The 55,865-nt window shown below is 73.4% G+C and carries 56 protein-coding genes, 2 tRNA genes and 1 pseudogene (1 of these 59 running past the window's edge); 23 read left to right on the top strand and 36 right to left on the bottom strand.

The window, feature by feature from the left end; translation table 11 throughout:
* Positions 1-470, top strand: the 3' portion of a protein-coding gene (locus ONA70_RS04940) for a glycosyltransferase family 39 protein (RefSeq protein ID WP_406601141.1). It extends 1,033 nt beyond the left edge of the window; the window shows 470 of its 1,503 coding nt (coding positions 1,034-1,503); the start codon falls outside the window, past its left edge; its stop codon occupies positions 468-470.
* Between the two features lie 10 nt (positions 471-480).
* Here ONA70_RS04940 and ONA70_RS04935 read toward each other — a convergent pair whose 3' ends face one another.
* Together ONA70_RS04935 and ONA70_RS04930 are read right to left on the bottom strand one after the other, a co-directional pair.
* A complete protein-coding gene (locus ONA70_RS04935; RefSeq protein ID WP_265005124.1) occupies positions 481-2,022 on the bottom strand; it encodes a sensor histidine kinase in 1,542 nt (513 codons plus the stop codon).
* Positions 2,023-2,047: 25 nt separating this feature from the next.
* Positions 2,048-3,079: an SIS domain-containing protein gene (locus ONA70_RS04930; RefSeq protein WP_265005133.1), complete on the bottom strand. Its 1,032-nt coding sequence runs from the start codon at positions 3,077-3,079 to the stop codon at positions 2,048-2,050.
* Between the two features lie 184 nt (positions 3,080-3,263).
* Here ONA70_RS04930 and ONA70_RS04925 point away from each other — a divergent pair, with 184 nt between their 5' ends.
* Positions 3,264-5,084 (top strand): tetratricopeptide repeat protein, encoded by a 1,821-nt coding sequence (locus tag ONA70_RS04925; RefSeq protein ID WP_265005123.1) that lies wholly within the window; start codon positions 3,264-3,266, stop codon positions 5,082-5,084.
* Positions 5,085-5,251: 167 nt separating this feature from the next.
* Here the strand turns inward: ONA70_RS04925 and ONA70_RS04920 are convergent, their stop codons facing one another.
* Positions 5,252-6,841: an MDR family MFS transporter gene (locus tag ONA70_RS04920; RefSeq protein ID WP_265005122.1), complete on the bottom strand. Its 1,590-nt coding sequence runs from the start codon at positions 6,839-6,841 to the stop codon at positions 5,252-5,254.
* Between the two features lie 114 nt (positions 6,842-6,955).
* On the opposite strand from ONA70_RS04920, the gene ONA70_RS04915 reads away from it, so the two are divergent.
* Positions 6,956-7,525: a TetR/AcrR family transcriptional regulator gene (locus ONA70_RS04915; protein WP_265005121.1), complete on the top strand. Its 570-nt coding sequence runs from the start codon at positions 6,956-6,958 to the stop codon at positions 7,523-7,525.
* 23 nt (positions 7,526-7,548) lie between these two features.
* Here ONA70_RS04915 and ONA70_RS04910 read toward each other — a convergent pair whose 3' ends face one another.
* Together ONA70_RS04910 and ONA70_RS04905 are read right to left on the bottom strand one after the other, a co-directional pair.
* Complete coding sequence (locus ONA70_RS04910; protein ID WP_265005120.1) at positions 7,549-8,061, bottom strand: GNAT family N-acetyltransferase; 513 nt, start codon at positions 8,059-8,061, stop codon at positions 7,549-7,551.
* Positions 8,058-8,273: a biotin/lipoyl-binding carrier protein gene (locus ONA70_RS04905; RefSeq protein WP_073834949.1), complete on the bottom strand. Its 216-nt coding sequence runs from the start codon at positions 8,271-8,273 to the stop codon at positions 8,058-8,060. The genes ONA70_RS04910 and ONA70_RS04905 overlap by 4 nt, the downstream gene beginning before the upstream one ends.
* Before the next feature lie 210 nt (positions 8,274-8,483).
* On the opposite strand from ONA70_RS04905, the gene ONA70_RS36855 reads away from it, so the two are divergent.
* Positions 8,484-8,558, top strand: a complete 75-nt coding sequence (locus ONA70_RS36855; protein ID WP_369752275.1) for a 50S ribosomal protein bL37 — start codon at positions 8,484-8,486, stop codon at positions 8,556-8,558.
* Between the two features lie 82 nt (positions 8,559-8,640).
* On the opposite strand, the gene rsrA is transcribed toward ONA70_RS36855, so the two are convergent.
* The 5 genes from rsrA to ONA70_RS04880 form a co-directional block, all read right to left on the bottom strand.
* Positions 8,641-8,928 (bottom strand): mycothiol system anti-sigma-R factor, encoded by a 288-nt coding sequence (rsrA, locus tag ONA70_RS04900; protein WP_265005119.1) that lies wholly within the window; start codon positions 8,926-8,928, stop codon positions 8,641-8,643.
* Positions 8,929-8,930: 2 nt separating this feature from the next.
* Entirely contained in the window at positions 8,931-9,737 is an 807-nt protein-coding gene (locus ONA70_RS04895) for a sigma-70 family RNA polymerase sigma factor (RefSeq protein ID WP_319956151.1), read from the bottom strand.
* Between the two features lie 258 nt (positions 9,738-9,995).
* Positions 9,996-10,613 (bottom strand): alpha/beta hydrolase family protein, encoded by a 618-nt coding sequence (locus tag ONA70_RS04890; RefSeq protein ID WP_265005117.1) that lies wholly within the window; start codon positions 10,611-10,613, stop codon positions 9,996-9,998.
* 227 nt (positions 10,614-10,840) lie between these two features.
* Positions 10,841-11,233 carry a WhiB family transcriptional regulator gene (locus ONA70_RS04885; protein WP_265005116.1) on the bottom strand — a complete coding sequence of 131 codons (393 nt, stop codon included), beginning with the start codon at positions 11,231-11,233 and terminating at the stop codon, positions 10,841-10,843.
* Positions 11,234-11,441: 208 nt separating this feature from the next.
* The gene (locus ONA70_RS04880) at positions 11,442-12,152 is read right to left on the bottom strand and encodes an SOS response-associated peptidase (protein WP_265005115.1); all 711 of its coding nucleotides are present in this window, start codon (positions 12,150-12,152) and stop codon (positions 11,442-11,444) included.
* A gap of 101 nt (positions 12,153-12,253) precedes the next feature.
* On the opposite strand from ONA70_RS04880, the gene aroA reads away from it, so the two are divergent.
* The 4 genes and pseudogenes from aroA to ONA70_RS04860 all read left to right on the top strand — a co-directional run bounded on the left by aroA (position 12,254) and on the right by ONA70_RS04860 (position 16,640).
* On the top strand, positions 12,254-13,555 hold the full coding sequence (aroA, locus tag ONA70_RS04875; RefSeq protein ID WP_265005114.1) for a 3-phosphoshikimate 1-carboxyvinyltransferase: 1,302 nt from the start codon (positions 12,254-12,256) through the stop codon (positions 13,553-13,555).
* Positions 13,525-14,649: a ribosome small subunit-dependent GTPase A gene (gene rsgA / locus ONA70_RS04870; protein WP_265005113.1), complete on the top strand. Its 1,125-nt coding sequence runs from the start codon at positions 13,525-13,527 to the stop codon at positions 14,647-14,649. Before aroA ends, rsgA begins: the two co-directional genes overlap by 31 nt.
* A gap of 123 nt (positions 14,650-14,772) precedes the next feature.
* The gene (gene hisN / locus ONA70_RS04865; RefSeq protein WP_265005112.1) at positions 14,773-15,591 is read left to right on the top strand and encodes a histidinol-phosphatase; all 819 of its coding nucleotides are present in this window, start codon (positions 14,773-14,775) and stop codon (positions 15,589-15,591) included.
* Between the two features lie 60 nt (positions 15,592-15,651).
* Positions 15,652-16,640: pseudogene (locus ONA70_RS04860) on the top strand (hypothetical protein).
* Here the strand turns inward: ONA70_RS04860 and ONA70_RS04855 are convergent.
* The gene (locus tag ONA70_RS04855; protein ID WP_265005111.1) at positions 16,538-17,791 is read right to left on the bottom strand and encodes a glycosyltransferase; all 1,254 of its coding nucleotides are present in this window, start codon (positions 17,789-17,791) and stop codon (positions 16,538-16,540) included. The pseudogene ONA70_RS04860 and the gene ONA70_RS04855 sit on opposite strands and share 103 nt — an antisense overlap.
* Before the next feature lie 226 nt (positions 17,792-18,017).
* On the opposite strand from ONA70_RS04855, the gene ONA70_RS04850 reads away from it, so the two are divergent.
* The 3 genes from ONA70_RS04850 to ONA70_RS04840 all read left to right on the top strand — a co-directional run bounded on the left by ONA70_RS04850 (position 18,018) and on the right by ONA70_RS04840 (position 20,490).
* On the top strand, positions 18,018-19,016 hold the full coding sequence (locus ONA70_RS04850) for an SDR family oxidoreductase (protein ID WP_265005110.1): 999 nt from the start codon (positions 18,018-18,020) through the stop codon (positions 19,014-19,016).
* Positions 19,016-19,831 carry an ATP-binding protein gene (locus ONA70_RS04845; protein WP_319956150.1) on the top strand — a complete coding sequence of 272 codons (816 nt, stop codon included), beginning with the start codon at positions 19,016-19,018 and terminating at the stop codon, positions 19,829-19,831. The genes ONA70_RS04850 and ONA70_RS04845 overlap by 1 nt, the downstream gene beginning before the upstream one ends.
* Before the next feature lie 86 nt (positions 19,832-19,917).
* Positions 19,918-20,490, top strand: a complete 573-nt coding sequence (locus tag ONA70_RS04840) for a DUF5709 domain-containing protein (RefSeq protein ID WP_265005108.1) — start codon at positions 19,918-19,920, stop codon at positions 20,488-20,490.
* Positions 20,491-20,502: 12 nt separating this feature from the next.
* On the opposite strand, the gene ONA70_RS04835 is transcribed toward ONA70_RS04840, so the two are convergent.
* Together ONA70_RS04835 and macS are read right to left on the bottom strand one after the other, a co-directional pair.
* Positions 20,503-21,135, bottom strand: coding sequence for a response regulator (locus ONA70_RS04835; protein ID WP_265005131.1), 633 nt, complete (start codon positions 21,133-21,135; stop codon positions 20,503-20,505).
* Between the two features lie 11 nt (positions 21,136-21,146).
* Positions 21,147-22,271, bottom strand: a complete 1,125-nt coding sequence (gene macS, locus ONA70_RS04830) for a MacS family sensor histidine kinase (RefSeq protein WP_265005107.1) — start codon at positions 22,269-22,271, stop codon at positions 21,147-21,149.
* A 114-nt stretch (positions 22,272-22,385) separates the two neighbouring features.
* Here macS and ONA70_RS04825 point away from each other — a divergent pair, with 114 nt between their 5' ends.
* Positions 22,386-22,853: an ATP-binding protein gene (locus ONA70_RS04825; RefSeq protein ID WP_265005106.1), complete on the top strand. Its 468-nt coding sequence runs from the start codon at positions 22,386-22,388 to the stop codon at positions 22,851-22,853.
* 14 nt (positions 22,854-22,867) lie between these two features.
* On the opposite strand, the gene ONA70_RS04820 is transcribed toward ONA70_RS04825, so the two are convergent.
* On the bottom strand, positions 22,868-23,806 hold the full coding sequence (locus tag ONA70_RS04820) for a ribose-phosphate diphosphokinase (protein WP_265005105.1): 939 nt from the start codon (positions 23,804-23,806) through the stop codon (positions 22,868-22,870).
* Positions 23,807-23,871: 65 nt separating this feature from the next.
* Between ONA70_RS04820 and glpK the strand changes: the two genes are divergently transcribed.
* A complete protein-coding gene (gene glpK, locus ONA70_RS04815; protein ID WP_265005104.1) occupies positions 23,872-25,356 on the top strand; it encodes a glycerol kinase GlpK in 1,485 nt (494 codons plus the stop codon).
* A 72-nt stretch (positions 25,357-25,428) separates the two neighbouring features.
* On the opposite strand, the gene ONA70_RS04810 is transcribed toward glpK, so the two are convergent.
* From ONA70_RS04810 to ONA70_RS04800, 3 genes are all read right to left on the bottom strand, one after another.
* The gene (locus ONA70_RS04810) at positions 25,429-25,623 is read right to left on the bottom strand and encodes a DUF397 domain-containing protein (protein ID WP_265005103.1); all 195 of its coding nucleotides are present in this window, start codon (positions 25,621-25,623) and stop codon (positions 25,429-25,431) included.
* A complete protein-coding gene (locus ONA70_RS04805) occupies positions 25,620-26,402 on the bottom strand; it encodes a helix-turn-helix domain-containing protein (protein ID WP_265005102.1) in 783 nt (260 codons plus the stop codon). The genes ONA70_RS04810 and ONA70_RS04805 overlap by 4 nt, the downstream gene beginning before the upstream one ends.
* A gap of 93 nt (positions 26,403-26,495) precedes the next feature.
* Positions 26,496-27,329: a phosphoribosylaminoimidazolesuccinocarboxamide synthase gene (locus tag ONA70_RS04800; protein ID WP_265005101.1), complete on the bottom strand. Its 834-nt coding sequence runs from the start codon at positions 27,327-27,329 to the stop codon at positions 26,496-26,498.
* Positions 27,330-27,481: 152 nt separating this feature from the next.
* Here ONA70_RS04800 and ONA70_RS04795 point away from each other — a divergent pair, with 152 nt between their 5' ends.
* On the top strand, positions 27,482-28,801 hold the full coding sequence (locus ONA70_RS04795; protein WP_265005100.1) for an ABC transporter substrate-binding protein: 1,320 nt from the start codon (positions 27,482-27,484) through the stop codon (positions 28,799-28,801).
* 50 nt (positions 28,802-28,851) lie between these two features.
* Here the strand turns inward: ONA70_RS04795 and ONA70_RS04790 are convergent, their stop codons facing one another.
* The 10 genes from ONA70_RS04790 to ONA70_RS04745 all read right to left on the bottom strand — a co-directional run bounded on the left by ONA70_RS04790 (position 28,852) and on the right by ONA70_RS04745 (position 37,818).
* The gene (locus ONA70_RS04790; protein ID WP_265005099.1) at positions 28,852-29,109 is read right to left on the bottom strand and encodes a hypothetical protein; all 258 of its coding nucleotides are present in this window, start codon (positions 29,107-29,109) and stop codon (positions 28,852-28,854) included.
* A gap of 50 nt (positions 29,110-29,159) precedes the next feature.
* Complete coding sequence (locus ONA70_RS04785) at positions 29,160-29,702, bottom strand: dihydrofolate reductase family protein (protein WP_265005098.1); 543 nt, start codon at positions 29,700-29,702, stop codon at positions 29,160-29,162.
* Between the two features lie 51 nt (positions 29,703-29,753).
* Entirely contained in the window at positions 29,754-31,049 is a 1,296-nt protein-coding gene (locus tag ONA70_RS04780) for an MFS transporter (RefSeq protein ID WP_265005097.1), read from the bottom strand.
* Positions 31,046-31,642: an ArsR/SmtB family transcription factor gene (locus tag ONA70_RS04775; protein WP_265005096.1), complete on the bottom strand. Its 597-nt coding sequence runs from the start codon at positions 31,640-31,642 to the stop codon at positions 31,046-31,048. Before ONA70_RS04775 ends, ONA70_RS04780 begins: the two co-directional genes overlap by 4 nt.
* A gap of 115 nt (positions 31,643-31,757) precedes the next feature.
* Positions 31,758-31,831 (bottom strand) — tRNA-Met (locus ONA70_RS04770).
* 119 nt (positions 31,832-31,950) lie between these two features.
* Positions 31,951-32,024, bottom strand: a tRNA-Met gene (locus ONA70_RS04765).
* A gap of 50 nt (positions 32,025-32,074) precedes the next feature.
* Positions 32,075-32,998: a hypothetical protein gene (locus ONA70_RS04760; protein ID WP_265005095.1), complete on the bottom strand. Its 924-nt coding sequence runs from the start codon at positions 32,996-32,998 to the stop codon at positions 32,075-32,077.
* Positions 32,988-33,497, bottom strand: coding sequence for a SigE family RNA polymerase sigma factor (locus tag ONA70_RS04755; RefSeq protein WP_265005094.1), 510 nt, complete (start codon positions 33,495-33,497; stop codon positions 32,988-32,990). Before ONA70_RS04755 ends, ONA70_RS04760 begins: the two co-directional genes overlap by 11 nt.
* A 147-nt stretch (positions 33,498-33,644) precedes the next feature.
* Positions 33,645-36,677: a UPF0182 family membrane protein gene (locus ONA70_RS04750; RefSeq protein ID WP_265005093.1), complete on the bottom strand. Its 3,033-nt coding sequence runs from the start codon at positions 36,675-36,677 to the stop codon at positions 33,645-33,647.
* A gap of 127 nt (positions 36,678-36,804) precedes the next feature.
* A complete protein-coding gene (locus ONA70_RS04745) occupies positions 36,805-37,818 on the bottom strand; it encodes a YlbL family protein (protein ID WP_265005092.1) in 1,014 nt (337 codons plus the stop codon).
* Between the two features lie 184 nt (positions 37,819-38,002).
* Here ONA70_RS04745 and ONA70_RS04740 point away from each other — a divergent pair, with 184 nt between their 5' ends.
* Positions 38,003-39,205 (top strand): zinc-dependent metalloprotease, encoded by a 1,203-nt coding sequence (locus ONA70_RS04740; protein WP_265005130.1) that lies wholly within the window; start codon positions 38,003-38,005, stop codon positions 39,203-39,205.
* An 83-nt stretch (positions 39,206-39,288) separates the two neighbouring features.
* Here ONA70_RS04740 and ONA70_RS04735 read toward each other — a convergent pair whose 3' ends face one another.
* Positions 39,289-40,113: a hypothetical protein gene (locus ONA70_RS04735; RefSeq protein WP_265005091.1), complete on the bottom strand. Its 825-nt coding sequence runs from the start codon at positions 40,111-40,113 to the stop codon at positions 39,289-39,291.
* Positions 40,114-40,264: 151 nt separating this feature from the next.
* Complete coding sequence (locus ONA70_RS04730; RefSeq protein WP_265005090.1) at positions 40,265-40,795, bottom strand: M48 metallopeptidase family protein; 531 nt, start codon at positions 40,793-40,795, stop codon at positions 40,265-40,267.
* 491 nt (positions 40,796-41,286) lie between these two features.
* Between ONA70_RS04730 and ONA70_RS04725 the strand changes: the two genes are divergently transcribed.
* From ONA70_RS04725 to ONA70_RS04715, 3 genes are all read left to right on the top strand, one after another.
* Positions 41,287-41,454, top strand: a complete 168-nt coding sequence (locus ONA70_RS04725) for a DUF5679 domain-containing protein (protein ID WP_012014940.1) — start codon at positions 41,287-41,289, stop codon at positions 41,452-41,454.
* A gap of 206 nt (positions 41,455-41,660) precedes the next feature.
* Positions 41,661-42,773 carry a TOMM precursor leader peptide-binding protein gene (locus ONA70_RS04720; protein WP_265005089.1) on the top strand — a complete coding sequence of 371 codons (1,113 nt, stop codon included), beginning with the start codon at positions 41,661-41,663 and terminating at the stop codon, positions 42,771-42,773.
* Positions 42,774-42,783: 10 nt separating this feature from the next.
* On the top strand, positions 42,784-44,130 hold the full coding sequence (locus ONA70_RS04715; protein WP_265005088.1) for an ABC1 kinase family protein: 1,347 nt from the start codon (positions 42,784-42,786) through the stop codon (positions 44,128-44,130).
* 356 nt (positions 44,131-44,486) lie between these two features.
* On the opposite strand, the gene ONA70_RS04710 is transcribed toward ONA70_RS04715, so the two are convergent.
* The 3 genes from ONA70_RS04710 to ONA70_RS04700 form a co-directional block, all read right to left on the bottom strand.
* A complete protein-coding gene (locus tag ONA70_RS04710; RefSeq protein WP_091068617.1) occupies positions 44,487-44,852 on the bottom strand; it encodes a WhiB family transcriptional regulator in 366 nt (121 codons plus the stop codon).
* Between the two features lie 134 nt (positions 44,853-44,986).
* Positions 44,987-45,241, bottom strand: a complete 255-nt coding sequence (locus ONA70_RS04705) for a hypothetical protein (RefSeq protein ID WP_265005087.1) — start codon at positions 45,239-45,241, stop codon at positions 44,987-44,989.
* 130 nt (positions 45,242-45,371) lie between these two features.
* Entirely contained in the window at positions 45,372-47,528 is a 2,157-nt protein-coding gene (locus ONA70_RS04700) for an ATP-dependent DNA helicase UvrD2 (RefSeq protein WP_265005086.1), read from the bottom strand.
* A 93-nt stretch (positions 47,529-47,621) separates the two neighbouring features.
* Between ONA70_RS04700 and ONA70_RS04695 the strand changes: the two genes are divergently transcribed.
* Positions 47,622-47,864 carry a mycoredoxin gene (locus ONA70_RS04695; RefSeq protein WP_265005085.1) on the top strand — a complete coding sequence of 81 codons (243 nt, stop codon included), beginning with the start codon at positions 47,622-47,624 and terminating at the stop codon, positions 47,862-47,864.
* Between the two features lie 62 nt (positions 47,865-47,926).
* Here the strand turns inward: ONA70_RS04695 and ONA70_RS04690 are convergent, their stop codons facing one another.
* Positions 47,927-49,201, bottom strand: a complete 1,275-nt coding sequence (locus tag ONA70_RS04690) for an MFS transporter (RefSeq protein WP_265005084.1) — start codon at positions 49,199-49,201, stop codon at positions 47,927-47,929.
* Positions 49,202-49,432: 231 nt separating this feature from the next.
* Here ONA70_RS04690 and ONA70_RS04685 point away from each other — a divergent pair, with 231 nt between their 5' ends.
* From ONA70_RS04685 to ONA70_RS04675, 3 genes are all read left to right on the top strand, one after another.
* Positions 49,433-50,410: a helix-turn-helix domain-containing protein gene (locus tag ONA70_RS04685; protein WP_265005083.1), complete on the top strand. Its 978-nt coding sequence runs from the start codon at positions 49,433-49,435 to the stop codon at positions 50,408-50,410.
* Between the two features lie 73 nt (positions 50,411-50,483).
* The gene (locus tag ONA70_RS04680) at positions 50,484-50,723 is read left to right on the top strand and encodes a DUF397 domain-containing protein (protein ID WP_265005082.1); all 240 of its coding nucleotides are present in this window, start codon (positions 50,484-50,486) and stop codon (positions 50,721-50,723) included.
* A 212-nt stretch (positions 50,724-50,935) separates the two neighbouring features.
* Positions 50,936-51,205, top strand: a complete 270-nt coding sequence (locus ONA70_RS04675) for a hypothetical protein (protein ID WP_265005081.1) — start codon at positions 50,936-50,938, stop codon at positions 51,203-51,205.
* A gap of 249 nt (positions 51,206-51,454) precedes the next feature.
* Here ONA70_RS04675 and nudC read toward each other — a convergent pair whose 3' ends face one another.
* The 3 genes from nudC to ONA70_RS04660 form a co-directional block, all read right to left on the bottom strand.
* On the bottom strand, positions 51,455-52,507 hold the full coding sequence (gene nudC, locus ONA70_RS04670; protein ID WP_265005080.1) for an NAD(+) diphosphatase: 1,053 nt from the start codon (positions 52,505-52,507) through the stop codon (positions 51,455-51,457).
* A 63-nt stretch (positions 52,508-52,570) separates the two neighbouring features.
* Positions 52,571-53,908, bottom strand: a complete 1,338-nt coding sequence (locus ONA70_RS04665; RefSeq protein ID WP_265005079.1) for a M16 family metallopeptidase — start codon at positions 53,906-53,908, stop codon at positions 52,571-52,573.
* A complete protein-coding gene (locus ONA70_RS04660; RefSeq protein ID WP_265005078.1) occupies positions 53,905-55,215 on the bottom strand; it encodes a M16 family metallopeptidase in 1,311 nt (436 codons plus the stop codon). Before ONA70_RS04660 ends, ONA70_RS04665 begins: the two co-directional genes overlap by 4 nt.
* A gap of 229 nt (positions 55,216-55,444) precedes the next feature.
* Between ONA70_RS04660 and ONA70_RS04655 the strand changes: the two genes are divergently transcribed.
* Positions 55,445-55,865: ABC transporter substrate-binding protein (locus ONA70_RS04655; protein WP_265005077.1), on the top strand; the 421-nt coding region annotated here is incomplete at its 3' end.

Genomic DNA, 55,865 nt, shown 5'->3' with positions numbered 1-55,865 from the left:
TGGTGCCGGCGGTCGCCGTGGTGACCCTGGCCGGTCTGCTGGGCCTGCCCGACCAGGCCGCGCTGCGCCGGACCCACGAGTGGCCGCGCACCGCCCCGGTCGACTACGCGGGGGTGGCCCGGGTGATCGCCGAGCACGAGCAGCCGGGCGACGTGATCGTCTACTCACCCCGGCAGAGCTGGCTTTTCCTCGACCTCGGAATGGCGTACCACCTGGGGTCGCACCGGCCCCGCGATGTGCTGCTGGTCCGCGATCAGCGACAGCGCGCGGACTTCTGGGCCAGCGAGTGCGACCGTCCGGCGGAGTGCCTGGCCGGCGTGCAGCGGGTGTGGCTGGTGGTCTCCGGCCGGCACACCGACCCGCTCGCCGCCGTGCCCGGCGCGAAGGGCGCCGCCCTGCGCGACTCCTTCACCGTCCACGCGGTCTGGCCCCGCCCCGGCCTCACCACAACCCTCCTCACCCGCCGCTGACTCCCGGGGGTCAGCGCGGATCTGCGGTGGGGCGGGCCAGGGGGAGGACGAGGACGGCTTCGGTGCCGCCGGTGGCGCCGTTGCGCAGTTCGATGGTGCCGCGCAGCTCACCGGTGACCAGGGCCCGGACGATCTGCAGGCCCAGGTTGCCGCCCCGCTCGGCGTCGAACTGCTCGGGCAGGCCACGGCCGTTGTCGGCGACGGAGACGTGCAACTGCTTGCGGAACCGGTGCGCGGAGACCACCACCTCGGGCTTCGCCGCGTCCGCCGGCCGGGCCGGGCCCTCCTCCCCGGCCGGCGGGAAGCCGTGCTCGGCGGCGTTGAGCAGCAGTTCGTTGAGGACCATCACCAGCGACGTGGCGATCTCGGCGGGCAGTACGCCGAAGCTGCCCTGCCGACGCATGTCGACGGTCACTTCGGTGGCCGCGACCTCGGTGGCGGCGCTGGCCACCCGGTCGACGATGCCGTCGAACTCGACCGCCTCGTCGCTGGACATGGAGAGCGTCTCGTGGACCAGCGCGATCGAGGCGACCCGGCGTACCGACTCCTCCAGGGCGACCCGGGCCTCGGGCATGGCGACCCGGCGGGCCTGGAGGCGGAGCAGCGCGGCGACGGTCTGGAGGTTGTTCTTCACCCGGTGGTGGATCTCCCGGATGGTCGCGTCCTTGGTGATCAGGGCGCGGTCCCGGCGGCGTACCTCGGTGATGTCGCGGACCAGGACCAACGCGCCGATCGGCACGCCGGCCGGCATCAGCGGCAGGGCCCGGGTGAGCATGGTGGCGCCCCGGGCGTCGATCTCCCGCCGGGGCGGGGCCTCGCCGCGCAGCGCGGCGAGCACGGCGTTGCCCGCGTCGGTGCCTTCGAGGGGGTCGGCGGCCAGCCGCCGGTGCAGCTTGGCCAGGTCCTCCCCCACCAGATGGGAGGCGTAGCCCAACCGGCGGTACGCGGACTGCGCGTTCGGGCTGGCGTAGGTGACCTGGCCGTTGGCGTCGAGCCGGACCAGGCCGTCGCCGACCCGGGGCGCGGAGGTGGTCTCACCCGGGTGCCGGGGCGGCGGGAAGGTGCCGTCGGCGATCATCTGGGCCAGGTCGTCCGCGGTGGTCAGGTAGTTCAGTTCGAGCTGGCTGGGCGTCCGCGCGGTGGAGAGGTTGGTGTCCCGGCCGACCACCGCGATGACCTCGCCGGCCTCCCCCTCGGCGGTACGCAGCCGGACCGGGATCGCCTCGTGCCGGGCGGGCACGTCGCCGTACCAGACCGGGTCGCCCTCCCGCCAGATCCGGCCCTGCCGATGGGCGACCTCCAGGTGGGCCACCTCCGGCCCGCCGACGATCCGGCCGACCTGGTCGTCCAGGTACGCGGTCGGCGCGGTCGTCGGGCGGACCTGGGCCACGCAGAGGTAGGTGCCGTCCCCGTCCACCGGTACCCAGAGCAGCAGGTCGGCGAAGGACAGGTCGGACAGCAGCTGCCAGTCGCCGGCGATCCGGTGCAGGTGGTCGATGTCGGCCGGGCGGAGCTGGGTGTGCTCCTCGGCGAGGTCACGGAGGGTGGACACGCTGAACAGCGTGCCACGTCCGGGCTCACATCGTCGCCGTGACCTTCTTCAACCCGCGCGGGGCGTCCGGGTCCTCGCCCCGGGCCAGGGCGAGCGCGAGGGCGAGCCGCTGCAACGGGAGGATGTCCAGCAGCGGGGCGTACCGCTCGTCGACCTCGGGAACGGCCATCCGCTCGGTCGCCTCGACCTCGGCGGAGCCGACCACCACCACGTCGGCGCGGCGCTCGCCGAGCCGGGGCAGCACCTCACGCATCGACTGGCCGCCGGGGCCGGAGCCGACCACGGCCAGCACCGGCACGTCCGGGTCGGTCATGGCGAGCGGCCCGTGCAGCAGGTCGGCCCCGGAGAAGGCGAGCGCCGGCAGGTACGAGGTCTCCATCAGCTTCAGCGCCGCCTCCCGCGCCGTCGGGTACGCGTATCCCCGGCCGGTGGTGACCAGTTGGGCGGCGAACCGGTAACGCGGGGCGAGCCGGGCCGGGGTGTCGTCGGCCAGGGTGCGTTCGGCCAGCTCGGGCAGGCGAGCCAGGGCGGCCTGCTCCTCGGCGGGGAGCACGCCGTCGCCGGCGCGTACCCCCTCGACGAGCATCAGCAGCGCGAGCAGCTCGGCGGTGTAGGTCTTGGTGGCGGCGACCGCCCGCTCGTGCCCGGCGGCGATGTCGACGCTCAGCTCGGCGGTGGCCGCCAGCGGCGAGTCGGGGTTGTTGGTGACCGCGAGGGTGAGCGCGCCGGACTCCCGGGCCACCCGCAGCACCTCGGTCAGGTCGGGCGAACCGCCGCTCTGGCTGACCCCCACCACCAGGGCCTCGGAGAGATCGGGTCGGGCGCCGAAGACGGTGACGGCGCTCGGTGAGGCGAGGCCGGCGGGCAGGCCGAGCCGGATCTCGGTGAGGTAGGCCGCGTAGAGCGCCGCGTGGTCGGAGGTGCCCCGGGCGGTGAACACCACGTGGCGGGGCCGATGCTCGGCGATCACCGCCGCGACCCGGGCGATGGCCCCAGCGTGCTCGGCGGAGAGCAGACGGTCGTAGCCGGCCGGCTGCTCGTCGATGTCGGCGGCCATGCCGGCCCCTGGGCGTGTCACGTAAGACCCCTCTCTGCGCGATTCCCGCGCGTTCCGTGCTCAGTCTTGCATCGTTTGACCGTATCGAGCAATGGAACGAACAGTAGTGCGCACTGGATCACCATGCCGATTCGTGATCCCCTAGGCTTGCCCGGCCGGCCAACCACCACCCGGAGACAACAACGTGCCCGAGGACCCCACGCTCTCCGCCGAGGAGGAGCTCGCGCTCGCGCGGCTCGCGCTGGCCGAGGGGGACCTGGCGCACGCCGCCGGCCACGTCGCCGCCGCCCTGGTCCAGTCCCCGACGCTGCCCGAGGTGCACGAGACGCTGGCCCGGCTGGACGCCGCCAGCGGCGGGGACCTGGAACTCTTCCCGCTCGGCCACCACGCGTACGTCGGGGCGGTGGTGGCCCGCGCCCACCTGCTCGCCGCCGCCGGCCGCCCGGCCGAAGGGCTCGACCTGCTCGCCGCGGCCAGCGGCTACGCGCCCGGCACGGACTGGGCCGCCGTGCCCTGGGTGACCGCGCCCGAGCTACCCGAACGGCTCGACCCGGAACGCACCGCCCGGATCCTCATGCAGATCTGCGCGGCGGTGCCCGACCCGGTCCCCCGCCGGCTGCGCGACCCACTGCGGCCGTACCTCACCCTCGCGCGCAACGCGGTCACCGTGCACCCCGGGCATCCGCTGCTGCTCGGCGCGGCGTCCGCGCTGGCCCGGCGCCTCGGCGCGGCCGCCCTCGCCGTCACCTGGGCCGCCCGGGGAGTACGCGCACAGCCGACCAAGCTCGGCGAGGTCTGGCTCGGGTACGCGTACCGCAGCGCCGGCCGGACCCGGGAGGCCCTCGCCGCGCTCGGCCGGGCCGTCGCGCTCGACCCCGACGACCTGGCCGTCTACGCCGACATCGCCGGCACCCTCGCCGACAACGGGCGGCTCGACGAGGCGCTGGACTGGATCGACCGGGCGCTGGCCAAGGATCCGACCTTCGACTGCGCGGTGCACACCGCGTACCGGCTGCGCTTCCAGCGCGACGGGGACGTCGCCCACCTGGTCGCCCTGGCCGACTTCGTCCGGGAGCACCCGGACGACAGCCACGAGCACGGCGACCTGGCCGAGTGCTGCCGCAGCCGCCCCTGGCTCGGCCAGGTGACCCCGGCCGGCGGTCCGGTGCTGGACGCGCTGCGCCAGGCCCTCGGCGCGGACGGCACCGTCCGGGTCGCCGTACGCCTGGACGCGCTGGAACCACCGAGCGCCATGCGGACCGCGGCGGCGGCCGCGCCGGGGCTGGACGTCGAGGTGGCCGCGGTGTCCGACCCGGACCCACGGGAGCCCCGGCGGGCCACCACCTGCCAGCTCTGGCGGTACGAGGGCACCATTGCGGCGCCCACCCTGCCGACCCCCTCCGCCGAGGCGGGGGAACGGGTCCGGCAGCTCGCTCACCCGGCCTGGCCGCACCCGCCGGCCGCGTACGACGCCGCGGTGGGACTGGCCACCGTGGAGCTGGCCGACCTGCTCGGCCTGCTGGTGCACCCGCCCGAGGCGCCGGCCACCGCGCTGGGCCGGGTGCTCACCGGCCAGGACCCGTCGCTCTGGGTCCGCTGCGTGCAGGTCTGGGCCTGCCTGGGCCTGCTGCACCACCACACCGACGAGCCGTGGGCCGACTCCACCCGCCGCCGGGTGCTGCTGGAACTGGTCTGGGGTGTGGAGGACTGGATCACCGAGGCGGCGCTCTTCGCCCTGGTCACCGCGGCCTGGGTCGACCCCGCCGTACGCCCCGACGTGGCCCGGGTGGTGGCCGAGCGGCTCGCCGACGTGGTGGCCGTGGCACGCGAGCGGCCGGTGCCGATCGCGGTCTCGCTGGCCTACCTGTCGCTGGCCACCCCGGACCTCGATCCCGCCACCCGCGACCTGGCCCGCACCCTGATCACCGCCCCGCCGGGCGGGAACCCGCCCGGCCCCCTCCGCCGCCTCTGGCGCCACCTCCTCGCCCCCTTCCGCCACCCCTGACCCCCTGGATATCCGCGCAACTTCCCGGAAGTTGTCGCCTCCGGGCGCGCCGAGGCCACAACTTCGCTGAAGTTGCGCGTCATTGCTGGGGAGAGGGAAGGAGAGGGGGAGACGGCGCGGCCACGCCCGTACCCGGTTGGGTGGGCGTGGCCGCGACGGAGGGTGGGTCAGGCGACGGGGGCCTTGCCGAGGGCGGTCTCCGCCTCGTCCTCGGGGGTGGTCCCGGCGGCCGGGGGTTCGTTGGCCGAGCGGAGCGGCACCTCCTTGATGAACCAGGCCAGCACCGGCACCGCCACGGTGAAGAGCACCGCCCAGACGAAGACGTGGGAGATGCCGTCGGCCAGCGCGCCGAGGACAACCTCCCGCATCGGCCCGGTCAGTTGCTTGAGCTTCTCCAGGTCCAGGCCGCGGCCCTCGCCCGAGCCGCCGCTGAACGCGCCGCCGCCGGCCGAGGCGGCGAGCCGGTTGGCGAAGATGGCACCGAAGAGCGAGATGCCGAACGAGCCGCCGATGGACCGGAAGAAGGTGGCCGCGCCGCTCGCCGCGCCGAGGTCCTTCTGCTCGACGCTGTTCTGCGCGATCAGCATCGAGGTCTGCATGAGGAAGCCCATGCCGATGCCGAGCACGACCATGTAGAGCGAGGACTCCACCTTGCTGGTGTCGACGTCGAGCCGGGTCAGCAGGCCGATGCCGACGGTCATCACGACGCCGCCGATGATCGGGAAGGCCCGGTAGCGGCCGGTCTTCGTGATCGCCCGGCCGACCGCCAGCGAGACCACCAGCATGCCGAACATCAGCGGGAGAAGCAGCAGGCCGCTGTTGGTGGCCGAGGCGCCCTGCACGGTCTGCTGGAACATCGGCAGGAAGTTCATCGCGCCGAACATGGCGAACCCGAGCAGGAAGCCGATCACCGAGATCAGGGCGAAGTTGCGGTTGGCGAACAGGCCCAGCGGCAGGATCGGCTCGGGGGCCCGCCGCTCGACGAAGCCGAAGATCACCAGGGCCACCAGGGCGAGCGCGGCGAGGCCGAGGATCTGCGGGGAGACCCAGTCGTACTCGTTGCCGCCCCAGGTGGTGATCAGCACGATCGCGGTGATGCCGACCGAGAGCAGGCCGGCGCCCAACCAGTCGATCTTGTGCTCGGTGCGGTACTTCGGCAGGTGCATGGTGGTGGCGAGGACCAGCAGCGCCAGGCCACCGAGCGGCAGGTTGACGTAGAACGCCCACCGCCAGGAGAGGTGGTCGGTGATGAAGCCGCCGACCAGCGGGCCGGCCACCATGGCGATGGCCATGATGCCGGCGATCATGCCCTGGTAGCGGCCCCGCTCGCGGGGCGGCACCAGGTCACCGATGATTGCCATGACGCCGACCATCAGGCCACCGGCGCCGAGACCCTGGACCGCCCGGAACGCGATCAGCTCGATCATGCCGTCCTCGACCCCGCCGAACAGGCTGGAGCCGGACATGCCGCAGAGCGCGGAGCCGATCAGGAAGATGACCACCGAGATGAGAAAGACGGCCTTGCGCCCGTAGAGGTCGCCGAGCTTGCCCCAGATCGGGGTGGAGACGGTGGTGCCCAGGACGTACGCGGTGACGACCCAGGTGAAGTGGTCGACCCCGCCGAAATCGCCGACGATCCGCGGCAGCGCGGTGCTGACGATCATGTTGTCGAGCATCGCGAGCATCATCGCGATCATCAGGCCGAACAGGACGACCCGGACGTTGGGTCGCACTGCCACCTGGGCTGGTTGACTCATGGGTAAGCTCCCCCGAAGATCTGTGACCGACTTACTTGCCGCCCGGCTAGTTACCTTACTAGCCGCACGGTAAGTTGGACAGCAGAAACCCGTCAAGCGAGATAGGTGGTAGCGGTGAGGGAGAGCACAGGCGGCACGCGGCAACGCATCCAGGCCGTCGCGCTGGAGCTCTTCACCGAGCAGGGGTACGAGAGGACCTCGCTGCGGGAGATCGCCGAGCGGCTCGGGGTGACCAAGGCCGCCCTCTATTACCACTTCAAGAGCAAGGACGAGATCGTCAACAGCTTCGTCGAGGACCGGCTGCGCCGGATCGACGACCTGATCGAGTGGGCCCGCACCCAGCCCGCCACCCTGACCACCCGCCACGCCCTGATCAGCCGGTACGCCGAGGCCATGTTCGGCGGCGAGCTGCCCTCGGTGATGCGCTTCTTCGAGCAGAACCAGACCGTGCTGAAGAGCCTCAGCGCCGGCATGCAGATGCGGGAGCGGATGATGCGGCTGGCCAACGAGCTGTGCCGGGGCGACGAGTCGCCGCAGGCCCAGCTCCGGGCCACGCTGTGCCTGTTCGCCGTACACACCAGCTGGTTCGCCATCCGTGCCCCGGGCATCACCGAGGACGAGCGGACGAAGATCGCGCTGGACGTCGCCGACGAGCTGCTGGCGAAGATCGCCGACGCTGACTGACCGGGCCGGTTCGCGGCCGGCGGTCAGCCCCGACCGGGCAGTTCCAGCCGCAGGCCCAGCAGCTCCACGCCGGGCTGCGGGGACCAGTCCTTCTCGGGCACCCGGACGAAGCCGAACCGCGCGTAGAGCCGGTGGGCCGACGCGGCCATGCCGCTGCGTACGCAGATCACCACGGCCCTGCAGCCCAGCTCGGTGGCCCGTGCCACGCAGGCCTGGACCAGGACCGCACCGGCGCCCCGACCCTGCGCGGCCGGGTCGACCGCGAGCATCCGGAACTCCGCCTCGCCCGGCCCGGAGAGTTCGGCGTACGGGGTGCCAGCCAGCACGAACGTCACAGCGCCCAGCACGGCCCCGGTGGCCTCGTCGACCGCGACCAGCACCTCACCGGTCTCCGCCCGGGTGGCCACGTCGGCCAGCACCGCGCCGTAGCCGTTCTCGCCCTTGAGCTGGCCGTCCGCCTCGTACGCGGCGACGGTCAGGCGGGCCACCGCCGGGTGGTCGGCCGGTTCCGCCCGGCGGACGATCGGGCCGGTCAACCGATCACCGCGATCAGGTCGCCGTCCTGCACCACGTCGCCCTCGTTGACCGCGATCTGCTGCACCACACCGTCGGACTCGGCCACCACCGGGATCTCCATCTTCATCGACTCCAGGATCACCAGGGTGTCCCCCTCGGACACGGTGTCCCCGGCCGACGCGACGACCTTCCAGACGTTCGCCACCATCTCGGCGCGGATCTCCTCGGCCATCCCGGCCCTCCCTCTCCACGGTGTGCCTGCGAACGGTATCCAATCATGGCCGGCGTCACATCCGAACCCCTGGCTTCCGCCCCCGGCGGGCCGGGGCAGCCATGGCCGGCACTAGCATCAGCGGGTCGGTCCCCGCACCGCCGGTGGACCGGTACGCGACCTCGCCGCGCTCGCCGCGGCCGGACCGTGACCAGCACAAGGAGGCAGAGCATGGCGAAGAAGGCCCGCAAGAAGAAGGCCCGCAAGAAGAGCAGCGCGAACCACGGCAAGCGCCCCAACTCCTGATCACGCAGGGGCTGGACAACGCCGGTGGCCCGGGTCCGATCGGACCCGGGCCACCGGTGTCTTCAGCTTGTCGCGGTCGCGCTCAGTCGGCGAGTTCGCGGGATTCGGTGGTCTCGAAGACCACCAGCTCGGTCAGGCGCAGGCGCAGCCGCTCGCGGAGCTGCTCGGGCGCGGTCTCGTTGCCGCAGCAGCGCGCGACCAGCGCCTTCACCTCCTGCTCGATGCCGTACTCCTGCAGGCAGGGCCCGCACTCCTCCAAGTGATGCCGGATCAGGGCGCGGCGCTCCTCGGCGCACTCCAGGTCGAGGTAGAGGTAGACCTCGGCGAGCACCTCGCGGCAGTCCGTCTCGTGCGGCTCTCCACAGCTCACGGTCACACCTCCCGGCCTGCGGCGGCGGTCGAACCCTTCGACGGCGCGGAGGTGAAGCCCCGCTCCGCCGCGTACTGCTCGAGCAGCTTCCGCAGATTACGTCGACCGCGGTGCAGCCGGGACATCACGGTGCCGATCGGCGTACCCATGATGTCGGCGACCTCCTTGTAGGAGAAGCCCTCGACATCGGTCAGGTAGACCGCCAAGCGGAACTCCTCCGGCAACTGCTGGAGGGCCTCCTTGACGTCGCTGTCCGGCAGCCGGTCCAGCGCCTCGGTCTCCGCCGAGCGCAGCCCGCTGGAGGTGTGCGACTCGGCCTCGGCGAGCTGCCAGTCGGTGATCTCGTCCGTGGGCGCCTGGACGGGCTGGCGCTGCCGCTTCCGGTAGGAGTTGATGTAGGTGTTGGTCAGGATCCGGTAGAGCCAGGCCTTCAGGTTCGTGCCCTGCTCGAACTGGTGGAAGGCGGCGTACGCCTTCAGGTACGTCTCCTGGACCAGGTCCTCGGCATCCGCCGGGTTGCGCGTCATCCGCAGCCCGGCAGCGTAGAGCTGATCGACGAAGGGCATCGCGTCCCGCTCGAAGCGGGCCCTGCGCTCGTCCGTCTTCTCGGTGGTCAACCGCACATCCCCTCGCGTCGGATGCTTTCCCGCCGAGGATACGCGTACCCGCCTGCCGGCAGATTCACTTCCGGACTGTGTGCTGGTGCTCACGGCCGACGCCCCAGCGGGCCACTCGGGCGCGTCGAGCAGCCGCCTGAGCTGCCGCGCGTCCTGTTCGTCCCGCTCCCGGCTCCGTGTCTCGGTCGGCACCGGTCACCCCCCTCGGCTGAAATGTCATCCGGGAGTAGTAACGCGTACCGCCGCCCGCCACATTCCGCCGCCACCCGCCGTTCCTGGTCCCGGCCTCGGCCGCGACCGACGCTGGGACCAGGAAGGGCCTGGGAGGATGGCCCCGGACCCCGAACCGGGCGGCCGGCACCAACCGATGCAACGACCCGCCGCCACTCCCGGTCACGCCCGTGGTCTCGCAAGATCACTCCGCCCCCTGGGCGCCGGTGGGGGCGAGGGTCAGCCGGGTGTCCAACCCCGGACGTGCAGCCAGTCGCGGACCACCGCGGCACTGCCGGCCGGATCGCCGCGCAGGTCGTGCCGCTCGCCCGGGCGGGTCACCACCTCGACGTCGGGCCCCGACTCGGGCACCCCGAACGGGTCCCGGTCCCCGTTGACCACCAGGGTGGGCAGGCCGGTACGCAGCTCGTCGGCGCGGGAGCGCTCCGGGCGGCCCGGCGGGTGCAACGGGAAGGCGAGCGCGACGATCCCGTCCGCGCCGACCACGCCAGCGGTACGGCAGGCGACCCGGGCGCCGCTGGACCGGCCGCCGACCACCCAGCGGGCGACACCGGCGTGGCGCTCCCGGAGCGCGGCCAGCACCGCCGTCCACGCCTCGTCGAGGTGCCCGGCGGGCGCGGGCGCGCGCCTACCGGCGACCCGGTACGGCTGGGTGACCCGCACCACGCCCACCCCAGCGGCGACCACGGCGTCCCGCACCGCGATCAGGTCCGGGGCGGTCACGTCGCCGCCCGCGCCATGGCCGAGCACCAGCAACGTGGGGTACCGGCCGTCCGGCAGGTCGGTGTCGACCCGGGCCGGTCCGCGGGGCGTGGAGATCTCGTCGGTCTGCCGCACCGACCCATTCTGCGGCCCGGATCGGCCGGCCCGACGGCGGCCGGCGCGACCGGGCCGCTCCGGGCGGACCGCACCCGTGACACCGGCACCGGGATCACCGCGGCCGGACCGGAATCCGCGCTGACCACGGCGCTCGGTGCCTGGCCGGACAGGTAGCCGCGACGGCCACCGGGGCGGAAAAACGGCGTCGCCCGCACCCGGAAAAGGGGTGCGGGCGACGCCGGAAATCAGCTCAACGGCACCAACGTGAGCAGCCGGTCGCGGACCGGCGGGCCGGCCTCGTCGCGGGCGTCCGGATCCGGTTGCACCTCGCTACGCCAGGCGACCAGCATCGCCCGCCGTTCGCGCGGGGTGGTGCCGCCCCAGACGCCGTGGCAGTCCCCCACCTCCAGCGCCCAGGCCAGGCAGGATCCCTGGACGTCACAACTACGGCAGAGCGCGACGGCCGCGTCGGCCGGTTCGTTGGGTGCCGGAAAGAAGGTCTCCGGATCCACGCTCTGACAGGTTCCTCTGGTCCGCCACGCCTCGTCCTGTCGCCGCTCCCGCAACGCCCGCAGCAGTCGCGGGTCTCGTCGTGCGGCGGCCACCTCGTGCGGGCGGGGCATACGTGCCCGTGTCAATACACCCACCTCCCCCGTGGGACCGGCCTGATCCTGGAAGATCGATGGGTGTCATCCGCCCCGTGCGAACAGACGCCCAACGCCGGCGCTGTGTTCTATCGCACTCGCGGACACGGGGACAAGACTCTGCAGCAAACATGGCTGAAAAGCCGGCGACGATTCAGGCGCAACCCCGGCAAATCAGCACACGACAATGTGTCACCAGTACTCAGAACAGCGTCATTTCCGTAACAGCCTCCTCGCGGGCGAGCGGAACGCGTGCGGTGAGCGCGGGACCGTCGTTTCGGACGTCTCCGACCGCCGGGGAGACCGGGCGGATCTCCAACCCGGCGAGCCATTCCGGTGCCGGCGGGACGAGCAACGCGGCCGGCTCGTCGGCCGGCCCGAGCCAGGACGCCCAGCGCTCCCGGGGCAGCAGCAGCGGCATCCGGTCGTGCACCTCGGCCAGCTCGCCGACGGCCGCCGTGGTCAGCACGCTGAAGGTGAGCAGTTCGCTGCCGCCGGACGCCCACACCGACCAGATGCCGGCGAGGGCGAGCACCGAACCGTCGCGCGGGGTCATGTAGTAGGGCTGCCGCCGGCCGCCCGGCTCGCGGACCCACTCGTACCAGCCGTCGGCGGGGACCAGGCAGCGGCGGCGGGCGAAGGACGGGGCGTACGCCCGGCTGGTGGCGATGGTCTCCACCCGCGCGTTGATCATGCGGGCCGCGCCGGCGGCGCTACGCGACCAGTGCGGCACCAGGCCCCAGCGGCCGACCGAGAGCGCCCGGTGCCCCTCCGGAGCCAGCCGGACCAGCGGCACCGGGTCGGTCGGGGCGACGTTGAAGTCCGGGCCGACCGTGCCGCCGGTCTCGTCGTACGACTCGAACAGCGCGCCCAGGTCGCCCGCGCTCCGGCTCGTCGCGTACCTCCCGCACATGGGCACACGCTAACCCCTTGCCCCGCTTCCGGCTGTCCCGCCAACCGGGAGGTGGGACGACGGGCGGTTCCCCCGGCCCCACGAATTGGCACAATGTGACCGTGGGGAATCTGACCGCGACGCGTCCACCGGAGCCGTGGACCGCGCCGACCGCGACCGATCCGGTCGGCATCACGCTGCGCCTGCCCGGCTCCAAGTCGATGACCGCCCGGGCCCTGGTGCTCAGCGCGCTGGCCAGCGGGCCGTCCACGCTCGCCCGGCCGCTGCGCGCCCGGGACACCGAGCTGATGGCCGGCGGGCTGCGCGAGATGGGCGCGCACGTGTCGGTCTCCGACGACGAGCGCTGGCTGGTCCGGCCGCACCGGCTGGTCGGCCCCGCCCACGTCGACGTCGGCCTGGCCGGCACGGTGATGCGCTTCCTGCCGCCGGTGGCCGGGCTCGCCGAGGGCCGGGTCACCTTCGACGGCGACCCGCAGGCCCGAGTCCGCCCGATCGGCCCGCTGGTCGGGGCGTTGCGCTCCCTCGGCGTACGCATCGACACACCGGAGTCCGGCAGCCTGCCGCTGGCGGTGCTCGGCGCCGGCCGGGTCGTCGGCGGCGAGGTGGTGATCGACGCGTCCGCCTCCAGCCAGCTCGTCTCCGGCCTGCTGCTGGCCGCGCCTCGGTTCGACCGGGGCGTGGTGGTCCGGCACGAGGGGCCGCCGGTCCCGTCCGCGCCGCACCTGCGGATGACCGTGCAGATGCTGCGGGCCGCCGGGGCCGCGGTCGACGACACCACCCCCGACGTCTGGACGGTCGAGCCCGGCCCGCTGACGGGGCGGGGCTGGGAGATCGAGCCGGACCTGTCCGGGGCGGTGCCGTTCTTCGCCGCCGCGCTGGTCACCGGCGGCGAGGTGACCCTCCAGGGCTGGCCGCGCAGCAGCATGCAGCCGGTCGAGCAGCTGCGCGCCCTGCTGACCCGGATGGGCGGCGAGGTGACGCTGACCACCTCCGGGCTGACCGTCCGGGGCACCGGCACCGTGCACGGCCTGGTCGCCGACCTCTCCGACGTCAGCGAGCTGACCCCGGCGCTGACCGCGCTGGCGATGCTCGCCGACTCGCCCTCCCGGCTCACCGGGGTCGGGCACATCCGGGGCCACGAGACCGACCGGATCGCCGCGCTGGCCAAGGAGTTCACCGCGCTGGGCGCCGACATCACCGAATCCGCCGACGGGCTGGAGATCCGGCCCCGCCCGCTACGCGGCGGCACCTTCCGGACGTACGCCGACCACCGGATGGCGCACGCCGCGGCGGTGGCCGGGCTGGCCGTGCCCGGCATCGAGGTGGACGACGTGGCGTGCACCTCCAAGACCATGCCGGAGTTCCCGGCACTATGGTCGGGGATGGTGACCGGCAAGAACTGACGCGACGGGGGGACGTCCTGGCGACCAGACGGCGGGAGTACGACGAGGACGACGTCCGGGTCCGACCCGGGAAATCCTCGCGCCCACGTACCCGGACCCGGCCGCGACACGAGAACGCGGTCGACGGGTTCGTGATCGCCGTCGACCGGGGCCGCTACACCTGCGTGCTGCCCGACGCCGGGCCGGACACCCCGACCGTGACCGCGATGCGGGCCCGCGAGCTGGGCCGCAAGTCCGTGGTGGTCGGCGACCGGGTCGGACTGGTCGGGGACACCTCGGGCGCCCCGGGGGCGCTGGCCCGGATCGTCCGGATCGCCGAGCGCCGATCGGTGCTGCGGCGCACCGCCGAGGACGACGCGACCACGGCCGAGGGGCGGCTGGAACGGGTGGTGGTCGCCAACGCCGACCAGTTGGTGATCGTCAGCGCGCTGGCCGACCCGCCGCCGCGGACCGGGTTCATCGACCGCTGCCTGGTGGCCGCGTACGACGCCGACATCGAGCCGCTGCTCTGCCTGACCAAGGCCGACCTGGCCGGGCCGGAGGCGGTGCTCGGCTACTACACCGAGCTGGAACTGCCGTACGTGCTGATCCAGCCCGACGCCGACCTGGACGCGCTGCGCGCGCTGCTCGCCGGCCGGGTCTCGGTCCTCGTGGGGCACTCCGGGGTGGGCAAGTCGACGCTGGTCAACCGGCTGGTCCCGGAGGCGGACCGGGCGGTCGGCACGGTCAGCGCGATCGGCCGGGGCCGACACACCTCGACCAGCGCGGTGGCGCTGCGGCTGCCCAGGTGGGAGGGGGCCGAGGGCGACCCGGGCTGGATCATCGACACCCCCGGGGTACGCAGCTTCGGGCTGGCGCACGTCTCCGCGGAGAGCCTGCTGCACGGCTTCCCCGACCTGGTGGAGGCGACCGTCGACTGCCCGCCGAACTGCCCGCACACCGCCGACGCGCCGGACTGCGCGCTGGACGGCTGGGTGGCCACCGGCAAGGCCGACCCGCGCCGGCTGGCGTCGTACCGTCGGCTGCTGGCCTCCCGCAGCGGCGAGAGCGATCCCCGCGACGGTGAGCGCAACCCCCGCGAGCGCGAGGAGTGAGCTTGCGAGCCCCACAGTCGCGAACGAAGACCGGCTCAGCCGATCCGCCGGCCGGTTCCTGATCGGCGGACGCCGACGCACCCGCGCCACCCGGCCGGCGGCGGCCTCGCTAGCGTCTGGGCCATGACCGGGTACGCCGACGACCTCGCCCTCGCCCACCGGCTCGCCGACGCCGCCGACGCCGTCTCCATGTCCCGCTTCCGGGCCCTCGACCTGCGGGTCGAGTCGAAGCCGGACCTGACCCCGGTCTCCGACGCGGACACCGCCGTGGAGCGGGAGATCCGCGCCCTGCTGGCCATCCACCGCCCGGGCGACGGCCTGCTCGGCGAGGAGTACGGCGAGCAGCCGGCGACCGGCCCGGACGGGCGGCGCTGGGTGGTCGACCCGATCGACGGCACGAAGAACTTCGTCCGGGGGGTCCCGATCTGGGCCACGCTGATCGCCCTGCTGGAGGGGGACCGCCCGGTCCTCGGCCTGGTCTCCGCCCCGGCGCTCGGGCGGCGCTGGTGGGCCGCCCGCGGCGCGGGCGCGTACGCCGGCCCTGACCTGGCCTTCGGCGCGCCGATCCGGGTCTCCGGCGTGACCGACCTGGCCGACGCCAGCTTCTGCTACTCGTCGCTGAGCGGCTGGGAGACGGCGGGCCGGCTGGCGGCGATGCTCCAGATCATGCGGGACGCCTGGCGCAGCCGGGCGTACGGCGACTTCTACGGCTACACGCTGCTGGCCGAAGGGGCACTGGACGTGATGGTGGAGCCGGAGTTGTCGCTCTGGGACATCGCGGCCCTGGTGCCGATCGTCATCGAGGCCGGGGGCACCTTCACCGCCCTGGACGGCCGGCCGGCCCCTGCCGGGACCGGTCCGAACGAGATCAGCGCGATCGCCACCAACGGGCCGCTGCACGACGACATCCTGGCCCGGCTCGGCCGGCCGGCCGAGCACTGACCGGTCGGTAGCCTCTATCCTCGCCAGGTGGTGTCCTCCGGCTGGTGCTTCCTCGCGGCGATGATCGTCGCGTACGGCTTCGCCAACCTGCTCCAGTCGGTCGCGGCGGCCCGGACCACCGTGCACCACACCTTCGACCCGGGGCTGCTGCTCCGGCTGGCCAGCCACCGCACCTACCTGGTCGGGCTGCTGTGCCAGGTCACCGGCTTCGTACTGGCCTTCCTGGCCCGCCGTGACCTGCCGCTGTTCCTGGTCCAGGCCAGCGTGGCGGCCGGGCTCGGGGTGACCGCGATGATCGGGGTGGCGGTGCTCAAGTGGCGCCTGCCGGCCGCCGAGATCGCCCTGCTGGTGCTGCTCTTCGGCGGGATCACCGCACTGGTGCTGGCCGCCCAGCCGGCGCCGTCCCGGCAACTCGGCGCCGCCGGGCTGATCGGCCTGACCGCTGCGGTGGGGGTGATCGCCGTCCTCGGCTTCTTCGCCGTCCGGCTGCGCGGTGCGCCCGGCTCGGTGGCGCTCGGCTCGCTGGCCGGCATGGCGTTCTCCGCCGCCGCGGTGGCGGCCCGCCCGCTCGCCTCGGCCGACACGGCGGAGGCGTTCGTCCGGGACCCGCTGCTCTACCTGCTGGTCGCGCACTCGGTGATCGGGCAACTGCTGCTCGGGCTGGCCATGCAGCGCGGCTCCACCACCGCGGCGGTGGCCGCGATGGACGCCGCCGGGGCGGTGCCCGCGGCGATCATCGGCCTGCTGCTGCTCAACGACCGGATCTGGCCCGGCCGGGAGTGGCTGGCCGGGGTCGGCTTCCTGGCCACGCTGGTGTCCGTGGTCGGCCTGACCCGGTACGCGGAGCCGCAGCACCACCACGCGGTCGCCGGGGAACGGGAGCGCCCGATGATCGCTGCCGGCGTCACCGCCCGGGCCCGCCGTTGAGCCGGCCCGACTCCGGTCCTCAGGCGGCCTCGACCGGCCCGCGCTGCTCGGCGGCCACCTCGACGGGCTGGCGCTCCTCGGCCGGCTCGACCGGCTTGCGGCGGCCGATCACCCGCTCGTAGAGCCGCTCCAGCGCCCCCGCCGTCCGTTCCCACGTGTAGCTGCACCGGACCCGGTCGACCGCGGCGTGCCCGTACGCGAACCGCCCGGCGTTGTCGGCGAGCAGCCGGCGCAGGGCGACCCCGAGGATGCGTACGTCGCCGGGCGGGACCAGCTTGCCGGTCACCTCGTCGACCACGGCGTCGGCGATGCCGCCCATCGCGTAGCCGACCACCGGCACGCCGCAGGCCATCGCCTCGAGCGACACCCGACCGGCGGAGGAGTAGTGCGGGGTGCAGGCGACCACGTCGGCGGAGCGGTACCAGGTGGCCATCTGGTCGTGCGGCACCGCGCCGACCAGCTTCACCTGCTCGGCCACCCCGGTCCGCTCGGCCAACTCACGCAGCCGGCGCGCCTCGGCGTGGCCGGGCAGCTCTGCCACGGGCGGCCCGCCGGCGATCACCAGCTCCGCGTCGCCGACCAGGCGCATCGCCCGGATCAGGTCGTCCTGGCCGTGCCCGGGCGAGAGCCCGCCGACGGAGAGGATCCGGGCCCGCTGGTCCCGGGGCGCGGCCTCGCCGTCGGGGTGGAACTGGGCGGTGTCCACCCCGGTCGGCACCATCGCCACCGCGGTGCGTTGCAGGCCCATCCGGGTCAGCTCGTCGACCTCGTCGTTGCACTGGGCGACCGCGATGTCGACCGCCCGGGTCAGCGCCCGTTCCAGCGGGATCCGCTCCCCCGGCCCGCCGTACCCGCGGCCGAGGTGGCGCAGCTGCTCGATGCCGAGCGAATGGAAGGTCTGCACGACCGGAATGTCCGTCTCGCGTACCGCGTGGGCGGCGGCCAGGCCGCCGGGCCAGTAGTGCCCGTGCACCACCTCCGGCGCCCAGTCGCCCGACCATCGCCGCGCCAGCCAGCCGCCGAACTCGGCCACGTACGGCACCAGCTCGGCGGTGGGCAGCGGGGCGGGCGGGCCGACGGGCACCCGCTCCAGCCGGTAGCCGTCCATCGTCCGGTCGTCGGGCTGTCCCGGTTCGTCGCGCCGCTCGTACACCCGGACGTCGTGACCCCGTGCCGAGAGCTCGGCCGCGACCCGCGCGATGTGCTGGTGGGTGCCGACGGCGGGGCCGTCGACGGACGGGCCGGCGTGCGCGCACACAAGGCCGACGCGCATGGTGCACCTCCATGCGTTTTTCGGAGCGGTGGGTCCTCCGGTCAGAGGGTCCCATTAACCCGGCCCCGGTGCGTCGAAACCTGGCAGATCGGGATCGGACCGACGGGCCGGCAGCCGGCTGCTGCGCCTGACCTTCCGTCGGATTCGCGGCTCCTGCTGGTATTCGTCCGGGATCAACCGCAATCCGGGCGGCATGACCGGCCCGGACCGGGGGTACCGGCCAGGAATGCCTCTCACCCGCGCCCTCGACGGCGCCACCGTCGTGATCACCGGCGCCTCCAGCGGAATCGGCGCGGCCACGGCGTACGCGCTGGCGCGCCGGGGCGCCGACGTGGTGCTGGCGGCCCGTACCGAGGAGGCCCTGCACCGGGTCGCCGGACGCTGCCGGGAGTTGGGCGGGCGAGCGGTGGCGGTGCCCACCGACGTGACCGACCCGGAGGCGGTGCGCCGGCTCGCGGCGCGGGCGGCGGCCGAATTCGGCCGGATCGACGCCTGGATCAACAACGCCGCCGTGACCGCGGTCGGGCTCTTCGACGAGATCCCGGTCGAGGAGTTCCGCCGGGTGGTGGCGGTGAACCTGCTCGGCACCGTGTACGGGACGAAGGCGGCGCTGCCCTGGCTCGACGCGGCCGGCGGCGGCGTCCTGGTCAACAACGCCTCGGTGCTGGCCGAGGTGGCCATGCCCTACCAGTCGGCGTACAACGCGACCAAGCACGGCATCCGTGGACTGGCCGACACGGTCCGGCAGGAGCTGCGGGTGACCGGGCGCGGCAACATCTCCATCTGCACCGTGCTGCCGACCAGCATCGACACCCCGTTCTTCCGGCATGCCGCCAACCACAGCGGGCGGGAGCTGACCCCGCCCCCGCCGGTCTACCCGCCGGAGGTGGTCGCCGAGACGATCGTCCGGCTGCTGCGCCGCCCCCGCCGCGAGGCGTACGCCGGGGGCGCGGCCCGGCTGCTCGGGCTGCAGTGGCGGCTCGCCCCGGCGCTCGTCGAGCGGGTACTCGGCTGGTACACCACGCGCACCCAGTTCGGCCCCGGCGTGGCCCTGGACAGCACCGGGAACGTGTTCCGGCCCGACGCCGAGGCCGCACGGTCCGGCGGCTGGCACGGCCGCCGCCGGCAGCTGATCCGGATGACGGCGGCGTTCGGGCTGGCCGCGGCGGGCACGGCCGTCGGCACGCTGGCCGCGATGACCCGACGAGCGAGAGCGGAGCAATGATGGACGTCGACCGGCCGGATGCGCGCCCCCGGGCCGGCATGCACAATGGGAAGATCATGCCGACGGACGTGCGATGCCTGGTGGAGGCGGACGAATCGTCCGCGATCGTCAGGCTGACCGGGGTCCTCGACCCGACCGGGACGGCCGCCGTCCGCGACGCCCTGCTGGCACGGCTCTGGCAGCGGCCCGGCCCGGTGGTCGTCGACCTGTCCGCGGTCCGGATCGTCGGGCCGGACGCCCGCGGGGTGATCGACGAGGTGCACCGCACGGTGGCCGACTGGCCCGCCGCCGGTCTGCTCGTCCTCGACCCGGCCGCCGGACGCGGCACCGACGCCCGCAGCCCGGCCGGCGACCCCGATGACGCCCCGGTCTACCCGTCGCTGGACGAGGCGCAGGCCGCGCTGATCGGCGCGCCGCTGGCGGCGGTGCTGGCCGCTGACCTGCCGCCGGTGGTGGCGGCGGCCCGGGAGGCGCGGGCGCTGGTCACCGACGGCTGCGGCCGGTGGGGCGTGCCGGACCTGGCCGAGCCGGCCTGCATCGCGGTCACCGAGATGGTCAACAACGTGGTCGCCCACGCCGGTACGCCGATGACCGTCCGGGTCGCGCCCGACAACGGCACGCTGCACCTGGCGGTACGCGACCACTCCGGCCGGCAGCCCGCGTACGCCGGCCTGGCGCCGGTGAACTCCGCCGGAGGTCGCGGGCTGCTGCTCATCGACACGGTGGCCCGGCGCTGGGGCAGCACCCCGCTACCGAACGGCAAGGTGGTCTGGTGCGTCCTGCACGCCGAGGACGAGGCGGCGCTCCGCAGCTGACCGGGCCAGCCCTTTTGGCCCTCTTCCTCCCGATCCACCCCACCGGACGCGGTTAATGCGCCGAGTCCAGCGGGTAGTGACCACTCATGCGCGACGACGACTACCCCACCCCCGTGTCCGACCCGGAGGCGGAGGGCCTGCCCGACACCGCCGACGACGACTCGACCGCCGACGACGACGTCCGGACCGGGCGCGAGGCGGACGGCCCGGAGCCGGCCCAGCTGCCCGGCGACCGCACTCCAGTGGCCGTGGACCGGTACGGGACCACCGCCGAGGAGCAGCTCGACGGCGAGTCGCTGGACTACAAGCTCCAGCGGGAGCAGTACGAGCGGTCCGCCGACGATCCGCTCGCCGGCCCGGTCGACCCGGACATCGCCGCCGAGGCGGACAGCGAGGAGGCCGCCGCGCAGGCCCAGCTCGACGCCGACGTGATCGACCCGGGGCCCACCTCCGACCCGCACTCGCCGGTCTCGATCTACGACCACGGCCAGCTCGGCGCGGTCGCCGACCACGAGGTGGGCCGGCTGGTCGAGCCGGACGAGGGCGCGCACACCGACCAGGAGACCGACAACGTCGCATACGACGCGGGCGCGGCCGGGGGCGGGGCGACCGCGGAGGAGCTGGCCATCCACGAGACCCGACCGCCGGAGGCGACCTGACCGCTCAGCCGCTCAGTCGTCCAGGCCCCGCTCGATGGCGTAGCGGGTCAGCTCGACCCGGTTGTGGAGCTGGAGCTTGCCGAGCGTGTTCTGCACGTGGTTCTGCACCGTCCGGTGGGAGAGCCCGAGCCGCTCGGCGATCTGCTTGTACGACAGGCCCTTGGCGACCAGGCGCAGCACCTCGGTCTCCCGCTCGGTGAGCCGGGGCGCCGCGTCGTCCGGGGCAACCTGCCCGGCCGCCAGCCGCCGGTACTCTCCGAGCACCAGGCCGGCCAGGCCCGGCGTGAAGACCGGCTCGCCGGCCGCCGTGCGACGCACCGCCTCCAGGAACTCGGCCGGCGCGGCCGACTTCACCAGATAGCCGGTGGCACCGGCCTTGACCGCGTCCAGCACGCTCTGCGGTTCACCGCTGGCCGACAGCATCAGCACCCGGACCGCCGGCAGCGCCGCGCGCAGTCCCTGGATCACCGCCACCCCCGAGATGTCGGGCAACTGGAGGTCGAGCACCACCACGTCGGGGCGGGCCGCCGGGGCCACCCGCACCGCCTGCCGGCCCTCCCCACTGGTCGCCACCACCTCGTACCCGGCCTCGGTGAGGTCCCGCGCGACGCCCTCGCGCCACATCGGGTGGTCGTCGACCACCATCACCCGGATGCTCACCGCCCCCTCCTCGGCACCCTCAGCTCGATATCCGTGCCGGTGCCAACGGCGGAGGCGATACGCACCTCGCCGCCCAGGTCCGCCATCCGGCCCCGGATCGACTGGGCCACCCCGAGCCGGCCCTGGGCGGCGGCCTCGGCGAGCCGCCCCTCCGGGATCCCCGGCCCCTCGTCGCGTACCGAGACGGTCACCGTCTCCCCCTCGTCCTCGATCAGCACCCAGGCCCGCCCGCCGGCGTGCCGGGCCACGTTGTCCAGGGCCGCCCCGACCGCGGCGGCCAGCTCGCCGGCCACCCGGCCGGGCAGCGGCACCGGGGTGGCCGGCGCAGCCACCTGGACCGCCGCCGAGGCGTACCGGTCGAGCAGGTCGCGCAGGTCGCGGACGTCGCCGTCCTCGACGGGCGCGGCGCCCGCGCGGCCGATCAGCGCGCGGAGGGCGGCCTCCTGCTCGCCGGCCAGCCGGGCCAGCTCGCCCGCCTCGCCGTCCAGCTGGGCGCCGCGCCGCTGCACCAGGGACAGCACCTGGAGCACCGAGTCGTGGATGTCGCGGGCCAGCCGCTCCCGCTCCCGGGTCGCCGCCTCCAGCTCCACCGCCCGTTGCAGCCGCTCCTCGGCGATGACCGCGAGCCGGGCCACGTGCCCGACCACCACGCCGGCGAGCAGCATCAGGATCACCCCGGTGAGCGAGGACTGGCTGATCCGCTCCCGGGTGGCCAGGTCGGCCGCGCCGAGGATCAGGGCGGCGACCGCGCCACGCCGCCGGCCGCCGGAGACCGCCCAGGCCAACACCGGACCGGCCAGCCAGGCGACGGTCAGGGTGGGCACGCCGGCGGCGAGCGCCGCGCGACCGATCACCCACGGGGTGGCCAGCATGATCGCCAGGACCACGCCGAGGTCGGCCAGGAGCAGCGGCCAGCGCCGCCCGGCCGGGCGCGCGTAGCCGGCCGCGGTCACCCCGGTCCAGGCCAGCATCAGCAGGAGTACGCCGCCGGCGGCGATCGGGTGCGCGTACCGGTGGCCGTCGCGGAGGACCAGCACGCCCACGTACGCCAGCGAGGCGAAGCGGAACACCGCGATGGACCGCCAGAGCGGAACCTCCAGGCCACCCGGGGACGACGGCATGGGCGACACCCTGCCACAACCCGCCCACGGACTGCCTATTGTGCGGCGTAGGAAACCCTGACGTACGGTGGAAATGCCGCGAAAATCGTCGAGATCAACCGCCGGGACGGGGCCATGACGAACGCAGAACCCCCCGCACCGCGTACGGTTGTGCCCATCGAACCTTCCCTCCTCGTCGCCGAGGCCTTCGACCAGGCCCAGGTGACCGAGCTTCGGCACTCGGTCACCTCCTGCGCACACGCCTCGGGGCTGAGCGGCCAGCGGTTGGACGACTTCGTGCTGGCGGTCAACGAGCTGATCACCAACGCGGTACGACACGGCGGCGGCCGGGGCTGGCTGCGCCTCTGGTGTGCGGACGGGGAGCTGGTCTGCGAGGTCGCCGACCACGGCCACGGGATCAGCACCCAGCGGCTCAGCGAGCGCAACCGTCCCGCCCCGGACACCGCCGGCGGCTGGGGCCTCTGGCTGGCCCGGGAGCTGAGCGACACGATGGCGGTGGAGACCGGCGAGGCGGGCACCATCGTCCGGATCACCGCCGCGCTGGCCGTCCGGCAGCACGCCAGGCGCCCCGCCGAGGCCTGACCCGGCCGGCCGGCTCACCCGAAGAGGGCGCTCACCGACTCACCGTTGTGGATCCGCCGCATCGCCTCGGCGAGCGCGGGCGCCACCGAGAGCACCTCGAGCTTCGGCACCCGCTTCTCCTCCGGGATCGGCACGGTGTTCGTGCAGACGATCTCCAGCACCCCGTCCTGCGCGCTGAGCCGCTCCAGCGCCCCGCTGGAGAAGAGGCCGTGGGTGCAGGCCAGCCGGATCGAGCGGACCTTCCGCTCGCGCAGGTGGGCCATCAGCTCGATCACCGTGCTGCCCTTGGCGATCTCGTCGTCCAGCACGATCACGTCCCGGTCGGCCACGTCGCCGATCACCGTGCTGATCGTGACCCGGTCGTCGCTGAACCGCTGCTTGGCGCCGGCGGCCACCGGGGTGCCGAGCATCCGGGCGAACGCGGCGGCCTCCTTGGCGTTGCCCAGGTCCGGCGAGACCACCACCGCGTTGCTGAGGTCGTACCCCTTGAAATGGGCAGCCAGCTCGCGCAGCGCGTGCAGGTGGTCCACCGGGACGCTGAAGAAGCCGTGCACCTGCGGCGAGTGCAGGGTCATGGCGAGGACCCGGTGCGCGCCGGCGGAAGTGAGCAGATCGGCCACCAGCCGGCCGCCGATCGAGATGCGCGGCGCATCCTTCTTGTCCGAGCGGGCGTACGCGTAGTGCGGCAGCACCACGGTGATCCGGCCGGCCGACGCGCCCCGGGCCGCGTCGATCATGAGCAGCAGCTCGACCAGGTGCTCCTGCACCGGGGGCACCAGTGGCTGGATCAGGAAGACGTCGCGCTCCCGGCAGTTCGCCTGCAACTGCACCTCGAGGCAGTCGTTGGCGAACCGGGACACCCGCACCGGGTGCAACGGCACGCCGAGGTGGGCGCAGATCTCGGCGGCGAGGTCAGGGTGGGCGGTCCCGCTGAACACGGCAATGTCACGCACGCCTGGTGATCGTACGGGTCGTCCGGGGGAAGGCGGTGGACGCTCCCGGCGGGTACGGTGCTGCCGTGACCGGAGAGCTCGTCGCCGCCATCGATCAGGGCACCACCTCGTCGCGGTGCATCGTCTTCGACCGGGCCGGGGAGATCGTCTCCGTCGCCCAGCGCGAACACCGGCAGTTCTTCCCGCAGCCCGGCTGGGTCGAGCACGACGCGGAGGAGATCTGGGCGAACGTGCAGCAGGTGGTGCTGGAGGCGCTCGCCGCCGCGGGTGCCGGGCCGGACGGGCTGGCCGCCGTCGGCATCACCAACCAGCGGGAGACCACGGTGGTCTGGGATCGGGCGACCGGAAAACCGGTCGCCCCCGCCATCGTCTGGCAGGACACCCGCACCGGTCCGCTGCTGCGTGAGCTGGCCGAGGCGTACGACGAGAAGCGGCTGCGCGCCCGCACCGGCCTCACCCTGGCCACCTACTTCGCCGGACCGAAGCTGCGCTGGCTGCTCGACCACGTCGACGGCCTGCGCGCGCGGGCCGAGCGGGGCGAGGTCCTGTTCGGCACGATCGACAGTTGGCTGATCTGGAAGCTGACCGGCCGGCACGTCACCGACGTGACCAACGCCAGCCGCACCATGCTGATGGACCTGGCCACCCTGGACTGGGACCCGGAGCTGCTCGACGCGCTGCGGGTGCCGGCCGCCATGCTGCCGGAGATCCGCAGCTCGGCCGAGGTCTACGGCACCGCCGAGGGGGTGCTCGCCGGGGTGCCGGTGGCCAGCGCGCTCGGCGACCAGCAGTCCGCCCTCTTCGGGCAGACCTGCTTCCAGCCCGGCGAGGCCAAGTGCACCTACGGCACCGGCAGCTTCCTGCTGCTCAACACCGGCGCCAGCCCGGTCACCTCCGGGCACGGCCTGCTCACCACGGTCGCGTACCAGATCGACGGCCAGCCGCCCGTGTACGCGCTGGAGGGCGCGATCGCGGTCACCGGCTCGCTGGTGCAGTGGCTGCGCGACAACCTCGGCCTGATCTCCACCGCCCCGCAGATCGAGGAGCTGGCCCGCACCGTCGACGACAACGGCGGCTGCTACGTGGTGCCGGCCTTCTCCGGGCTGTTCGCGCCGCACTGGCGCAGCGACGCCCGGGGCGTGATCGCCGGGTTGACCGGCTACATCACCAAGGGGCACCTGGCCCGCGCGGTGCTGGAGGCGTCCGCCTGGCAGACCCGCGAGGTGGTCGACGCGATGAACGCCGACTCCGACGTGGCGCTGCGGCGGCTCCGGGTGGACGGCGGGATGACCGGCAACGCGCTGCTCATGCAGTTCCTCGCCGACGTCCTCGACGTGCCGGTGGTCCGCTCCCGGATCACCGAGACCACCTGCCTCGGCGCCGCGTACGCGGCCGGCCTGGCGGTCGGCTTCTGGCCGGACCTGGCCACCCTGCGCGAGCAGTGGAGCTCGGACGCCCAGTGGCAGCCCGCCATGGACCCGGCGCACCGGGAGCGCGAGCTGCGCAACTGGCGCAAGGCCGTCCAGCGCACCCTCGACTGGGTGGACTAATACGGCGGAGCCATGCGGCCGAACGGGACCCCCGGCGGATGGCGTGGTCGCGCCCCTCGGACGGGCGATGGCTCAGCCGACGGCCTTGACCAGCGCGACGAAGGCCCGCCACGCCTCCGGAGCGAAGGCGAGGGTGCCGCCGTCGCGGTCCTTCGAGTCGCGGACCAGTACGCGGTCGGACAGGTTGTCGGCCACCTCGACGCACGTGTCCCCGCCGTTGCCCGACCGGCTCGATACACGCCACCGAGGGGTGGGGGCAGTGTTCACAGCTCGCTCACCAGCTTCCCGATCAGCTCGACCGACACGCCAGCGGGCAGGGCCTCGCTGAGCAGCGTGTCCCACATGGTCCTGATGGTATCCATGGCGTCGGGCCGGTCGACCACCTGACCGAAGACACCGTCCACGTAGGCCACTTCGTCCCCGTCCGGCAGGGTGGCCAGCACGAAGCCGCCGGCCAGTCCGGGGTGCGCGCCGACCTCGGCGGGCACCACGTAGGGCCGGACGTGCGGCAGCGCGGCCAGCTCGACCAGCCGCTCCAACTGGGCGCGCTGGACGTCCCGGTCGCCGACGACCCGGCGCAGGGCGGTCTCATCGATGATGGCGGTGAACCGCTTCGGGGTCGGGCCGGTGAGCAACTCCTGGCGGGCCATCCGGCTGGCGACGAGCTGGTCCACCCGCTCCGGGGTGTGCGTGCCCTGAGCGTGCAGCACGGCACGCGCGTACGCCTCGGTCTGCAGCAGGCCCGGCACCAGCGACGGCTGGGAGGTGCGGAGCGCGACCGCCTCCGCCTCGATCCCCCGCCACGGTGCGAACCAGGCGGGGGACTCCTGTCGGGCGGCCACCGCCAGCAACTCGGCCAGCAGCCCGCCGGTGCCCAACGCCTCGTCCGCGGCCTCGGCGAACTGCGGGGTCGGCCGGCGCCGGCCGGTCTCGATCGCCGCGATGGTGGACGGGCTCCACCTGATCAGCTCCGCGAGGGCCTCCTGGGAGACGCCCGCGCCGGCCCGCGCGGCCTTGAGTGCCCTGATCCACATGTCGCCGTTCATCCGACCATCCCGAGACCGACCGAGAGTGACGAGAACATCCTCGACGGTGACGCGGGTCGGGTCCAGCAGGTACGGCGAAGCGGGGTGTCCCGGTCAGTCCCAGCGGTTGCCGGTGAGTTTCTCGTAGACCTCGACGTAGCGGGCCCGGGTCGCCTCGACCACCTCGGCCGGCACCTCGGGGGCCGGCGGCTGCTTGTCCCAGCCGCTGCCGGTGGCCCAGTCGCGCACGTACTGCTTGTCGAAGGAGAACTGGGCGCGACCCGGCTGGTACGACTCGGCCGGCCAGAACCGCGACGAGTCGGAGGTGAGCACCTCGTCGGCGAGGACCAACGTGCCGTCCGGCGCCCAGCCCAGCTCGATCTTGGTGTCGGCGACCAGGATGCCCCGGTCGGCGGCGATCTCCGCGCCCCGCCGGTAGACGTCGAGGGTGATCTGCCGCAGCCGCTCGGCGGTCTCCGCGCCGACCTTGTCGACCACCTGCCCGTACGTGATCGGCTCGTCGTGCTCGCCCTTGGGCGCCTTGGTCGACGGGGTGAAGATCGGCTCGGGCAGGATCGACGCCTCCACCAGGCCCCGGGGCAGCTCCACGCCGGAGACCGCGCCGCTGCGCTGGTACTCGGCGAAGCCGCCACCGGTCAGGTAGCCCCGGGCCACGCACTCGATCGGGACCATGTCCAGCCGGCGGCAGCGGATCGCCCGGCCGGCGAACTCCGCCGGCACGTCGGTGGCGGAGATGACGTGGTTCGGCACGAGATCGACGAGCTGCTCGAACCACCACAGCGACAGCGCGGTGAGCAGGCGACCCTTGTCGGGGATCGGGGTCGGCAGCGCCACGTCGTAGATCGAGATCCGGTCGGAGGCGACCAGGATCAGGTCATCGCCGTCGGCGTAGACGTCCCGAACCTTGCCGGAGTGCAGAAGTTCCACGGCGCTAGTACACCATGGGAGCGGTGCCCGCCCGGCGCGGCCACCGGCCGTCCCGTCCGCTCCGGCCCGGAGGCGTGCCGGGTCGGACGTTGACACCCTCGCCCGGGCCCTGGGTAAATGGTCCGTCCGCCGCAGCCGCCAGGAGACCGCCCGTGCCCGCTCCGCAGCCCGCGTCCCGCCCCGGCCTCGACCGGCGGCGGCTCCTCGGCGGGCTGGCCGGGCTGCCCCTGCTCGGCGGCGGGCTGGCCGGCTGCACCCCGGAGGAGCAGACCCGGGCCGACGACGGGCCGATCGAGCTGTCCGTGTTCTGGTGGGGCGGCAACCAGCGGGCCGAGGCCACCGAGCGGGCGCTGCGCCTCTACTCCCAGCAGAACCCCGGGGTGCGGTTCCGGGTCACCTGGCAGGGCCTGACCGGCTACTACGACCGGCTGGCCACCCAGGCCACCGGGGGCAACGTGCCCGACCTCTTCCAGGTCGACGACACCGTGCTCACCGAGTACGCCCAGCGCGAGATCGTCCTCGACCTCAGCCGGTACGTCGCGGACGACCGGCTCGACCTGCGCGGCCTGCCGGAGAACCTGGCCCGGTACGGCCGGGTGGACGAGCGGACCGTGGCGGTGGCCGCCGCGCAGACCACCGCCGCCCTGGTCTACAACCGGGACCTGCTGCGCCGCCTCCGGGTGCCGGAGCCGCACACCGGCATGCCGTGGAAGGACTACACCCGGTGGGCCGCCCAGGTCAGCCACGCCTCCGACAGCCAGGTGGTCGGCACCACGGACCCCTCCGGCGACTACCGTGCGCTCTGGCTCTGGCTGCGCGGGCAGGGCGGCGAGCTGTACCGGGGGCGACAGCTCGGCTTCAGCTCGGCCGAGCTGCTCGACTGGTTCGAGTTCTGGCAGGTGGCCCGGTACGACCGCGCCACGCCGGACGTCCCCCTGGTGGAGCTGGCGGACACCGGCGAGCCGGACCGGGAGCCGGTGGTCACCGGGCACACCGCCGCGTCGTTCGCCTGGTCGCACCAGCTCCCGGAACTCCAGCGCCGGACGAAGGAAGAGCTCGGCATGGTCGCCCTGCCGGGCACCCCGGCCGCGCAATGGCCCCGGGCGTCGATGTACTGGGCCGGGTTCCGGGGCACCCGGCAGCCCGAGGTGGTCGCCGACGTGATCAACTTCCTGACCAACAACGTGGCGGCCGGTCGGCTCCTGGGCACCGAACGCGGGCTGAACCCGAGCGTCTCCGTCCGGCGGTTCGTCACCGACGGGACCACCGACCGGACCGTGAAGCGGTTGGTCGCCCTCGACGCCGACCTCGCCGACCTGATGGGTCCGGCGCCCGCTCCCCCGCCCAAGGGCCACGCGCGGGTGCGTACCCTGCTCGTCGCCGCGGCGGAGAGCATCCGGGCGAAGCAGTCCGGGGCGCGGGCGGCGACCTCGAGGTTCATGGCGCAGGCGAACGCGGCCCTGGCCGAATGACCCGGCGTCGCGGTCCGGTGCCGGGGCCGGACCGCGACGGACGGACCAGGTCAGCGCCGCGGGCCGCCGCGCCGGTTACGCATCAGGAGCAGCACCAGCAGCACGATCACGACGACCACCCCGAGGCAGCAGAGCAGCCCGAGGAAGCCGAAAAAGCCGCCGCCGCCCCGAGGCCGCCGCCGCGCGGCCTCCACCACCAGCTCGCCGGTGCCCGTGGACGCCCAGGCCGCGACCGGTACGAAGACCGCAAGCACGACCGCACCGAGGACCGCGCCGAGCCGCCCCCACCACCTGTTCCAAGCAGACATGCCCTCATCCTCGCCGAGACGCGCAAGCCGGGCCGGGCGGACGCGGCCCCTCACCGGACGACCCGCCACCACAGGTTCGTCGCGGCGGGCGTGTACGTGACGCCGATCCGCTCCAGCGGGACCGTGCAGCCGCCGGGGTACGCGAACAACCGGACCCCGTCGCCGAGCATCAGCGGCGCGACGATGGTCAGGACCTCGTCGAGCAGGCCGGCCTCCAGGCAGCCACGCGCCGTCTCGGCGCCGAGCGGGTTGACGTACTTCTCGCCGGCGGCGGCGCGGGCCGCGGCGACCGCCTCGCGCAGGTCCGCGACGAAGGTCACCCCGGGCACCGGCTCGGCCGGCGGCTGGTGGGTGAGCACGAACTGCGGCCCCTCCCAGCCACCCCCGAACGCTTTGCCCTCCTTCTCGGTCCCCCGGTGCGGGTCGTCGCCCCCGAAGGTGCGGTTGCCGACGAGCAGGGCCCCGATCCGGCCGATCAGGTCGTCCACCGTCGGGTTCGGCGCGATGTGTTCGGTCAGCCAGGACATGTCGCCGCCCGGGCCGGCGATGAAACCGTCGAGCGACATGGTCACCGAGTACAGCAGCTTCGCCACGGTGTCGTCTCCTCTCTCCACCGATGGCATATCACCCGCCACCGACATGCCTCATCGATCGGCCAGGGCGGGTTCGGCCCGGTCGGGACCGTCGAGCTGGTCCAGGGAACGCACCTTCGGGATCGGCGAGGGGAGCAGCCAGAGCACGCACAGGGTCCCCCCGACCGCCGCGATCCACAGCGTCGGGCGCAGGCCGAGCCAGCTGCCGAGCGCCCCGCCGGTCAGCGCGCCCAGCGGCCGGATCCCGTAGTTGACCGTCGAGTACATGCCGGAGACCCGGCTTCGCAGGCCGTCGGGGATGACAGTGGCGTTGAGCGCGTTGAGGTTGACGTCGAACAGCATCACACCGACCCCGGAGAGGAACTCCGCCCCGGCCACCAGAGCCACCCGCGCCCAGAGTGGGCCCCCGGCGACGGCCACCAGGGCGATCGAGGCCGGGAAGACAACAGCGCCGAGCATGATGCTGCGGCCCACCCCGATCCGGGCGGACAGGCGCGGCGCGGCGACCGCGCCCAGCAGCCCGCCGGCCGCGCCGACCCCGAGCGCGAGGCCGAGCAGCCCCGCGGGGAGGTCGAGCGTACGGCTGGCGAAGAAGACGAGCAGCGCGTTGAAGACGAAGCTGAAGTAGTTGACGGTGGTCGTACAGCCGAGGGCGGCCCGGAGGACGGGGTGACCGAAGGTGAACCGCAGCCCCTCCCGGGCTCGCTGCCACAGCCGGCCGGTCGCGGCATCGTCGGTGCCGCCGGACGTCCCGGTCGGTCTGGCCCGGCCGATGCCCCAGGCGGACAGGAGGAACGAGACCGCGTCCACCAGGATCGCGATCGGCGCCGTCAACGCCTGGACCAGCACACCCCCGAGGGCCGGGCCGGCGATGAACGACACCGACCGGCTGGCGCTGAGCGCGCTGTTCGCCGCCAGGTAGCGCGACCGGTCCACGAGCAACACGAAGAAGGCCGGGTACGTGGTGTTGAACAGCACCGAGGCGGCCCCGGTCAGCAGCGCCACGGCGTAGAGCTGGGCCAGCGTGCCGGCGTCGAACGCGAACGCGAGGGGCACCGTCACGAGCAGCGCGGCGCGGATCAGGTCGGCCGCCACCAGGAGCCGCTTCTTGTTCGGCTGCCGGTCCACCCAGGCGCCGAGGAAGATCGCGGCGAGGTTCGGCAGCCACACCAGGGCGGTCAGCACCGACACCTGGGCGGCGGTGGCGTCGAGGAGGAGCACCGCGAGGAGCGGGAAGGCCAGCTCGGAGATCCGGTCGCCGAACTGCGAGACGGCGTGCGCCACGAAGAACGGCCGGAAACCGGGGTCGCGGAGCAGCGGACGAGACCGCTCCCCGGGGCCGCTCACCGCTCCTCCGCTTCGGGCATGACGTAGCGCATGAACCGCACGTGACGGGCACCGGACGGCTGGTCGGCCCGGTCCCGGGTGACGTACGGCGCGAGCACCTGCTCGATCGCGGCGTTGACGGCGGCCAGCTCGGCGGCGGTCAGCCGGACGTTGGTGTTCGACAGCCCGGCCTCCCGGCGCCACTCCGCCGCCAGGTACGGCTCGACCTCGGCCATCCACCGCCCGGGAAGGTCCGCGTACTGGGTGAAGATGGCGCGGCTCAGCACCTGGCTGGCGGCCTGTCCCTCCTCGTCCTCGGGAAACGTGAACCGGAAACCGCGCGCACTCGCCTCCCAGTACCGTTTCCGCGCGTCGCCACCGGTCCCGCTGTCCCGGACCAGGCCGAACCCGGCCAGGTGACGCAGGTGCCAGCTGGTGACCGAGGGCGTCGCGCCGACGTGCTCGGAGAGCTCGGTCGCGGTCGCCGGGCCGTGCCGCTGGAGCCGCCCCAGGATGGCCAGCCGGACCGGGTGGGAGAGCGCCCGCATCGCCTTCGGGTCGGTCAGCTCGAGATCTCCGTACGGATTGCCCTGGTCGGAATTTCTGAGAGACATGTTTCGAGAGTAGCCTCTCAGAAATTACCGGGCAAGCCACGCCTGGTGATCTGCGGGTGAGTGCGCGGAAACGGCGAAAGGCCCCGGAGCGGACTCCGGGGCCTTTCGCGACGAGTAGCGGGGACAGGATTTGAACCTGCGACCTCTGGGTTATGAGCCCAGCGAGCTACCGAGCTGCTCCACCCCGCGCCGGCTCGTACAGCCTATCGCATCTCCGCCGTGGAGATCAGCCGGGTCCCGGGATCGCGGCGGATCGGCCGGTACGAACGAAGGGCCCCGGAGCGGACTCCGGGACCCTTCGTGGCGAGTAGCGGGGACAGGATTTGAACCTGCGACCTCTGGGTTATGAGCCCAGCGAGCTACCGAGCTGCTCCACCCCGCGTCGGCTCGTCTACCGTAGCGCACCGACCCCAGGGGACGCAAAACGGGCCGTCAGCGCAGCCACCGCCGCAGCGCCTCGACCGCCCGCCGGCTGTCCGCGTCGAACTGCGCGGCGTCGGTCGACGTGCCCTCCCAGCCCTGCTCCCAGAGCACGGTGACCACGTCGCCGACCCGGATCGCGCGGACCAGGTGGACCTCCTCACCGCCGGTCGGGTCGCCGTTGACGTCCCGCTGCGGCGTGCGGATCTCGAACAGCACCGACTCGTCGCCGTACCCGCCGCCGGCCAGCAGCCGCTGGGTGGCGGTCACCTCCGGCGCGTACGGGTCGGGCTGCTCGGGGCAGTCCTGGACGGCGCGCCGCAACTGCCGCAGCGCGTCGTCGGCGCGGCCCGAGCGGTAGCTGGTGATGCTGTTCCGGTAGCTGCCGTCCGGGATCGCCTCGGCCGACGTACCGGCCAGCTTGAAGGCCAGCGTCCGGGCCCGGCGCGCCACCCGGTCCGCCTCGCCGGGGGTGACGCCGCACAGGGCCGGCAGCACCGGCCCCGGGACGAACTGACTACCAGTGCCGGCGTCGTTGGCGGCGGGCAGGGTGAAGAAGGCCCGGTCGGGAATGCTGGTCGGGGTGGTGGCGGCCGGCCGCGCGCTCTTCGTCGGTGGCGTCCCGGACGTACGCGATGGCGGCGTGGTCCGGCTCGGCGACGGCGCGGGCGATCCGGTGGTGGGCGCCGCCGACCGGCTGGCGGCGGGCGGGGCGGCCACCGGCGGGCCGGGCGACGTGTCCGGCCCGGACGTGAGGACGATCCGGGAGCCGGCGAGGCTCGCCCCGGCCAGCGCGGCGGCGGCCAGCGCCCCCAGCACGGCGCGGTTCCGCGCCCGGCGGTCGGCGCGCCGGCGCAGCTGGTCCGGCGCCGGCAGCACCCGCTCGTCGGTGTCCGCGGCCAGCGCCCGGTAGAGGCGGATCAGTTCACGAGACATCGTTCACCTCCAGCTCCCCGGCGTCCACGCCGGGCAGCAGCTCGGCCAGCCGGGCCCGGCCCCGGGCCAGCCAGGACTTCACGGTGCCGGTGGGGACGCCCGCCTCCCGGGCGACCTCCGCCACCGACATGTCGAACAGGTAGTGCAGGGCCAGCGCCTCTCGCTGCCGGACCGGCAGCTGGCGGAGCGCGCCGACCAGCAGCACGGTCTCCTCGCCGGGTGGCCGGACGTCGTCCGGCGGTCCGGTCCGGCTGGCCGCCAGCCGCCAGCTCCGCAACCGCCGCCAGCGGTCGGTGGCGAGCCGGCTGATCACCAGCCGCAGCCACGCCTCGGGGGCCGGATGGGCGGCCAGCTTCCCCCACTGCCGCCAGGCCCGCGCGTACGCCTCCTGGACCAGGTCCTGGGCCTCGGCGGGGTCGTCCGCCACGGCGTAGCCGTACCGCAGCGTCCGGACCGACGTGCTGCGGTAGAAGTCGTCGAAGCTGTTCGCGTCCCGCATCGGAGAATCCGCCTCCCCTCCGTCCACCTGCTCTGTTGACGGTGGAACGGGGTGTCGGGTTGCGGGCGTTCCGTCCGATACGCGACAGGCCCGTGGCCCCGGACCGCTACGGGTTCCGGGCCACGGGCCTGCGTGGTCGGGTCGGCGTCAGCCGTTCGGCGTGGCGGACGGCGCGGCCGGCGGCGACGCGGACGGGCTGCCGCTCGCCGCCGGGGCCGGCGACGGGTTGGCCGCGGCCTGCGCCTCCTGGAACGCGGTCATCGCCTCGTCCAGCGCCTTCAGCGCCCGCCCGTACCGCTCGAAGTCGCCGGATGCCTGGGCGGCCTTCACCTCGCCGATCGCGCTCTGCACCCGATCGGCGGCCTTTGCCAGCTCGCCGGTGAGCACCGGCGGAATGGTGCCGCCGGTCGGCGGGTTCGTCCCGCCGGAGCTGGGCGGCGGGGTGCCGCCGGGGGTCCGCTTGCCCTGCTCGACGAGCTGCTTGATGCCCTCGCTGAGGTTGTTCGCCAGCACCACGTACGAGCCGCCGTCACCGTACGAGAGCAGCACCCTCTGCAGCTGCGGGAACGCGTTCTGGGTGTTGCTCTTCACGTAGACCGGCTCGACGTAGAGCATTCCGTTGCCGAACGGCAGCGAGAGCAGGTTGCCGTACTGCACCTGGGACTGCCCCGAGGAGAGCAGGTTGAGCTGCTGCCGGATGTCACCGTTGTTGGTCATCTGCTGGTGCACCTGGACCGGCCCGGAGATCCGGGTCTGGTCGGGCAGCTCCAGCACCTCCAGCCGGGGCTGCCCGTCGACGTACGACCCGGAGATCAGCGCGGCGAGGTTCTCGCGGCGGTTCGGGGTGACCGCCGAGGTGAGCTGGAAGCGCGGCCCCTCCTGCTGCCCCGGGAACTGCGTGTAGAGGTAGTAGGGCGGCTGCTTCTGCCCGCTGTCCGGCGCGTCCGGCACGTTCGGCACCTGCCAGAAGTCCTGCCCCGAGTAGAAGTCGCCCGGGTGGGTGACGTGGAACCGGGTGAGCAGGTTGCGCTGCACCTTGAACAGGTCCGCCGGGTAGCGGAAGTGCGCGGCCAGCTCCGGCGGGATGTCGGCCTTCGGCAGCACCAGGTCGCCGCCGAACGCCTTGTTCCACGCCTTGAGCACCGGGTCGGTCTCGTCGAACGCGTAGAGCCGGACCGTGCCGTCGTACGCGTCGACCGTCGCCTTCACCGAGTTGCGGATGTAGTTGACGTTCTCCCGGGCGAGCTGGATGGTGCCCCGGCCGGTCAGCTCGTCGGCGGTCTCGGCCTGGAGGTTGACCCGGTCGGCGTACGGGTAGGTCGCGGCCGTGGTGTAGCCGTCCACGATCCACTGGATCCGGCCGTTCACCACGGCCGGGTACGGGTCGCCGTCCACGGTGAGGAACGGGGCCACCTTCTCCACCCGGTCCCGTGGGTTACGCACGTAGAGCAGCTTGGAGTCCTTGTTCACCGCCGCGGAGAGGAGGAAGTTCGACTCCTGCTCCTTGATCGCGTAGAGCAGCCGACGGGTGAACGAGCCGATCTTGACACCGCCCTCGCCGGTGTAGGTGTAGTACTGCTCACCGCCGGTCGAGTTCGGCTCGTCGCCACCGGTGGAGGTCGGCTTGTCGCCACCGGTGGAGGTCGGCTTGTCGAACTCGACGCTGCGGTCCCCGGTCTGCCCGACGATGGCGTAGTCGTCGGCCTCCATCCGCTCGCCGTAGTAGATCCGGGGCTGCTGGGCCGGGATCTGATCGCTCGGGGAGGCGCACCCCTGCACCTCCTTCGCCGAATCACCGAGGAATCCGGAGACGAAGAACGGCGTGCCGTTGCCGCAGATCTGGTTGGCCGGAGCGGCGACGAGGCCGTAGCCGTGGGTGTAGACGGTGTGCCGGTTGATCCAGTTGTTCTGCTGCTGGGTCAGCTCGCCATAGTTGATCTCCCGGACGCCGACCACGTAGTCGGCCGTCTTGCCACCCACCGTGTACCGGTCGATGTCCAGCTTCGGGCCGAAGTCGTAGAAGCCGCGCACCTGCTGGAGCTGGGTGTACGTCTCGGAGACCAACTGCGGGTCGAGCAGCCGGATGTTCTGCACCACCGAGGTGTCGGTGGCCAGGCTGGCCGGCGGGGTCAGGTTGTTGGCCTGGTATCTGGTGGTCTTGGTGTCGGTCAGCCCGTACGCGGCCCGGGTCGCGTCGATGCTGCGCTGGATGTACGGCGCCTCCTTGTCCCGAGCGCTCGGCTTGACCTCGAAGGTCTGCACCGCCCACGGGTAGATGCCGCCGATCGCCACCGCGGAGACGCCGAGCAGGGCCAGCGCGATGCCCGGCCAGACCAGGTTCCGCATCACCGCGTTGGAGAACACGATGATCGCGATGGCCACCACGATCGAGATGTAGGCCAGGATCTCCTTCGCCGGGAGCAGGGCGTTCACGTCCGCGTAGCCGGCGCCGTAGAGCTTGGCGCCCTCGTTGTACTCCAGCAGCATCGCCCGCCGGTCCAGCACGTACGCGACCGCCTTGAGCAGGACGAAGACGGCGACCAGCGTGCTCAGGTGGGCGCGGGCGGCGACGGTCATCCGGTCCCCGATGCCCTGCAGCCGCACCCCGCCGAAGATGTAGTGCACGGCCAGCGCGCCGAGCAGCGACAGCACCACCGCGGTGAAGCCGACCCCGAGCAGGTAGCGCCAGAACGGCAGCTGGAAGACGTAGAAGCCGACGTCGACGCCGAACTCCGGGTCCTTAACGCCGAAGCTGCCACCGTTGCGGAACAGCAGCCACTGGCTCCACCGGCTCTGCGCGGAGAGTCCGGCGAAGAGCCCGATCAGCGCGGAGACCACAGCGATCCAGGTGCCGAGCCGGGGGCTCAGCAGCATCCGGTAGCGCTCAAGGGTGGCCTGCTCCGGGGAGTGCGGGCGCAGCTGCGGCCGGACCCGGTGGGCCAGCCAGAGGTTGCCGGCGATCACCAGCGCCATGCCGAACCCGACCAGCAGGAACAGCAGCAGGCGGGTGGCGAGGACGCCGGTGAAGACCTGGGTGTAGCGGACCTCGTCGAACCAGAGCCAGTCGGTCCACGCGTTGACCCCCCACCCGAGCAGGGTGAAGAGGACGAACACCCCGATCAGGACCCCGATGGTGACGCGTCCGCGCCGGCTCATCCTCGGCAGGGGGCTGCTACGCATGACCACTGTTGGCTCCGCACGCTCGATGTGATCGGCTCCGACCAGGCACCCAGAGTACGGGGTGTTCCTGAACACGTCGGGTCAAGGTCACGTCACGATCCTCGCGCGCAGCCGCAACCGCTCGGGATCAGCAGCGGGTGGGCTGCCCTCCGGCGCGAAGCGTATCGAGCGCCTTCAGCGCGTCGTCGAGCGACGTCACCTTGAGCAACGGCAGGTCGGGCTGCGGGTTACGGACCGCCTCGGCGCAGTTGTCGACGGGCACCAGGAAGACCTTCGCCCCGGCCCGCTTGGCGGCGACCAGCTTCTGCGGGATACCGCCGATCGGGCCGACCTGGCCCTCGTCGTCGATGGTGCCGGTGCCCGCGATGATCTTTCCGCCGGTCAGGTCGGCCGGCTCCACCTTGTCGACGATGCCGAGGGCGAACATCAGCCCGGCGCTGGGCCCGCCGATGTCGCCAAGGTCGATCTTGAGGGTGAACGGGTGCGGCTGCTGCTGGTCGATCTCGATGCCGATGCGCGGCCGGCCGTCCTGCTCCCGGCTGGTCACCGTGGCGGTGCCCGGTTCGCCGGCGCGGGTGTACCCGATCTTCAGCGCGGTGCCGGCCGGCTTGGCCCGGATCAGCTCGGTGAGCCGGCCGGCACTGGTCACCGGCTGGTCGTCGACCGAGGTGAGCACGTCGTTGGGCTTGAGCACGCCGACCGACGGGCCGCCCGCGGTGACCGCCTTCACCAGCACCTGGATCGGATAGCCCAGCTCCCGCAGGGCGGCGGTCTCCGCGCTGGTCTGCGAGTTCTGGAAGTCCTCGACGTTGCGCTTCTCGATCTCCTCCTGCGACTCGCCCGGCGGGTAGACCAGCTCGCGCGGCACCACCGCCTCGTCCTTGGAGAACCAGCCGGCCAGCGCCGACCGGAGCCGCACCGTGGGCTGCACGCCGACCGTGGTCAGCCGCAGTTGGCCCGCGGAGGTGGACGTCGCCCGCCCGGTGACCTGGATGATCTCCTTGCCGTCGGCGCTGCCGAGGGTGTTGAACGTCGGGCCGGGACCGAGCACCACGTACGGGATGGGCACGCTCAGCACCCCGACGCTGAGCAGGGCGGTGAGCAGTGCACCGAGGAGGACGGTCACGCCGCGACGTCTCATGCGGCAGAGCGTACCGATCCGGACGGAGAGGTCCGGCGCGGTGACCGCCGGACTTCGCCCTCAGCGCAACCCCGACGGGCGCGACCTGCGGCGCGGCGCGCGTACCGTAGACGACGTGCCTGATATTCCGTTCGGCTTCGCGCTCCCGGGTGGGCAACCACCAGACCCCAACGACCCCGCGCAGATGCAGCAGTTCATGTCGCAGTTGCAGCACCTGCTTTCCGCGCCGGGCAGCGGGCCGGTCAACTGGGACCTCGCCCGTCAGGTGGCCGCGAGCCAGCTCGCCGCCAGCGGTGACCCGGCGGTCTCGCCGTTCGAACGCAACGCGGTGGAAGAGGCGCTGCGGATCGCCGACCTCTGGCTGGAGCCGGCCACCTCGTGGCCCTCCGGCATCCGGGCGTCGGTCGCCTGGAACCGCAACGAGTGGATCTACAAGACCCTCGACGTCTGGCGCAAGCTCTGCGACCCGGTGGCCAGCCGGATGGTGGGCGCGATGGGCGACCTGGTGCCGCCGGAGGCCCGCGCCCAGCTCGGCCCGATGCAGTCGATGGTCGCCACGCTGGGCGGCGCGCTCTTCGGCGGCCAGCTCGGCCAGGCGCTCGGCTCGCTCGCCGCCGAGGTGCTCTCCGCCGGCGACATCGGCCTGCCGCTCGGCCCGGCCGGCACCGCCGCGCTCGTCCCGGCCAACATCCGGGCGTACGGCGAGGGCCTGGAGCTGCCCGAGGACGAGGTACGCCTCTACGTGGCCCTGCGCGAGGCCGCCCACCAGCGACTTTTCCAGCACGTGCCGTGGCTGCGCGGGCACGTGCTCACTGCGGTGGAGAACTACGCCGCCGGCATCCGGGTGAACCGGGAGGCGATCGAGGAGGCGATGGGCCGGGTCGACCCGACCGACCCGGAGTCGATGCAGGCGATCGCGCTGGAGGGCATCTTCACCCCGGAGGACACCCCGGCGCAGAAGGCCTCGCTGGCCCGGCTGGAGACGGTGCTCGCCCTGGTCGAGGGCTGGGTGTGTCACGTGGTGGACAGCGCCGCGGGCGACCGGCTGCCCAACGTCGTACGCCTCGGCGAGGCGTTCCGCCGTCGCCGGGCCGCCGGCGGGCCGGCCGAACAGACCTTCGCCGCCCTGGTCGGCCTGGAACTGCGACCGCGCCGGCTGCGCGAGGCCACCGTGCTCTGGGCGGCGCTGACCGAGCACCGCGGGATCGCCGGCCGGGACGCGGTCTGGGGCCACCCCGACCTGCTTCCCTCGGACGACGACTTCGCCAACCCGGAGGCGTTCGCCGCGACCAGCAGCGACCTGGACGAGGAGCTGGCGAACTTCGACTTCAGCGCCCCCGGCGCCCCGGAGGAGCAGGCGCCGGGCGAGGACGACGACAAGTCCTGACCCGCCTGGGTTCCAAGATCCGCACAACGTACCGAGGTCAAACTTTCCCGGACGTTGTGCGGATCTTGCTGCGTCCGCGGCGGTCAGCCGGGCTGGCCGGAGAGCAGGGCGCGGGTGGCCTCCCAGCCCTCGAAGGCCGGGTCGAGGGTGGCCAGGTCGGCCGGGCCGCGCAGCCGGCGCCAGCCGGCGGTGACCGCCACGTCCCCCGGGCGCGGAGCGGCCGCGCGCACCTCCGCCGGCGCGGCCCGGTCCAGGTCCAGCGCCGGCAGCCAGTCCGGTACGGGCAGCCGGGCGGCCACGCCGAGCAGGCCCGGCCCGGCGCCCTCCACCGGGGCCACCGCGACCGGCCGACTGGACAGCGGCCGGAGCAGCTTGCCCAGGGTGAGCCCCGGCACGTCCGGCGCGTCGGCGACCACCACGGCCGCCTGGTCGTACCCGCCCGGCCCCGCGCCGCCCGCGGCCGGCGTGACCTCCCCGGCCGGCCCCGCGCCGCCAGGCGACGCGGCCTCGGCGGTCGAAGCGGCGCCGACGGGCGGAACGGCGCTGGCGGACGGAGCGACGCTGGCGGGAGGCGCGACGCCGGCGGCCGAAGCGGCCTCGCCGGGCAGAGCGGCGTCAGCAGGCCAGGTCTCGGACGGAGCGGCGTCGGCGGGCCGGGCCGCCAGGGCGGCGAAGACGGCGTTGACGGTGGGTTCCGGCACCTCGAGCACGGCGGTGCCCGGCCAGACCACGACGTCGGCCAGCCAGCGGTCCCCCGGCGTCACCGCCACCGCGATCTCCACCTCGTTGAGCGTGGCCAGCAGGTCGACGACGTCCTCGGCGAGCGCGGTACGCCACCGGGTCGGGTCGATCCCCGGTGGCGTCCAGGCCACCGGTCCGAGCAACGCCACCACCACACGTCGAACCATGCCCGACCCTAACCCGTCCCCACGTCTCTCACCCGCCACCAAGATCCGCGCAAGTTCACGGAAGTTGCGGCTTCGGCGCACGGGCAGGCAGCACTTTCCGGGAAAGTGTGGCCTCCGCGCAGGCCGAGTGGATCAAGCCGGGACCGGTGGGTCAGTCCGCCAAGGGTACGCCGGTGGCGGCGGCGACGCCCTCCAGGTAGCCGCGGGCCCGCTCGGTCTTCGGGTACCGGCCGACCAGGGCCCAGAACGAGGCGTCGTGGCTGGGCACGATCAGGTGCGCCAGCTCGTGCAGGAGCACGTAGTCGACCACCCAGTCGGGCATGTCCTGGATCCGGTGCGAGATGCGGATGGTGCGGTCGGCCGGGGTGCAGGAGCCCCAACGGCCGTTCTGGTTGGTGACCCAGCGGACGCTCGCGGGGGCGGCGGTGGCGCCGTACTCGGGCAGGTAGAGGTTGATCAACCGGGCGGCCCGGGCCAGCAGCTCGGCGTCGGAGCGGGCGAGCCGGCCCTCCCGGGCGGCGAGCCGGGCCAGCATCCGGTCGACCCACTCGCTCTCCTCGGCGCGGGAGAACTGGTCGGGGATGAGCACCACGACCCGTTCCCCGTCGCGGTACGCGGACACCGTGCGTCGCCGGCGCTGACTGCGCCGTACCTCGACGACGGGCTTCCGCGTCCCGGCCATCACTGGTCCGCGCAGCCTCGGATGACTGTCACGAGGGAAAGCTAATGCGTACTGACCAGGGGTCCGCAAGAGTCAACACGACGACACGCGCCCGGAAAATGGTGGTTGGTCGTCAGGAGTCCTGAAAAAAATCTTTGCGGGAGACGCGTACGACACTCCGGAGCGTCACCTACCGGCGATGAACCACGTTAGGTGATCTACGGACGGGACGTCGCATCGGGGCCGCCCCGAAGGGGGATGTGGGTGCATTCACCCGGCGTGTCCCCGCCAAACTGACTTATCCGACCTAACTCGGCATGCACACTCTCGACGTCGACTAGCTCACAGAGTCGGCGCACAGCTGACATGGAACTGCCCACACCTGGGTAGGGTCCGCCAACCAGCGGTCACGCGCGTGGCCGCCGACAACCCCCGGCGCCGGTGCTCGCGCGGCCCGCCGCAGGGAACCCGCCGGGACGGCGTGTCCGGTGGACGAGACGAGGAGGGCTACCGTGGCCGACCAGGCCCAGACCTACAACGGTTACTGCGTGAAGTGCAAGGAGAAGCGGGACTTCGAGGGGCGGGTGGAGGTCTCGAAGACCGGCATGAACATGGCCAAGGGCAAGTGCCCGGTGTGCGGCACAACAGTGAACCGCATCCTCGGCAAGGCCAAGGTCTGACCCGTACGGATCGGGCGGGGGGAGGCGGGGCCGTCGGCCCCGCCTCCTCCCCCCATGCGCTGCCGCCCTGACTGTCGGTTCACCGACACCGGTTACCGGTTGGTTGTGGAAAACCCGGCCCAGGCCTGTGGACAACCCTGGATACGGGCGGGCGCACCTGTGGACAACGATCCACGGAGAGCGGGGACACGGTCACGATTCGTGTCATGGCCCACCCGAGTCCGCTCCCCCGCCCCACCCTGCTGCCCGGCCTCACCCGCCTCTGGCGGGACCGGCACACCCTCCAGCTCGGGGTCGAGCCCGGCCGCGCGGTGCTGCTGGAGGTGGCGAATCCCCGGGCCGCCGGGCTGCTCGACCTGCTCGACGGCACCCGCAGCGAGCGGGCCGTCCTCGCGTACGCGTCCACCGCCCAGGTGGCGCCGGACGAGGCCCGGATCCTGCTCGACACGCTCCGGGCCGCGGGCCTCGTCGTACCGGCGCAGAGCCTGCTCCCCCGCGACCTCGCCGGGCCGGACCGGGCCCGGCTCGCCGGTGAGGCGAACGCCCTGGCCCTGGCCGTGCCCGGCCCACCCGCGACGCCGGCCCAGGTGGTGCGCCGCCGCCGGGCGGCCCGGGTGCTGGTCACCGGTGCCGGCCGGCTCGGCGCGGCGATCGCCGCCGGGCTGGCCCAGGCCGGCGTCGGGCACGTCCGGCCCGAGCTGGCCGGGCCGGTCCGCCCGGCCGACCTGGTCGGGACCGGCCTCCTGGCGGCCGAGGTGGGGCGACCGCTGGCTGCGGCGGTCCGGGCCGTGCTCGCCCGGTGCGCCCCCGGCACGGCGACCAGCCCGCTCCGGCGCGGGCGGACCGATCTGGTGGTCCAGCTCGGCACCGACCGGCCCGCCGCCCTGCTGGCCACCGGGTACGCCCAGCGCCGCCAGCCGCACCTCCTGGTCGACCTACGCGGCGGGGTGCCGGTGGTCGGCCCGCTGGTCCGGCCGCCGGTCGGTCCCTGCCTGCACTGCCTCGACCTGCACCGGGTCGACCGCGACCCGGACTGGCCCCGGCTCGCCGCCCAGCTCGCCGCCGACGACGGCGAGCAGGCCTGTGCCGCCACCACCCGGCTCGCGGCGGCGGCGTACGCGGTCGCCGAGGCGCTGGCCCACCTCGACGGCGGCACCCCGGAGACCCTCGGCTGCGCGGTCGAGGTCGCCGGGGCGGGCCGGTTCCGCCGCCGGCAGTGGCCGCCGCATCCGTCCTGCGGGTGCTCCGGACGTCGCCCGATCCGGGCCCGCCCCACCCGCTCCGGCTTCGGAGCAGCAGCGGGCCCTCCGAGTCGGTAACAATGACCGGGTGACCGACATCCCGCGCCGGGCCGTGTCCCGGACCGCCAAGCTCGCCGCTCTGCCGCTCGGCTTCGCCGGTCGGACCGTCCTCGGCATGGGCAAGCGGGTCACCGGGCTCGCGTCCGACGTCATCTCCGCCGAGATCCAGCAGCGCACCGCCGAGCAGCTGTTCAGCGTCCTCGGGCAGCTCAAGGGCGGGGCGATGAAGTTCGGTCAGGCGCTGTCGGTCTTCGAGGCGGCGCTTCCCGAGGAGATCGCCGCCCCCTACCGGCAGGCGCTCACCAAGCTCCAGGAGGCCGCCCCGCCGCTGCCGGCCGCCACCGTGCACAAGGTGCTCGCCGAGCAGCTCGGGCCGGACTGGCGGGACCGGTTCGTCGAGTTCAACGACACCCCGGCCGCCGCGGCCAGCATCGGCCAGGTGCACCGCGCGGTCTGGCGCGACCCCGGGTACGGCCCGAACGGTGCCCCGAAGCACCGGGACGTGGCCGTGAAGATCCAGTACCCGGGTGCCGGGGACGCCCTGCTCGCCGACCTGAAGCAGCTCTCCCGGCTGGGCGGCATGTTCCGCGCGATCCAGCCCGGGCTGGACGTCAAGCCGCTCCTGGTCGAGCTGCGTGAGCGGATCACCGAAGAGCTCGACTACGAGCTGGAGGCCGAGTCCCAGCGCGCCTTCGCGGCCGCGTACGCCGACGACCCGGAGATCTCCATCCCGGAGGTGCTGGACGCCTCGCCCCGGGTGCTGATCACCGAGTGGGTGGAGGGCACCCCGCTCGCGGAGATCATCCGCAACGGCACCGAGGAGCAGCGCGACCAGGCCGGACGGCTGATGGCGGAGCTGCACCTCTCCGCGCCGATGCGGGCCGGGCTGCTGCACGCCGACCCGCACCCGGGCAATTTCCGGCTGCTGCCCGACGGCCGGCTCGGGGTGATCGACTTCGGTGCGGTGGCCCGGATGCCGGAGGGCACCCCCGAGCCGATCGGCCGGATCGCCGGGCTGGCGATCCGCGGCGACGCGGACGGGGTGGTGGACGGGCTGCGCAAGGAGGGCTTCGTCAGCCAGACCGAGCCGATCAACGCGGAGGCCCTGCTGGAGTGGCTTCAACCGATGCTGACCCCGGTCGCCGACGAGGAGTTCCGGTTCACCCGGGCCTGGCTGCGCGCCGAGGCCACCCGGCTGGCCAGCCCTCGGTCGCCCTCGTTCCAGCTGAGCCGGCAGCTCAACCTGCCGCCGGCGTACCTGATGATCCACCGGGTGACGCTCGGCTCGATCGGGGTGCTCTGCCAGCTGGAGGCGAAGGCGCCCTACCGGGCGATCCTGGAGCGTTGGCTGCCCGGCTTCGCCCCGGTGAGCTGAGCGGGCACGAGACGCCACACCGGCGGCCGTCCCACCAGACGCCACGGGGGCGGCCGTCCCACCAGACGCCACGGGGGCGGCGGCCATCCGGCCACCGCCCCCGTCGTGTTCGGTAGGGATCTAGAGAACGCCCAGGTCGCGAGCCGCCTGGCTGCGGCTGCGCATCGCGACGGTACGGGCGGAACGGGTTGCCTCAGTGCTCGTGGTGGTGCGACCGGCCTGAGGCCGGCGCATTCGAGCCCGGGACAACGCTTCGTGAAGTAGTTGCAACTCGGTTCCATTCGACAGATGCAGCATCGGTTTCGACTTTCTCGCTCGGCCGGTGATCACCGGCGGGGACGTTGGAACGGGGTGTGTCAGGCCGCCAGCCGGACCGCGCTGCGCGACTCGGACAGCCCACTGGCTGCCAGTCGCGCCTCGGCCTCGACCCGAAGCTGGGCGTCGCGGGCGAGGTCCTCCTTGCGCGGACGGCCCCGGGGCCGCTTGCGCGGGACGACCGCGCCACGCTCGAAGATCTCGCCGCCCCAGACGCCCCAGGGCTCGGCCCGCTCCACCGCACCGGCCAGGCACTCGACGCGCAGCGGGCAGTCCCCGCAGAGCGACTTGGCCAGCTCGAGCTCGGTGGGCGAGTCGGAGAACCACAGGTCGGGGTCGAACTTCCGGCAGGGCAGGTTCGCCTCCACCTCGACGCTCACGTCGAGCGGGGCCAACGCCAGACTCATCCTCCGGTCACCTCTCTCTCACTTCGATCTCGTGGATCGCATTCCTTCGGCACTACGGCGGTGCAAAAAAACTGAGGCCGCGGATCCCGGTTTGCGGGTTCCGCGGCCTCGAGGTGAGCCGGTGGTCTGATGGATCAGACCGGTCTACCTCGAGGTGGAACGCCGCGGACATCCGTGCGCTTCTTGACGTCACCGATGCCCATGCCCGTGAAGCCACTGGTCCCCTCGATCCCAGCCAGCGGCGCCACGGTCAGGTTCAGCTCGGCCTGAACCTGGACCTGGTGCACCTGCGGGACCGACGGTCGAGCGGCAAGGGCCACCCGAACAGCCGACAGCGGAGCGCAGGCAGCTGGCATCGCCGCCGGACGCTCATAAGTGAAGATCTCCACGGGTGCCACCTCCCTCACGTTCCTCGTATCGACCATGGACTCATCCCCCGTGAGCAGCCAGAATGGCGCCGCTCGCGAGGTGTGTCCTGAGGCTATTCCTCGCCCACAGGCGAGGGCAAACGATTTACGGCTAGATTTCGAAACTTTTCTGCGGGCAGACCTCGTCCACCGCCGCGCCGGCCACCAGGGCCAGCACCGTATCGCCGTAAAGTCCCAGTTTGCGGGGGCCGATCCCGGCGATCGCGATCAGCTCCTCGGTGCGGCCGGGCTTCCGTTCGGCCAGTGCGGTGAGCGTGGCGTCGGTGAAGACCACGTACGCGGGCACCTTCTGCGCCCCGGCCACCCGCTGCCGCCACTCGCGCAGCCGCTCGTACAGCTCCTCGTCGATGTCGGACGGACAGGTCGGGCAGCGCCCCAGCTTGCGGTCCGCCCCGGCGAGCAGGGTGGCGCCGCAGATCCGGCAGGAGACCACCTGGGTACGCCGCCGCTCGGTCCGCCGGGCCGCGCCGGCGCCGGCCCGCTCGGTGCCGCCGCCGGAGCGGTCGAGCTGCGGCAGGAAGCGGGAGGGCCGCCGGGCCCGGCCACCCGGCGAGCGGGCCGCCGCGTACGACAGCCAGAGCCATTCCCGGGCCCGGGTGATCCCGACGTAGAGCAGCCGACGCTCCTCCTCGACCTGCTCGGGCGTCTTCGCGTACGCGGTGGGCAGGGTGCCCTCGGCGAGGCCGACCAGGAAGACGGCGTCCCACTCCAGGCCCTTCGCCGAGTGCAGCGAGGCCAGGGTCACCCCCTCCACAGTGGGTACGTGCTGCTGCGCCGCCCGCCGGGCCAGCTCCTCGTTGAAGTCCGCGAGGGTCACCGGCCGCTCGATCGCGGCGGCCTCGCCGATCGGGACCACCTCGGGGGTCGCCGCGTACTCCTCGGCGAGCTGGACCAGGGCGGCGAGCGCCTCCCACCGCTCCCGCGCGGCACCACCCGCCGGGGCCGCGTCGGGTGCCCAGCCGACCGCGCCGAGCCCCTCCACCACGGCCGCCGGCAGCGGGGTCTCGCCCGGGATCGAGCGGGTCGCGGCGCGCAGCGCCACCATCGCCTGGCGTACCTCGGGCCGCTCGAAGAAGCGTTCCGCGCCCTGCACCACGTACGGGACCTCGGCCTCGGTGAGCGCCTTCTCGTACGCCTCGGACTGCGCGTTGGTGCGGAACAGCACGGCGAGTTCCCGGGCCGGGGTGCCCCCGTCGACCAGCGCGCGGCAGCGGGCGGCGACCGCGTTGGCCTCGGCCGGCTCGTCGGTGAAGATGCGCAGCTCGGGCTCCGGGCCGGGCGCGCGCTGGCCGTGCAGCTCCAGCCGCAGCCGGGCCTCGGCGCCCCGGGCCTGCGAGATCACCGCGTTGGCCAGCCCGACCACCTGTGGCGTGGAGCGGTAGTCGCGGACCAGCCGGACCACGGTGGCGCCCCGGTACCGGCGCGGGAAGTCGACCAGGTAGGACGAGGTGGCCCCGGTGAACGAGTAGATGGTCTGGCTGGCGTCGCCGACCACGGTGAGGTCGTCCCGGCCGCCCAGCCACGCCTCCAGCAGCCGCTGCTGGAGCGGGTTGACGTCCTGGTACTCGTCGACGACGAAGTGTCGGTACTGGCCGCGTACCTGCTCGGCGACGTCGGTGTGCTCCTCGATCCCCCAGACCGCGGCGCGCAGCATGTCCTCGAAGTCGATCACGCCGTTGCCGCGCTTGAGCTTCTCGTACGCGGCGAACACCTCGGCCACCCGCGCCGGCTCGTACGGCGTCTCGCGCAGCGCCTTGGCCGCGGCGACCACGTACTCCGACGGCTCGACCAGCGACGACTTGGCCCACTCGATCTCACCGGCCAGGTCGCGGGCGGCGGCCCGGTCGGCGCGCAGGCCGACCTTGGCGGCGGCCAGGGTGACGACCCGGACCTTGCTGTCCAGCAGCTCCGGCATGGCCCGCCCCTCGAGCAGCCGGGGCGCGAAGTAGCGGACCTGGCGCAGGGCCGCCGCGTGGAAGGTGCGCGCCTGCACACCGCGCACCCCGAGCACGGTGAGACGGGCTCGCATCTCGGCGGCGGCGCGGGCGGTGAAGGTGACCGCGAGCACGTGCCGGGCGGAGATGTCCCCGGTGAGCGCGCGGTGCGCGATCCGGGAGGTCACCGCCCGGGTCTTGCCGGTCCCGGCGCCGGCCAGGATGCAGACCGGACCGGCCGGGGCGATCACCGCGGACCGTTGCTCCGGATCCAGTCCGGCCAGCACCCGTTCCGCCGCTGAGTGAACCACCACAGCCAGGAATCATCCCAGCCCCCGCCGATGTTGCAGCGGTTAGCCTGGCCTGACCCGGACCGGGTGCGAGCCATCCCCTTGGAGGACCTGACCATGCTGACGATGTATTCCACCCCGTGGTGCGGCTACTGCCACCGGCTGAAGTCGCAGCTCGACCGGGAGGGCATCGCGTACGAGGTGGTCGACATCGAGCAGGACCCGAAGGCCGCGGAGTTCGTGATGAGCGTCAACGGCGGCAACCAGACGGTGCCCACCCTGCGCTTCGCCGACGGCAGCGCCCTCACCAACCCCTCGATCACCCAGGTCAAGCAGCACCTGGCCGCCCTCCCCAGCTGACCGACGCATATCCGCGACAGTGGCCGCCCCCACCGGGCGGCCACTGTGCGTTGGTCGGGAAATCACCGCGCTCGGCGCCGGCGTGTCGCGGCGACGACGTCCGGCTCGACGGCGGCCAGCGGACGGCGCGGGGCGGGGATGTGGACCAGGGGGCGCGGGGGCGCGGTGAGGCGGCGACCCCGCCAGAGGTAGCCGCCGGCGGCGGTGGTGACCACCCCGACCAGGGCGAAGAGCAGGCGGTAGTCGAAGACCCCGACGAGCAGCGCCCCAGTGCCGATGGAGAGCGCCTGCGGACCGCTGACCAGCGCCTCCGACGCGGCGGCGACCCGACCGAGCAGCCTCGGCGGGGTACGCCGCTGGACCAGCGTGTTGAGCCCCACCATGGTCAGCGGCAGGGAGAGCCCGGCCAGCAGCAGCGCCACCACGCCGAGCCAGAGCCGGGGGTACGCCAGCGCCAGCGCGGCCGGCCCGAAGAAGGTCACCCCGGCGGCGAGCGCGCCCAGCTCCCCGACCCGGCGCACCACGGCGGCGGAGAGGAGCCCGCCGACCAGCCCGCCGATCCCCTGCACGGTGACCAGCACCCCGACGAACGCCACGTCCCGGCGCAGCCCCTGGTCCACGTACGCGAAGATCAGCGACTCGGTGAAGCCCATCACCAGCGAGCCCAGCCCGTACCCGAGCAGGGCCCGGCGCAGCGCGGGCTCGCCGGCCAGGTGCCGCAGCCCGGCGCCCAGCTCGGCCGGCCAGCTCAGGTCGGTGCCGGACGGCGGGGTCTCGGCGACCCGGAGCAGGCCGACGACGGCGGCGGCGGTGAGGAAGCCGGTCATCGCGAGGGCGACCAGCAGCCAGCCGCCGACGGCGGCGTACAGGCCGGCCCCGGCGAGCGGGCCGACCAGCCGGAGGCCCTGCCGGACGGTCTGCAGCACGCCGTTCGCGTCGGCCAGCAGGTCGCTCGGGACCAGGTGCCGGATCAGCCCGCTCAGCACCGCGCTCAACGTGATGTACGACAGGCCGTACAGGGCCGCCACCACGTAGATGACCCAGACGTCGGCCCGGTCGTGGACGACGAAGAGCGGGCTGAGCAGCACGGCCGTGCCCAGGTTGGCGGCCACGAAGAACGGCCGGCGGCGGTACCGGTCGACCAGCCAGCCGACCGGCGGGGCGAGCGTCATCGGCGCGATGATGGCGAAGATGGTCGCGCCGGCCATGCCGTCCGATCCGGTCAGGTCCTTGACCCAGACGGCGAGGGCCAGCAGCAGGACCGACTCGGCCGCCATGCTGGCGACCAGCGCCACGAAGAGCAGGCGGAAGTCGGGGCGGCGTAGGACGGTGCGCATCGGGTTCCCTCCCGAGGGGCAGCGCCCTCGGCGGGCGCGTCGGGGGCGGGTGTCCGGCCCGGACCTCCTCGTCCGACGCCGTGAGCACCCCTCCACAGTCCTCTTTTTGTCTCGTGACACGCCCCCGCCGGAAACCTCCAAGGCCGGTCGCGCCGTCCATACTGACCGTGGGGGGCGAATTTCATACAGTTATCGTCGCGTCTTGCGGCGGTCGACGGAGAAGAGGAGACCGTGCCTCCTACCGCACCAGGCCCGATCCTGCGCCGGCGCAGGATCGGGACCGAGCTGCGCCGGCTGCGCGAGCAGGCCGGCCTCACCGGAGACCAGGTGATCGAGCGCATCGGCTGGGCCTCCGCGTCCAAGTTGTCCCGGCTGGAGAACGGCCGCAGCCGCCCCGACCCGGACGATGTGGGCGTTCTGCTCACCCTCTACGGCGCCGGCGACGCGCAGCGCGAGGAGCTGCTGGCGATCACGCACGAGGCCGGCGACATGCGCGGCTGGCTGCGCAACTTCCCGGTGATGACCGAGCAGCAGCGCGCCTTCGCCGAGTTGGAGGCGGGCTGCTCGGAGATCTCGGAGTACAACCCCGTGCTGGTCCCGGGGCTGCTCCAGACCCCCGGGTACGCCCGGCACCGGATCATCTCCGCGGCCCGGGTGGCGGACCAGGCCGGCGACCCGGAGGGCGGCAAGGACCCGGAGACCGAGGTACGCGCACGCCAGGCCCGCCAGTCCCTGCTGACCCGCCCGGACGCGCCCCGCTACACCGCGGTGCTCGAGGAGGCGGCGCTGGGCCACCGGGCCGGGCCGCTGGACGTGCTGCACGAGCAGCTCGTCCACCTGTGCGAGCTGGCCATGCTGCCAAACGTGACCCTGCACCTGCTGCTACGGGACACCCGGGTCGGTGACTGGTACCTCCCGCCGACCGCCTTTTCGGTCTACCGGTTCGCCGATCCCCTCGACCCGGAGACACTCGCCATCGAAGGTGGGTTCACCGACGTCATGTCGACCGAGCTAAACACCCTAAATCGCTATAAAGTGGTGTTCGAGTGGCTATGCTCGGCGGCGCTCTCCGCATCGGACACCCTCTCCTGGCTCATCGAGGCGACGGGACGGCCCGACACGGCAGCCGAGTCCACAGTGGCGTACGGTCCGGCAACGGCGCCGGTCCAGCGCCGCCGCGACTCGGGGCGTCTGACCACGGACCGGTGATCCCCACAGGACCACCCGTCCGGCCCGCGGCGTCACTCGTCCCATCGGATCACTCCAGACCAGGAGCAGAACCATGAACGAGATCCGCAACAGCTCGTCCGACCTCGCGCAGCAGCTCGCCGGCGCCGCCTGGCGCAAGAGCACCCGGAGCCAGACCTCGAACTGCGTCGAGGTCGCGCCCCTGCGTACCGGGCCGGCGGCGGTGGCGCTCCGGGACAGCAAGGACCGCGGCGGGCCGGTGCTGCTGTTCAACCGGGCCGGATGGCTGGGCTTCATCGCCGGCGCGAAGAACGGACAGTTCGTCCTGAACTGATCCGCCAACCTGAAGGGGCCGTCGGCGTCGGGCCGGCGGCCCCTTCGCCTGCCCACCCTGACAACGGTGCTGACCTGGGGTCCTCCGATCGGTCGACGACCCCGAAGAATCGCTGAGTTTCACTTGCTGGGACGACCACGGGGCGTAACATGTCGAAAGAGTGACGTGGAAGTTCCAGCGCGTATCCGTCCGTCCGTACCCGGAGGACACTCATGCGGTTCCTGATCGTCCGCACCGAGATCCGTGCCGTCGCCGAGACCGACATCGCCGCCGCGTGGACGGGCGGTGGTCGGCTGCGGGACGAGACCACCGCGCCGGAAGCCCGTCGCCAGGTCGTCCACGCCGAGGACCGGGAGGCCGCGCTGGTGCTGGCCCGGGCGTTGGCGTCGGTCGGGGCGGTCCGCTGTGGCCGGCACCGGGTCAAGGTGCTCCCGATCGAGGATGCGGATCCCGCGTACCCCTACCGGTGGGACGGCAGTTGATCCACTTCTGACGTCCGTCGTGGTCGGACCGGCTCCCCCGCCGCGTTCCTCGCCTTACCCGGCCACGGCGGCCCGTGTCTCCGGCCCGTGACCGCCGCGGCAACGACGGCCACGGGCCGGGGCCGCGTTTCCGCCCGCCGGTCCGCCGGGCATCCGGGCCGCCCGCAGCACGCCGCCGTGCCGGTCACCGACGCTGGACGTGCCGGACAGCTCGATCGCCGCATCGGCGACCTGGCCGAGGACGCCGGGTCAGCAGTGGCCGTCGAGCCAGCGGTGGACCAGGAAGAGGGCGATCGAGGAGGGCGGCGGGAGCACCAGCCGGTCGCCGCCGTCCACCAGGACCGGCCCCCCGGCCAGTGCGGCGCCGATCTCCCGGCGGGTGAACCAGCGGGCGTGGGCGATCTCGGCCGGGTCCACCCGGATCGGCTCGTCGGCGTCGGCGCGGGCCAGGAAGCCGAGCATCAGCGAGCCCGGGAACGGCCAGGACTGGCTGCCCGCGTACGCGATCTCGTCGACCCCGACGCCGACCTCCTCGCGGACCTCGCGAAGCACCGCGGCCTCGGCCGACTCGCCCGGCTCGACGTAGCCGGCCAGGCAGGAGTAGCGGCGCTGCCCCGGGCTGCGCGCCCAGGTGGCGTTGTTGCCGAGCAGGCAGCGGCCGTCCGGGCCGTCCGTCCCGTCGTGGATCAGCACGATCATCGCCGGATCGGTCCGCGGCCACATCCGGTCGCCCATGGCGTCGACCCGGGACCAGCCCGCCTCGTCGGCCTGTGTGGAGTGCCCGGTCGCCGACGAGTACCGGTGCCGCAGGTGCCAGTTCAGCAGGGCGAGCGCCGTGGTGAAGATGCCCGCGTCCCGGTCGGTCAGCAGGTGGCCTACCTCGCGCAGGTTGGCCCGCCGGGTCCCGGGCAGCTCCGGCAGCGGCGCGTCCACCGCGAAGACCGGTACGCCGTCCGGCTCGAGGCCGAGGAACATCGGCACCGAGCGCGGCACCTCGGGCAGCTCACCGGAACCGATCAGCACCAGCTCCCGCGGGGCCGACTGCTCCGGGTCGCGGCGCGGCGTCAGACGCGCCGAGCCGGATTGGTCGGCCGACTGCTCCGGGTCGCGGCGCGGCGTCAGACGCGCCGAGCCGGAGTGGTCGGAAGCCGGGCCACGGACCAGCGCCCGCCCGTCGTCGGTCGAGTCGAGCACCAGCACCCGAGCCCGCTCCCACGCCTCGGCGAGCCAGTCCGGGTCGGTACGCCGGTGCGCCGCCCGATCGAGGGTGGCGCGGGCCAGCGGCGGAGCTTCGCCGGTCATGCCGCCGCCACGCTGCTGAGCCAACTGCTCCGCTCGCTCACGCCGCCGCCTCGCTCCGCTCGCTCACGCCGACTCCGTACGGACCGGGGTCAGCGTGGCGAGCGAGTCGGCGATCCGCTCGGCGTCACCGAGCACGACGGTGACCGCCTTCGCCGGGGCGAGGTAACGTGCGGCCGCCTCGGCCACGTCGTCCACGGTCGCCTTCGCCAGCCGGGCGGCGTGCTCGGCGAGGAAGTCCAGGCGCAGCCCGTTGCCGGCGTACGCGCTGGTCAGCGAGGCCAGCCCGGCCTGGGTGGACATGCCGAGCTGGAGCGTGCCGAGGGCGTACTGGCGGGCCTGCTCCAGCTCGTCCGGCTTAGGCGGCAGGGCGGCCAGCCGGCCCAGCTCGTACGTGGTCTCCAGCAGCGCGGGGGCGGTCACCTCGGTGGCCACCTCGGCGCCGGCGACCAGCACCGACCCGGCCACCGAGTGCTCGACCATCGAGTGCGGCCCGTAGGTGTAGCCCTTGTCCTCCCGGATGTTCTCCACCCAGCGGGAGGAGAAGTAGCCGCCGAAGACCAGGTTGGCCAGTTGCAGCGCGGCGTGGTCGGGGTGGGTGCGGGGCACCGCGGGCAGCGCGATCCGCAGCGAGGACTGGACCGAGCCGGGGCGGTCGACCAGCAGCAGCGGGCCGGGTTCCAGCGGCGGCGCGGGCGGCAGCTCGGCGACGTGCCCGTCCCCGTTCCAGCCGGACAACGCCTGCTCCGCGGCGTCCAGGGCGTGCTCCGGCTGCACGTCGCCGACCAGCACCAGCACCGCGTCGGCCGGATGCACCCGCTCGGCGTGCAGCTTGCGCAGGGCGGGCGGCTTGACGGCACGGACCTGGTCGGGCTCCGGGGTCTGAACCGCGTACGGATGCCTGCCGTAGATCCGCTTGAGCAGCGCGGTCCGGGCCAGGTGCGCGGGCTGGCTCTGGGCGACCTGGATCCGGTCCACCAGCCGGTCCCGCTCGGTCTCCACCCAGTCAACCGGGTAGGTGGCCCCGGTCAGCACGTCGGCGAGGATCTCCAGCATCCGGCCCAGGCCGGTGACCAGGCCGGCGCCGGAGAGCATCAGGCGGTCCGGATCGACGCCGGCGGAGAGGCCGCCGCCGACCTTCTGCAACTCGGCCGCGATCTGGGTGGCGGTGTGGGTGGCCGTGCCGGCGAGCACGGTCTGCGCCAGCATGGCGCCGCGGGCCAGGTGGGCGCGCCCGAACGGCATCCAGAGCCGCAGCTCGACCAGGGGTACCGCGGGCCGGCGTACGGCGATCACGGTGAGCCCGTTGCCGAGCGTGCGCTCGGCCTGACTGGGCAGCTTGAGCCGGCGGTTCGGGCCGAGCGCCGGCAGCGGCCGCGTTCCGGTCTCCACGGTTGCGCTCACCGGACACCTCCGGCGATGACCTCGATGGACGCGCGGCGCTCCGGCCGCAGGGTGGCGGCGGCGGCGAGGACCTGCTCCTCGGTCACCTCACCGACCAGCCGGGGCAGTTCGTTGAGCAGCCCCGGTTCACCGCGTTGCTGTTCGAGGACCGCCATTCGCAGCGCCCGGCCCAGCACCGCGTCGGTGTCGCGCAGCAGGTGGGTGGCCATCCGGGCCTGGGTACGGGCCAGTTCTCCCTCGGTCAGCCCGTCGGTGGCCAGCCGGTCCAGTTCCTCGTCGACGGTGCGCAGCACCTTGTCCACGTCTCCGCCGGGCGGCAGGTGGGACTGGAGCAACAGGGCGGTGGGATCGCGGACGTCGAACGGGTCGCCCATGAAGCCGAGGTAGCCGCCGACGCTGGTGACCGACCGGTCCCGCTGGACCAGCCGCTCGACCAGCCGGGAGGCGTCCCCGTCGGTGAGCACCTCGGCCAGCACCACGTACGGCAGGTAGCCGGTGAAGTCGGTGACCGGGTCGGGCACCCGCCACGCGCTGGCCACCGCCGGCAGCGGGGCCAACCGGTCGGTGTACGAGGTGCGCCGCTCGGCGGTCAGGTCCGGCTCGACGAAGTCGGGCCGCTCCGGCGCGGGCCGGGTCGGCACGTCCCCGAAGTGCCGCTCGATCAGCACGGTCGCCTCGGCCACGTCGACGTCACCGCTGACCGCGAGGACCGCGTTGCCGCTGGCGTAGTAGCGGCGGAAGAAGTCGGCGGCGTCGGCGACGGTGGCCGACTCCAGGTCGTCGAAGGAGCCGTAGCCGTCGTGGGCGTTGGGGAAGGTGTCGAACATCACCGGCGGCAGGGTCAGCCAGGGGAACCCGCCGTACGGCCGGTTGAGCACGTTGACCCGGATCTCCTCCTTGACCACGTCAACCTGGTTGCGCAGGTTCTCCTCGGTCAACCGGGGGCCGCGCATCCGGTCGGCCTCGAGGAAGAGCGCCCGTTCCAGGGCGTTGCTCGGGAGGGTCTCGAAGTAGTCGGTGTAGTCCAGGTGGGTCGAGCCGTTGAAGGTGCCGCCGGCGCCCTGGACGTGCCGGAAGTGGGCCAGCTTCTCCAGGTTCTCCGAGCCCTGGAACATCAGGTGTTCGAAGAGGTGGGCGAAGCCGGTGCGCCCCTCCGGCTCGGACCGGATGCCGACGTCGTAGACCACCGCCACCCCGATCACCGGGGCGCTGCGGTCGGGGGTGAGCACCACCCGCAGGCCGTTGTCGAGGGTGAACCGCTCGACCGGGTACTTCGTCGCTGGGATTCTGGCTCTCCGCGTCGGCACGAGATCGACCCTACTGCGTCGGCACGGTCCGCACCCGCGGTGTGGCGCGGCACTCGCTCCGGCCGGCGGGGCGGTGGGCCAGGCGGTGCCGCGTACTCCATCGAACAGGTGGGAGTTGCCGTGAATCCTCAAGTCTGCTGTCCCGGATCGTGGACGAGCCTTGACGCTGCTCCGCGCCTGCCCCACTCTTCCTACCAAGTAAGTAGGAATACTGTGGATTGGACAACGCATGAGACGGCTCCCCTTCCGTCGGTCGGTCGCCCTCGCCACCCTCGCCGTGGTCGGCGTGGCCACCCTGGGCACGGCGGCCTGCGGCGACGGCACCGACGCCGCCGGCAACGCGGGTCCGGTGACGCTGCGCCTCGGCTACTTCCCGAACATCACCCACGCGCCGGCCGTCGTCGGGGTGGAAAAGGGCATCTTCACCGAGAAGCTCGGCAGCGGCGTCAAGCTCGAGACGAAGACCTTCAACGCCGGACCGGCCGCCGTCGAGGCACTCTTCTCCGGCGCGCTCGACGCCACGTACATCGGTCCGAACCCGACCGTGAACGCCTTCTCGAAGTCCAAGGGCGAGGCGGTCCGCGTCGTCTCCGGTGCCGCCTCCGGCGGCGTCGCGTTGGTGGTCAAGCCCGAGATCACCGCGGTGGAGC

This window comes from Micromonospora yasonensis, from assembly GCF_026013475.1.
Taxonomy (GTDB): domain Bacteria; phylum Actinomycetota; class Actinomycetes; order Mycobacteriales; family Micromonosporaceae; genus Micromonospora; species Micromonospora yasonensis.
The sequence above is the reverse complement of the archived record's forward strand: the minus strand, read 5'-3'. Positions and strand labels throughout refer to the sequence as shown.

Coding starts and splice junctions, on each gene's coding strand:
- ONA70_RS04930 (WP_265005133.1), bottom strand. CDS start 3,079: ATGGCCGCCGACATCGACGAGCAGCCGGCCGGCTACGACCGTCTGCTC.
- ONA70_RS04920 (WP_265005122.1), bottom strand. CDS start 6,841: ATGAGTCAACCAGCCCAGGTGGCAGTGCGACCCAACGTCCGGGTCGTC.
- ONA70_RS04905 (WP_073834949.1), bottom strand. CDS start 8,273: ATGGCCGAGGAGATCCGCGCCGAGATGGTGGCGAACGTCTGGAAGGTC.
- ONA70_RS04880 (WP_265005115.1), bottom strand. CDS start 12,152: ATGTGCGGGAGGTACGCGACGAGCCGGAGCGCGGGCGACCTGGGCGCG.
- rsgA (WP_265005113.1), top strand. CDS start 13,525: ATGGTCGGGGATGGTGACCGGCAAGAACTGACGCGACGGGGGGACGTC.
- hisN (WP_265005112.1), top strand. CDS start 14,773: ATGACCGGGTACGCCGACGACCTCGCCCTCGCCCACCGGCTCGCCGAC.
- ONA70_RS04855 (WP_265005111.1), bottom strand. CDS start 17,791: ATGCGCGTCGGCCTTGTGTGCGCGCACGCCGGCCCGTCCGTCGACGGC.
- ONA70_RS04850 (WP_265005110.1), top strand. CDS start 18,018: ATGCCTCTCACCCGCGCCCTCGACGGCGCCACCGTCGTGATCACCGGC.
- ONA70_RS04845 (WP_319956150.1), top strand. CDS start 19,016: ATGGACGTCGACCGGCCGGATGCGCGCCCCCGGGCCGGCATGCACAAT.
- ONA70_RS04840 (WP_265005108.1), top strand. CDS start 19,918: ATGCGCGACGACGACTACCCCACCCCCGTGTCCGACCCGGAGGCGGAG.
- ONA70_RS04835 (WP_265005131.1), bottom strand. CDS start 21,135: ATGGTGGTCGACGACCACCCGATGTGGCGCGAGGGCGTCGCGCGGGAC.
- macS (WP_265005107.1), bottom strand. CDS start 22,271: ATGCCGTCGTCCCCGGGTGGCCTGGAGGTTCCGCTCTGGCGGTCCATC.
- ONA70_RS04825 (WP_265005106.1), top strand. CDS start 22,386: ATGACGAACGCAGAACCCCCCGCACCGCGTACGGTTGTGCCCATCGAA.
- ONA70_RS04805 (WP_265005102.1), bottom strand. CDS start 26,402: ATGAACGGCGACATGTGGATCAGGGCACTCAAGGCCGCGCGGGCCGGC.
- ONA70_RS04790 (WP_265005099.1), bottom strand. CDS start 29,109: ATGTCTGCTTGGAACAGGTGGTGGGGGCGGCTCGGCGCGGTCCTCGGT.
- ONA70_RS04775 (WP_265005096.1), bottom strand. CDS start 31,642: ATGTCTCTCAGAAATTCCGACCAGGGCAATCCGTACGGAGATCTCGAG.
- ONA70_RS04760 (WP_265005095.1), bottom strand. CDS start 32,998: ATGTCTCGTGAACTGATCCGCCTCTACCGGGCGCTGGCCGCGGACACC.
- ONA70_RS04755 (WP_265005094.1), bottom strand. CDS start 33,497: ATGCGGGACGCGAACAGCTTCGACGACTTCTACCGCAGCACGTCGGTC.
- ONA70_RS04750 (WP_265005093.1), bottom strand. CDS start 36,677: ATGCGTAGCAGCCCCCTGCCGAGGATGAGCCGGCGCGGACGCGTCACC.
- ONA70_RS04745 (WP_265005092.1), bottom strand. CDS start 37,818: ATGAGACGTCGCGGCGTGACCGTCCTCCTCGGTGCACTGCTCACCGCC.
- ONA70_RS04740 (WP_265005130.1), top strand. CDS start 38,003: ATGCAGCAGTTCATGTCGCAGTTGCAGCACCTGCTTTCCGCGCCGGGC.
- ONA70_RS04735 (WP_265005091.1), bottom strand. CDS start 40,113: ATGGTTCGACGTGTGGTGGTGGCGTTGCTCGGACCGGTGGCCTGGACG.
- ONA70_RS04730 (WP_265005090.1), bottom strand. CDS start 40,795: ATGGCCGGGACGCGGAAGCCCGTCGTCGAGGTACGGCGCAGTCAGCGC.
- ONA70_RS04720 (WP_265005089.1), top strand. CDS start 41,661: ATGGCCCACCCGAGTCCGCTCCCCCGCCCCACCCTGCTGCCCGGCCTC.
- ONA70_RS04710 (WP_091068617.1), bottom strand. CDS start 44,852: ATGAGTCTGGCGTTGGCCCCGCTCGACGTGAGCGTCGAGGTGGAGGCG.
- ONA70_RS04695 (WP_265005085.1), top strand. CDS start 47,622: ATGCTGACGATGTATTCCACCCCGTGGTGCGGCTACTGCCACCGGCTG.
- ONA70_RS04690 (WP_265005084.1), bottom strand. CDS start 49,201: ATGCGCACCGTCCTACGCCGCCCCGACTTCCGCCTGCTCTTCGTGGCG.
- ONA70_RS04680 (WP_265005082.1), top strand. CDS start 50,484: ATGAACGAGATCCGCAACAGCTCGTCCGACCTCGCGCAGCAGCTCGCC.
- ONA70_RS04675 (WP_265005081.1), top strand. CDS start 50,936: ATGCGGTTCCTGATCGTCCGCACCGAGATCCGTGCCGTCGCCGAGACC.
- nudC (WP_265005080.1), bottom strand. CDS start 52,507: ATGACCGGCGAAGCTCCGCCGCTGGCCCGCGCCACCCTCGATCGGGCG.